A 57,257-nucleotide genomic window follows, 5' to 3' on the forward strand; every position below is an offset into this window, starting at 1 on the left:
GCGCGACGCGCCCGATGTGGAACGGATGCTGGTCGAAAGCGGTATCCGCATCATCAAGATCTGGCTCGACATCGATCGCGACGAGCAGAAGGAGCGCCTGGCCGAACGGCACGACGATCCGCTGAAGGCGCTCAAGATATCCGATATGGATGCAGTCGCGCAGACACGGTGGAGCGATTATTCCGCCGCCCGCGATACGATGCTGGTCCGCACGCACCTGCCGATCGCGCCGTGGTACGTCGTGCGTGCCAATCACAAGAAGCCCGCACGCCTCGCGGTGATGCGGCATATCATCCGCATCCTCGCCCCGTCCGCGATCGCGAAGGACGTGGACGGTCCCGACCCCGCGATCCTGTTTCCGTTCGAGGAGCAGGCGCTGACCGATGGCCGGCTGTCGCCCTAGGCGACCATCGACCGCGTCGCCGCCTCGACATCGGGTTGCCGCATCAGCGCCTCGCCGATCAGGAAGCAATGGACGCCGTGCGCGGCCATCGCGTCCAGATCGGCACGGGTCGACAGGCCGCTTTCGGCCACAAAGGTGCAGTCCGTCGGCACCAGCGCCTTGAGCCGGTACGATCGGGTCACATCGACCGAGAAATCCCGCAGATCGCGGTTGTTGCAACCGATCAGGCGTGAGCGCAGCGTCAGCGCCCGCTCCAGTTCCGCCTCGTCATGCACCTCGACCAGCACGTCCATGCCCTGTTCGATCGCCGCCGCCTCGATCTCGGCAAGCGCGCCGTCGTCCAGCGCGGCGACGATCAGCAGGATCGCATCGGCCCCCAGCGCGCGTGATTCGGCCGCCTGCCATGGATCGACCATGAAATCCTTGCGGATCACCGGGATGGAAACCGCGCCCCGCGCTGCGATCAGGTAATCGTCCGCCCCCTGAAAAAACCGCTCGTCCGTCAACACCGACAGGCAGGCGGCACCGCCGGCCTGATAGGCGCGGGCATGGGCGGGCGGATCGAAGTCGGGGCGGATCAGGCCCTTGGATGGACTCGCCTTCTTCACCTCGGCGATCAGCGCATGGCCCGGTGCGGCATCCAACGCCGACCGGAAGCCGCGCGGCCGCTCCGCCGTGGTGATCCGGGCCGTCAGATCGGCGTCGCTCAGGGTCGCTTTGCGGACGGCGACCTCGTCACGCTTGTGCGCGATGATCGTGTCGAGAACAGTCATGAATAGGCGATCCACCGGTCGAGCAGCCGTCCCGCGGCGCCATTGTCGAGCATCTCCGCCGCCAGCGCGGCGGCATCGGGCAGGGCAGGGGCCGCATCCGCCAGCACCAGAGCGGCGGCGGCATTGAGCAGTACTGCTTCCCGGTACGCGCCATGCCCGCCTGCCAGCAGGTCTCGCAGCGCCTGTGCGTTATGCACCGCATCGCCGCCGCGGATCGCCTCGATCGGATGACGGGTCAGGCCCGCGTCTTCGGGCACGATCCGCGCCGGCAGCGTCACGGCGCCGACCGTGGCGACCAGACTGCCCCCGGCACCGGACAGTTCGTCCAGCCCCTCCTCGCCCGAAACGACCAGCGCCGCTTCGGTGCCCAATTGCTCCAGCGCTTGGGCATAGACGGTCGCATAGTCGGGACGGGCGATGCCGATCAGCTGCCGCGCGACGCGCGCGGGATTGGCGAGCGGGCCCATCAGGTTGAAGATCGTCCGCCGGCCGATGCGGCGGCGGATCGGCGTGATCCGCGTCATCGCCGGATGATGGTTGGCCGCGAACAGGAAACAGATGCCGAGATCGTTCAGGCTCGCTTCCGCACAGGCGCCCGCGCGGGCCATGTCGAGACCCAGCGCTTCCAGCGTATCCGCCGCGCCTGCCTTGGACGAGGCGGCGCGGTTGCCGTGCTTGGCCACCGGCACGCCGCATGCCGCCACCACCAGCGATACCGCGGTCGAGACGTTGAGCGTATGATGGCCGTCGCCGCCGGTGCCGCACACGTCGATCGCCCCGATGGGTGCGGTGATCGGGATCAGGCGCGCCCTAAGCGCCCGTGCAGCCTCCGCGATCTCGATGGATGTTTCGCCACGATCGGTCAGCCCGATCAGGAACGTCGCGATCGCCGCGTCATCGGCATGGCCGTCGAGGATATCGGCGAAGGCCAACGCAGCACTTTGCCGCGACAGCGGCGTCGACGGATCGGGCAGTGCGACCATCGTCGTCACGCCATTTCCCTTACCGCCATGCCCGCTGCGCGCATGAAATTGGCGAGCATCGCATGGCCGTGTTCGGTGGCGATGCTTTCAGGGTGGAACTGAACACCGTGGATAGGCAGCGTCGCGTGACGGAACCCCATCACCGTGCCGTCCTCCGCCCGGGCGTTGACCAGCAGGTCATCCGGAATGTCGTTGACGATCAGCGAGTGATAACGCGTGGCGACGAAGGGGGAGGGCAAGTCCGCGAACAGCCCGCTGCCGTCATGCAGCACGGGCGATGTCTTGCCGTGCATCAATCCGCCACGCTCCACCATACCGCCAAAATGCTGCCCGATCGCCTGATGGCCCAGACAGACGCCCAGCAGCGGTCGCTCCGCCTCGGCGCAGGCGGCGACGAGGTCGAGGCTGATGCCGGCTTCGTTGGGGGTGCAGGGGCCGGGCGAAATCAGGAACGCCTCCGCCCCCGATGACAACGCCTGGCCTGCCGACATCGCATCGTTGCGCACCACTTCCACCTCTGCCCCCAGTTCCTGAAGATAGTGGACGAGGTTCCAGGTGAAGCTGTCGTAATTATCGATTACGAGGATCATCGCCTGCCCATAGCCGCCTGAACCATTCCCGCAACCCGCCCTTGCGACCCGATGTCGCGAAAGACGATCGAAGCGGAGCCGGCGGGGCTGCCGGACGTTATACGCCTGAAGGAGTTCGATCCATGATTCGCCTCACCCTAGCCGTCGCGCTGTTGGCCCTCCCGGCCATCGCCGGGGCGCAGACATCCGCCGGCGCGGCAGGTTCGCCGCCGCAGCGTATCCGCAGCGTCCAGCTGACCGCCGGACAGCAATGCCCGAAGGGGGAGGGGGACGAGATCGTCGTCTGTTCGCCCGCAGAGGAACCCTATCGCATTCCCAAGAGCCTGCGCGACAGCGGGCCGATCCCGGCGCAAAACCAGAGCTGGGTCAACCGGGTCGCCGATATCGACCAGACCGGGCGCGTCGCGGGCGGTATTCCCAACACCTGTTCGCCAGTCGGCAATGGCGGACAGACCGGTTGCTCGGTGCTCGCCGCGAAGCGTTGGGCAGCGGAAAAGCGAGCGCAACGACAGGCCGAATCGTCGATCCCCTGATCCGGCCTCTTGGATAGGGATAGGGGCGGTCAGCAAGTGGGCCTACTGCCCAAAGCCGCTCTCTCCCGCCCGTGCTACCGCCTCGCGGGCGGCGGCCAGGATCGCGCCGGCCTTTGCCTCGCATTCCCGCTGTTCATACTCGGGCACCGAGTCGGCTACGATCCCCGCGCCTGCCTGCACATGGATCGTTCCGTCCTTCACCACGGCGGTGCGCAGAACGATGCACGAGTCCAGCGACCCGTCCGGTGAAAAATAGCCGACGCCGCCGGCATAGGCACCGCGTCGTTCCGGCTCCAGTTCGGCAATGATCTGGCAGGCACGCACCTTGGGCGCACCGCTGACCGTGCCGGCCGGGAACCCCGCAAACATCGCATCCAGCGCATCGCGGCCCGGCGCCAGCCTCGCCGTGACGTTCGAGACGATGTGCATGACGTGGCTGTAGAACTCGACCGTATAGCTGTCCGTCACCCGCACACTGCCCGGTGCCGCCGCGCGACCGGCATCGTTGCGACCCAGATCGAGCAGCATCAGGTGTTCGGCGCGTTCCTTCGGATCGGCGAGCAGGCTGGCCCGATTGGCCTCGTCCTCGCGTGTCGTCTTGCCGCGCGGGCGGGTGCCGGCGATCGGGCGGACGGTGATCTCGCCGTCCCGCACCCGCACCAGGATTTCGGGGCTAGACCCGATCAGCGCGAAACCCGGCAGGTCGAGGTGATAGAGGAAGGGTGACGGATTGATCCGCCGCAGGCTGCGATAAAGCTCGAACGGCGGTAGCGCGAACGGCGCGGTGAAGCGCTGGGCCAATACCACCTGAAAGATATCGCCCGCCGCGATATATTCCTTCGCCGCCGCCACCATCGCCGGATAGCGATCGGGCGGCAGGATCGAAGTATAGACCGGTTCGGGCAGGTCGGCGCGCACCGGCGCCGGCAACGCCGCATCCGCCAGTCGCGCCGCGACCGCGTCCAGCCGATCTTCCGCCGCCGTCACGATCGCGTCCGGATCGCGCGAGGGATCGGGCCACGCAGGTGCGACCAGATACAGCACGTCCGCCAGCCGGTCGAACGCGAGCAGCACCGTCGGCCGCACGAACATCATGTCGGGCAAACCAAGCGGATCGGCGGCAGGCTGCGCCAGCTTCTCGACCAGCCCGACCGTCTCATAGCCGAAATAGCCGACGAGGAACGCGAGCGCGCGGGGCAATTCGTCGGGCACGTCGCACCGGCAATCCGCGACCAGCGCGCGAAGCGCATCCAGCGTCGGCGCCGCACAACGTTCCCACGCCTCCGCATCGGTCGCCCAACAGCGGTTGATCGCAGCATCATTGCCCTGCGCGCGGAACACGAGATCGGGGGCGAGCCCGATCCAGCTGTAGCGGCCCCGGATCGCGCCGCCCTCGACCGATTCCAGCAGGAAATCGCCGCGGCCCGGCTCTATCAGCCGCAGCGCGGCGGCGACGGGCGTCTCGGTGTCGGCGACCTGCCGGCGCCACACCAGCGCCGGCCGCCCTGCCGCCAGGGTGGTGCGGGGATCAGTTATCGGAGCCACCCTGACCAGACAGTTCGTCGCGCACCCGCTTCAACGCCGCCGCATCGGTCTTGACGCCGATACCGGCGCGCACCGCGCGGGCGAACTGCTCGGCATATTCCGCACCCATGCCACGGCCCAGCTCCGACTTCGCGGAAGCAAGGATCGCACGGTTGCGAAGGGCATCGCCCGGCGTGTTGCTGTCGAGTCGCACGACGATCCAGCCGCTGCCCTGCGGCGCCTCGGTCAGCTTGGCGGTGCCCGGTGCCATGCTGAACATCATCACCATCGCCGGATCGGGCGGCCCTTCCTGTCGGCCCAGATCGGCACGGGTGCCGCCGATCGCACGCACCGGAGGCAGCGCGACGCCGGCCTGCGTCAGTGCCTGTGCCATCGGCATGCCGCCATTCACCTTCGCCAGCACGGCGTTGGCGATCCGGCGCGCGGCCTGACGGCTGCGGTCCGCCCGGAAGGCGGCGGCGACCTCGTCGCGCACCGCGGCTAGCGGGCGCGGCGCGGCCGGCGTCACCTGGCCGACTGCGACGATCGCGAAGCCGCCATCCTGCCCGGTCTGCACCAGTTGCGGACCGTCCCCGTCCTCTGCGGTGAAGGCAGCCGCGGCGAGGGGTACCAGCGCGGGATCGGCGGCACCGGGGGCGTCGGGGTTCATGCCCTGCGCGGTCAGCGCCGGGGTGGTCTGTGCCTGAAGCTTGGCATCCTTCACCGCCTCGTCGAAGGTCGCGCCGTTACCCAGCGCATCGTCGATCGAATCGTGCAGCTGCGACAGGGTCTCGGTGGTCTTGCGCGCCCTGATCGTGGTCACGAGCTCGCCGCGCACCTGCGCCAGCGTCCGCCCGGCGACCTGTTCGATCCCCTCGACCCGCGCCACGGTGAAGCCCAGCGGCCCGCGCACCGGCCCGACCACGGCGCCCTTGCCGGCCGCGAAGACGGCGTCGGCGATCGCCGGCGCGGTCTGCGCGGCATAGGTGGCCTTGTCCTGCGCCGACAGCGTCGATGCCTCAAGCCCACCGGCACGCGCCGCCTCGGCCAGCGAGGTACCGCCCCGCACCCTGGTCGCCAGTGCCTCGGCCGCGGCACGGTCGGCGACGATCACTTGCGCGATCGTGCGCTTCTCGGCCGCCTGATACTTTGCGCGATCGGCCTGATAGGCTTGGGCGATTTCCGCGTCGGTCGGAGTAGCCCGCGCGCGGACCTGTTCCGGCGTGATCAGCGCGTAACGGATCGTGCGGCGTTCCGGAATGCGATAGCGTTGCAAATTGCGCGCATACCAGGTCGCGATTTCCGCCTCGGTCGGTGCCGGGCCGGCCGGGATCGCCGCGACGGGGATGAAGCCGACCTTGCCCTCACGCTTTTCCAGCAACAGCGATGCATAGGGCAGCGCCAGTTGCTCGCCGATCTGCGCCGCGCCGATGGTCGGGGCGGTCAGTTGCTGCACCAGCGTGTCGCGCGCGATGTCGCGACGGATGCCGGCATCGGTCAGTTTCCGCTCGGACAGGATACGGCGATACAGGTTTTCGTCGAACTTGCCGGTCGGCCCCTGCAGGCCCGGAATGCTGGCGATCTGACCGTCGACCAGCCGCTTTGATACGATCATGCCCTGCTGCCGGCCGAATTCGGCCAGCGCATAGCTGGTGATCATCCGGTCGAGCGAGGCATCTAGCTGCCCGGACGCGAGATATCCCGCCATGTCCGCCTGGGGATTGCGCTGGCGTGCGGCGGCGACCTCGTCACCGGCGCGCTGGCGCAATTCGGCAACGGTCACTTCCTGCTTGCCGACGGTCGCCACGTCGTTGCCGCCAAGGCCACCGCCGCCACCGAACGTCCCCGCCAGGTTCGATACGTCGCCCGCCGCGAAGGCGAACGCGATCATGCCCAGCACGATGAAGGTCACGACAAGGCCGGCCCGTGAATTGATGATGCGTCGGAAGAAGCTGAGCATGAAGGACCGTTCGCCAGAAATCAGCGGTTGCTTTAGGCTGCGGGCGGGCGGGCTTCAAGCACCGCGCGTAACTCGCTAGGGCGGGGGCTCATCACGGGAGGACGGGAATGCGGCGCAAGCTGGTAGCGGGTAACTGGAAGATGAACGGATCGCTGTCGGCGCTTTCCGAACTGGATGCGATCGGTGCGGCGGCGATGGCGGCACCGGGCGTGGACGTGGCGGTGGCGGTGCCCTTCACCCTGATCCACCCCGCCGCCGCTCGCGCACCGGGTCTGGCGATCGGGGCGGAGGACGTTCACGAGGCGGATGCGGGCGCGCATACCGGCTGCGTATCCGCAGCGATGGTGCGTGAGGCGGGGGCAGTCTTCACCATCGCCGGGCACAGCGAACGCCGCGCCGATCAAGGCGAGAACAGCCATGACGCATGGGCCAAGGCCGCTGCCGCGCACCGCCACGGCCTGTCCGTGATCCTGTGCTGCGGCGAGACGGAGGCGGAGCGCAACGCCGGCCGCGCCGAACGCGTCGTACAGGCGCAGATCGAGAAATCGGTGCCCGAGAATGCGACCGCCGACTGGTTTACGCTCGCCTATGAACCGCGCTGGGCGATCGGCACCGGCCGCACCCCGACGCTCGACGAGATCGCGGCGATCCACGCGATCGCCCGCGCCAAGCTGGGCATGATGATCGGCGACGCGGCGGCGGCGGTCCGCATCCTCTATGGCGGGTCGGTCGTCGGCGACAATGCCGGGGCGATTCTCGCCACCGAGAATGTCGATGGCGCGCTCGTCGGCGGTGCCAGCCTGACCGCGGCGAAGTTCGTGCCGATCATCCAGGCGGCGGCACGGCTCTGATCCGGCGGTGCGCGGCGGACCGGATCGTTACGGACGCCGCCGCGTTCGCCAGACAATTCTTTCCGGGAGTGAAGAATGAACGTGAACGGTAAAATGGTGGCTGCGTTGACAGCCGCCCTGATGATGTCTGCCTGTTCCGGCGGGACCGAGCCGGGCAACGTCGCGGGCGAAGGCAACGGCGTATCGCTGCGCAATCTGGCCGACACCGAAGTCGCGGCCCCCGCCGGCGATCGCAATTTCCGGCTGCAGGGCACGCTGATCCCGACCCCCTCCGATCTGCAGTCGCGCCACTTCCTGCTGCGCGAGCGGCGTGCGGTCGGCGGCAACATCATCGCCATCCTGCGCGAGGAACGCGGCGACCGCATCGCCTATGCCCGGACCGAAGTCGATTGCGCGCGCCGACTGTTCCATGTGCTGGGCGTCGGCCCATCCCGCGCGACGGCGGAGGTGGCCACCGTCTATGACGGCCCGCTGCGCCCGATGGCCGGCCTGCCGCTTCGCGAGGAACTGGGCGCCTTCATCTGCGAGCGCGCCGGTACCCCGTTGGCCAAGGGATAGGGTTCAGCCGGGAAAACGCTGCTTCAGCAGGCCGAAGGCGGCGCGCAGGCCATAGGCGTCGCCGCCCTTCGGCCGTCCCGGCTTCGACGTCGGGCGCCATGCGAACACGTCCAGATGCGCCCAGGGAATGCCGGCGGGTACGAAGCGGCGCAGGAACAAGGCGGCGGTGATAGCCCCGGCAAAGCCGCCATCCGGTGCGTTGACCATGTCCGCGATGTCCGATTTCAGCAGTTCGTCATAGCCATTCCATAACGGCAGCCGCCATAGCGGATCGTGCGTCGCCACGCCGGCGGCCAGCAGATCGCGTGCCAACGCCTCGTCGTCGCTGAACAGCGGCGGCAGATCGGGGCCGAGCGCGACCCGCGCCGCACCGGTCAGCGTGGCGAAATCGAGGATCAGTTCGGGCCTCTCCTCGCCGGCACGGGTCAGGGCGTCGGCCAGGATCAGCCGTCCCTCGGCATCGGTGTTGGTGTTCTCCACCGTCAGCCCCTTGCGGCTGCGCAACACGTCGCCGGGGCGGAAGGCGTCGCCCGAAATCGCATTCTCGACTGCCGGGATCAACAGATGGAGCCTGACCGGCAACCTGGCCGCCATCACCAGTTCCGCCAGCGCCAGCGCGTGTGCCGCGCCGCCCATATCCTTTTTCATCAGCCGCATTCCCGACGACGGCTTGATGTCCAGTCCGCCGGTGTCGAAGCTTACGCCCTTGCCGACCAGCGCGATGCGCGGTGCGGCCTGATCGCCCCAGATCAGCTCGATCAGCCGCGGCGCCCGGTCGCGCGCCGCGGCATGGCCGACCGCGTGGATCATCGGATATCCCTGTTCCAGTTCGTCGCCACGCCGTACCGTTACCGTGCCGCCATGCCGCTTCGCCAGCGCTGCCGCCGCCGCTTCCAGATCGGCGGGACCACAGTCGGAGGCGGGGGTGTTGACCAGATCGCGGACCTGCGCCGTCGCGCCTGCCAGCGCGATCGTCTCCGCCATCCCGGCGGCGTCGCGGGTCAGCAGGATTCGCGCGCCATCCTCGTCCGCGCGGCGATACCGGTCGAACCGGTACTGGCCGAGCAGCCAGCCGAGTTCGCCACCCCCATGCCCGTCGATCCGGTAGGTGCCGGCTGGCAGCGCCGCGCTCAATCCCGCCAGCGACCACGGCGTTTCGCCATCGGCCACCGCGACCACATGCCAGTCGTCGCCTTCACCGGGCAGGACGGCATGATCGCCGGGCTTGCCGCGGAAGCCCTGCGCCGCCAACATGCCCCGGGTTCTGGGTGACTGGCGCGCCAGCCAACCGACATGGTCGTCGCGGGCGATCATCTCGATAGCATGGGCAGGCTGGCCACGATCGGGCTGAAGCAGGTCGTCGAAGCGGATCATTGGGCGGGGCTCACCAGAAATTGTTCGAAACGACCATCGCGGCCGGGTTCGGAAAAAGTCGAGATCGACAGGGCTCGTCCGCCGGCGACGATCCGGTAGCGGCGCAGCACGAAGCCGCCACGCAGCCGCGTCGTCCCGACCTGTGCGAACCGCTCAGGCACGCCCAGCGGCCCGAGGCTGCGCTGATAGTCGCCCTGCGCGACGGCGGTGAAATAGTAATTCGCATCGTCGGTCAGCAACGCCCGATCGAGCCGGCCGCTCCGCAACTGATCGTAAACCTTGCGCGCCTGCGCCAATGCCGCCGAATCTCCTGCTCCGTTTGCGGGGGCGGCGGGAGCCGGCAGGACGATCGCGGCTACCCCGTTCGCGATCCGGTCGGTCGCATCGCCGAACCAGCTGTTGGTCAGTACGACGATCGCCGCCCTGTCATCGGGATAGACGATGTTTTCCGACAGGAACCCCACCGCCTCGCCGCCATGCTCGACGATCCGGCGGCCGTCACGCTGCGTGACGACGACGCCCAGCCCGTAACCCGTCGTACCGCCACCGGTCAGCGTCGTAGGGGTTTCCTGCATCGCCCAGTCGTCGGCGGGCAGCAGCGTCCGGTTCAGTCGGGCGATGTCCCACCGCGCCAGATCGGCCGCCGACATCGACAGCTCTCCCGCCGCATAGAGCCAGCCCGGTGCCGCAGGCGTCTCCACGCGTACCGGGCCAAGCGCAAAGCGCTTGTACCCTTGCGGGAACCCTGGCCCGACCGCCTTGTCCTGATCGATCGCCCGGATGCCCAGCGGTGCGAAGACCCGCTTTTGCAGGAAGTCGAGCAGCGGCACCCCCGCAACCTTTTCGACGATCAGCCCCGCCACGACATAGCCGGTATTGGAATATTGCCACTGCGTACCGGGCGCGAAGTCGAGCGGCTTCTTCGCCCAGTGGTCGACGATCGCCTGCGGCGTCACCGGTGTCGCCATCGCGTGGAAACTGTAATCCTGCGGCCAGTAATCCTGCAACCCGGACGTATGGTCGAGCAACTGGCGGATAGTGATCCGGTCGCCGCCCGTGATCCCGGGAACATATCGCTCCACCACATCATCCAGCTTCAGCTTGCCCTCGTCTTCCAGCAGCAGGATCGCCGCCGCCGTGAACTGCTTGGAGATCGAGGCGATCTGATAGGGCAGGCGCGGATCGGCGGTGCCGCCTGCCTCCGATTGCTTGCCATACGCCTTGGCCAGCACGATCCGCCCGTCGCGCACGACCGCGATCGATGCCGATGGCGTACCCGTCTCGGCCAGTGCCTGACCGACCAGCCGGTCGATCGCCGTGGCCTCGTTCGGCGACAGTGCCTGCGCGATGACGGGGGAGGGGAGCGCCAGGGCCAGCGCCGACAGCAACAGGGAAAAACGCATGGTGCCGATCCAAGCAGATGCCCTGCATCGGCGCAACGTCCGGGCGCATATCGTTGCTTATTCATCGGCAATCCGGTGATTCGGTCACGTATTGTTAACCAAGTGGCGGCATAACCAGCCTGTGCCGGCGGAAGCTCGAAGTCTGGAAGCTCCCGATCCTCCGCCGGTATCGCCCGCTTGGCGGATGGCAAAGAGATATCGAGGCGGCGGCTATGGCGTGGCCGGTGCCGAATATGATCCGATCTGACCGTAACGGCAAACGCCCGGACCGTTGCCGGTCCGGGCGCCTGCGTGACGATCGCTCGTCAGCCCCCGATCTTTCCCGCTCTCGCTCCGAACCTCTGTTGGGTGGGCGTTAGAGCATCCCCGAACCCAGGCCGTTGCCTTACGTTCCAGTGGGATGATTGCTAGGCGGGCGCCGCGGCTTTGTCACGGGGTTCGCAACCCGAAGGACACGATTGCCGGGGGGCTGTGGATTTCCGGCAACATGCCGGTTCCCGGACGATCGCGCAGGAGCGATGGTTGCGTCGCCCGCCGCCCCCGCCTAAGCCCGCCGACGACATGCTCCTATCTCGCTACGAACGGATGATCGCCCGCCGCTATCTGCTGCCGGGCAAGGGCGAGGCGTTCATCTTCCTTGTCGCCTCGATCAGCCTCGTCGCGGTGATGCTCGGCGTCGCCGCGCTCGTTATCGTCATGAGCGTAATGAACGGCTTCCGCGCCGAACTGTTCGACAAGATTGTCGGGTTGAACGGTCATGCCGTCGTGCAGGGCTATGGCGGCCGCCTGCCGGACTGGCGCCAGATCGTGGCGCAGGCACGGGCCACCCCCGGCGTCACCTCGGCGGTGCCGCTAATCGAACAGCCGCTCGCCGCCACCTATAACGGCCGGTCGGAGGCGGTGCTGGTCCGCGGGATGCGCGTCGCCGACATCCGTTCCAACGCCACGCTGGGGGGCAAGGTGGTCGTCGGCTCGCTGAGCGGCATCGTACCGGGCAGCGGCACGATCGCGATCGGCAGCCGCCTTGCCGAGGCGCTGGGCGCGCAGGTCGGCAGCGAGGTCGCGCTGTTCAGCCCGCAGGGCCAGTCGACGCCGTTCGGCACCGTGCCGCGTATCGTCAGCTACCGCGTCGGCGCGATCTTCGAGATCGGCATCTATGATTACGACAAGGCCTATGTCGTCATGCCGATCGAGGATGCGCAGACGCTGCTCCTGATGGGCGATGCCGCCGGAATGGTCGAGGTGAAGACCGTGGATGCCGACCGGGTCGGTGAGATTCTGAAACCGCTGGCGGACAAGGTCGGGGGCGGCGCGGTCATCAGCGACTGGCGGTCAATGAACGCGCAATTGTTCGAGGCGCTGGCGGTGGAACGCGTCGCGATGTTCACTGTGCTGTCGATCATCATCCTGGTTGCGGTGTTCAACATCCTGTCCTCGCTCATCATGCTGGTCCGCGCCAAGACGCGCGACATCGCGATCCTGCGCACGATGGGGGCGACGCGAAGCGGGCTGATGAAAATCTTCATGGTCGTCGGCACCACGATCGGTGCGCTTGGTACGATCGCCGGGCTGGGGTTGGGCTTCGTGTTCCTGTTCTATCGGCAGGCGGTGGTGAACTTCGTCCAGTTCGTCACCGGGCAGAACCTTTGGGACCCGTCGATCCGCTATCTCACCACGCTGCCGTCGAAGACCGATCCCGTCGAGATTTTCGTGATCGCCGCGATGGCGCTGGTGTTCAGCTTCCTCGCCACGCTCTATCCGGCATGGAAGGCGGCGAGCACGGACCCGGTACAGGTGTTGCGCTATGAGTGAACCCGCAGGCATTGCCGAAGACGACCGGCGCGGCCCTGCCGCGTCCGACGCTTCGCCGGTCCTCCAGACGACGGGGCTGGCCCGCAGCTTCACGCAGGGGGGAGAAACGATCCACGTCCTGCGCGGCGTCGACCTGTCGATCCGCCCCGGTGAGATTGTCGCACTGCTCGGTCCCTCCGGCTCCGGCAAATCGACCTTGCTACAGGCGGTCGGCCTGCTGGAAGGCGGGTTCGAGGGCTCGATCCGCATCGCCGGGGAGGAAGCGGCGAAGCTCGACGCGCATGGCCGCACCATCGTGCGTCGCGACCAGCTCGGCTTCGTCTATCAATTCCACCACCTGCTGCCCGATTTCAACGCGACCGAGAACGTGGTCCTGCCGCAGCTCGTCCACGGCGCCACCCGCGCCGTCGCGGACGAGCGCGCCGCGTCGCTCCTGACCGTCCTCGGTCTCGGCCATCGGCTGACGCATCGGCCCAGCCAGTTGTCGGGTGGCGAGCAGCAGCGCGTCGCCGTCGCCCGCGCACTCGCCAACCGGCCCGCGCTGGTGCTGGCGGACGAGCCCACCGGCAATCTCGACGAACATACCGCCGACCGGGTGCTGGGCGAATTCCTGCGGCTGGTGCGCGAAGAGGGATCGGCGGCGCTGATCGCCACGCATAACGAACGCCTCGCCACCCGCATGGACCGGGTCGTCCGCCTGCATGAGGGGGTGCTGTCATGATCGCCACCGATTTTACGGTTCGCACCGCCGAGGGCGAACGGTCGCTGTCGGATCATGCCGGGCAGGTACTGTTGATCGTCAACGTTGCGTCGAAATGTGGCTTTACCCCGCAATATATCGGGCTGGAGGCGCTGTACCGTCAATATGGACCGCGTGGCTTCACGGTGCTGGGCTTTCCCTGCAACCAGTTCGGTGCGCAGGAACCTGGCGATGCGGCCGAGATCGCGAATTTCTGCACGACCAGCTACGACGTGACCTTCCCGATATTCGCCAAGGTCGAGGTCAACGGGGCGAATGCCGACCCTCTTTATGAATATCTGAAGGCCGGGGCACCGGGCGTCCTCGGCTCGAAGGCGATCAAGTGGAACTTCACCAAGTTCCTCGTCGACCGTACCGGCCGCCCCGTCCGGCGCTACGCCCCGACCACCAAACCCGAGGAGCTGGCGGCCGATATCGAGGCGCTGCTGTAGGTCATCCGGCCGAAAAGGCCGGCGCGCCTTTGCGATGGGCCAGTGCGGAGGCGATCGCCGTCACGCCGCCGAACAGGAAGCTGATGCCCAGGATGTAGCCCGGCAGCGTCAGTGCTGAAAAGGGCAGCGTCGCCAGTACGATGCCCGCCAGCACGATGTTCACCACGCCCAGCACGATCATCATTGCCTTGCCCCGCCGCATCCGCGTGCCGAATGCGATCTCCATCACGCCGCGTACCGCCAACCATGCCGTCACCATCAGCGTCAGCGAGAAGGCGCCCGACATCGGCTTCAGCACCATGACGAGGCCGATCAGCAGCGACACGATCCCGAATCCGATCGCGTAGCCGCGCCCGTCATGCCCGCGCCCCCGGATTCCCGCCACGATCGACACGATCCCCGCCGTGGTGAAGAACGTGCCCACTACCAGCGTCGCAGCCAGTGTCGCGGCGAAGGGCCAGGCAAAGGCGGCTATCGCCAGCACGACCGACAGGATGCCATAGCCCAGCATCCATCCCCAGCCGGCGCCGGCCAGGGGCACAGGTGCGGACATGGCAGGGCGTGCTCCTTCATTCCGGAAAATATCGGTCATCGCGGCTGCTCCTGTTGCTGCGCGCCGAACGGCCCGTCGCAAGCGCGGTTCCGGTGCTGGCGAAATCATGCGGTCGCGCCTAGGTTGGCGGGATGCATTCAGGGTTCGTGCCGCTTCGTATCTTTTCCTCGTTCACCATGCTCGATGGCGCGATCGAGCCGAAGGCGATTGCCGCCCAGGCCCGTAAACAGGGTTTCCCCGCCGCCGCGCTGACCGATCGCAACGGGCTGTACGCGGCGATGGCCTATTCCGACGCGGCGAAGAAAAGCGGCGTGCAGCCGATCATCGGCACCATGCTGGGGGTTTGCCGCCCCGACATGCCCGATGGCGTCACCGTCCCGCTCGACTGGATCGCGCTCTATGCGCAGGACAAGCCCGGGTACGACAACCTGTGCGCCCTGGTGTCGCACGCGCATCTCGGCCGCCCGATCGAACTGGCCGCCCACGTCTCGATGGAGACGCTGGCCCGCCACACCGATGGCCTGATCGCGCTGACCGCGGGTGGGGAGGGTGCGCTCGCCCGCCTGTTCGCGGAAGGTCAGCCGGATCGTGCCCGCGCCTATTGCGACCGGTTGCAGGCGATGTTCGGCGACCGGCTCTATATCGAACTCAGCCGCCGCAACGATGCGACCGAACAGGCGGCGGAGGCGGAACTGATCGACCTCGCCTATGACCGCGATCTGCCGCTGGTCGCCACCAACCCCTGCTGCTTTGCCGAGTCGGCGTTCGGTGATGCGCATGATGCCATGCTGTGCATCGCCCATTCGACCTATGTCGAGACCGAGGATCGCCCGCGCAGTTGCCCTGACGCCTGGCTGAAACCCGCCGAGACGATGAAGACGCTGTTCGAGGATTTGCCGGAGGCGATCGCGAACACGCTGGTCGTCGCGCAACGCTGTGCGGTGATGGCGCCGTATCGCAAGCCGATCCTGCCGACGCTGGCGGGCGATCTGGCGGGCGAGGCGCAGATGCTGCGCGACGATGCCGCCGCCGGGCTGGAGGCGCGGCTGGACCGGATCGCCGAACTGCGCGTGCAGAAGGGCGAGCCGGAGGGCGAACCCGGCTGGCGCGACGTCTATCGCGAACGACTGAAGTTCGAGGTTGACGTGATCGTCCAGATGGGTTTCCCCGGCTATTTCCTGATCGTGGCCGACTTCATCAAATGGGCAAAGGATCACGATATCCCGGTCGGTCCCGGCCGTGGTTCCGGCGCTGGCTCGGTCGTCGCCTGGGCGCTGACTATCACCGATCTCGATCCATTGAAACTGGGCCTGCTTTTCGAGCGGTTCCTGAACCCCGAACGCGTGTCGATGCCCGATTTCGACATCGACTTCTGTGAAACCCGCCGCGGCGAGGTGATCCGCTACGTGCAGGAAAAGTACGGTCGCGATCAGGTCGCGCAGATCATCACCTTCGGAAAGCTGAAGGCGCGCGCCGTGCTGAAGGACACCGGCCGCGTGCTCCAGATGAGCTATGGTCAGGTCGATCGCCTCGCCAAGCTTGTACCCAACCACCCGACCGATCCGTGGGACCTGAAGCGCGCCCTGAACGGCGTGCCTGAGTTGGCGAAGGAATATTCCAACGACAACCAGGTACGCCGCCTGTGGGATCTGGCCACCAAGCTGGAGGGGTTGCCGCGCCATTCCTCCACCCATGCCGCCGGTGTGGTGATCGGCGACCGGCCATTGGCGCAACTGGTGCCGCTTTACCGCGATCCCCGCTCGGACATGCCCGTCACCCAGTTCGACATGAAATATGTCGAGGGCGCAGGCCTGGTGAAGTTCGACTTTCTCGGCCTCAAGACGCTGTCGGTGTTGCAGAAGGCGGTGCAACTGCTTGCCAAGCGCGGCATCGCCATCGCGCTCGACGCGCTCGAATGGGATGATCCCAAGGTCTACGAACTGCTCCAGCGCGGCGACACCGTCGGCGTATTCCAGCTGGAATCGGAGGGGATGCGCCGCACGCTGTCCGCCGTCCGCCCCAGCAATTTCGGCGACATCATCGCACTCGTCTCGCTCTATCGTCCCGGCCCGATGGACAATATTCCCTCGTTTGGTCGCCGCAAGCAGGGAACGGAGGAGATCGTCTATCCGCATGCGTTGCTGGAGCCGATCCTGTCAGAGACCTACGGCATCTTCGTCTATCAGGAACAGGTGATGCAGGCCGCGCAGGTGCTGGCCGGCTTCTCGCTCGGCGGCGCCGATCTGCTGCGCCGCGCCATGGGCAAGAAGGTGAAGGCGGAGATGGACGCGCAGCGTGCCGGCTTCGTCGAAGGCTGCCTGTCCGTCAACGGCATCAAGAAAGCCGAGGCGAACGCGCTGTTCGATTTGATCGACAAGTTCGCCGGCTACGGCTTCAACAAGTCGCACGCCGCCGCCTATGCCCTGCTCGCCTACCAGACCGCATGGCTGAAGGCGCATCACCCGCACGAATTCTACGCCGCGTCGATGTGCTATGACATGGCGCTGACCGACAAGCTGGCGATCTTCGTCGACGATGCCCGTCGTGCCGGCGTCACGTTGCTGCCGCCCTGTGTGAACGCCAGCCTCGCCGATTTCGATGTTCAGACGAATGGTGAGGAACTTGGCATAAGATACGCATTAGGCGCGCTTAAATCGGTCGGCGAAGGCGCGATGGAAAAGCTGGTGGCCGAACGCGCCGCGGGTCGCTTCGCCTCGCTCGATGATATCGCCACCCGTGTCGATCCGCGTTTGCTCAACAAGCGCCAGCTCGAAACGCTGGCGGCGGCGGGCGGGTTCGACGGCATCGATCCCAACCGCGCCGGCGTCCATGCCGTGGCGGAAACCATCCTGGCGGTCGCGGCGCGTACCCACAGCCAGAAGATCAGTGGGCAAGGTGGCCTGTTCGGTGATTCGAGCCATGCCGGCGACACGATCAAGCTGCCCGCATCGGCGCGGTGGACGCTGTCGCAGCGGATGGATCAGGAAAAGGAGGCGTTCGGTTTCTACTTCTCCGCCCATCCGGTCGATCGCCACGCCCATCTCGCGCGCAACCACGGCGCGCGCAACTTCGGCAGCCTCACCGAACTGACCATTCCCGACGACGGCACCCGCGCCGGCGCGACGATGGCGGTGCTGGTCGAGGATGCGCGCTGGCGCACCTCCGCACGCGGCAAGCGCTACATGATGGCGCAACTGTCCGATCCGTCCGGCCAGTTCACCGCCACGTGTTTCGACGATGCCGTCGCCGCCGACCTGGAGGAGGCGGCGCGCGTCGGCGGCTGCGGTCTCATCACCGTCGAACTGGATCGGCGACCGGGCGAGGAAGCGCCGCGCATCTCGGTCAAGCGCATCCAGCCGTTCGAGACGCTCGCCTCCACCGCGCGGTTCGTGCTGGACGTGACGGTGGCCGATCCCGCCGCCTTCGCCCCACTCGCCGCCCTGCTTGCCGATCATCGCGGTGCGCGTGGCGAGGTGCGCGTGACGCTGACGACGCCGGAGGGGGAGGCGACGATCCTGCTCGGTCGCGACTTTCTGCTCGATGCGGAACTTGCGGGCCATGTCGAGACGTTGCACGGTATCACCGCGGCCACATTGAAGACCTCGGATATAACGAGGCTCGCGCTGGTCGGCTGATACGGCCAACGGGAGAGGATCGTTGCTCAATACCATGCAGGACGTGGAACTGCGCGTTCCCCGTATCCTCGATCACGCGGCGCGCGAACACGGCACCCGTGCGATCGTCACCCGCTGGGCCGATGGTCGCGAGACGCGGACCGACTGGGCCGGCATCGCGCACGACGCCCGCCGGCTGGCGCAGGCGCTGGAGCGGTTGGGGATGCGGCCGGGCGATCGGATCGCCACGCTGGCGATGAACCACGCGCATCATCTGGTGGCATGGTACGGCGCGATGGGGATGGGCGGCATCATCCATACGCTCAATCCCCGCCTGTTCGAGGATCAGCTCGCCTTCATCATAGGCCATGCCGAGGATCGCGTCCTGCTCTACGACCGCGCCTTCCAGCCGCTGGTCGATCGCCTCCGCCCGCGTTGCCCGACGATCAAGCATTATGTCGTGATGGACGGGGAGGGCGCCGATAGCCTTGGCGATCTGATCGCGCACGAGGATGGCGATTACGCCTGGGTCGACGGGCCGGAGCACGATCCCTGCATGCTCGCCTATACCAGCGGCACGACGGGCGATCCAAAGGGCGTGCTGTACACGCACCGGTCGTCGGTGATCCACGCGCTGACGGTCATCACCCCGGCGATCTTCAACCTGTCGTCGCGCGGCATCGTGCTGCCGGTGGTGCCGATGTTCCATGCCGCCGGCTGGGGCCTGCCGCTGGCGGTACCGATCGCCGGCGCCAGCTTCGTCTTCTCCGCCGTCAACGAACCCGCGGTGCTGTGCGACCTGATGAACCGGGAGCGGGTGACGCATTCCGCCGGGGTGCCGACCGTATGGCTCGGCATGTTCGCGCACATCGATGCCGGCAATCCGCCACCCGCCCATCTGCAACTCGCCAGCATCGGCGGTTCGGCTGCGCCGCGCGCGATGATCGAGCGGTTGATGGGGATGGGCATGGACGTGTCGCATCTGTGGGGGATGACCGAAACCTCCCCGGTCGGCACTGCAGGCCAGCGCCCGCCCGAATGGGACGATATGCCACGTGCCGCGCAACTCGACCGCACCGAGAAACAGGGGCAGATCCCGTTTGGCATCGAACTGCGCATCGTCGACGATGCCGGCGTCAAACTGCCTCGTGACGGTACCAGCGCCGGCCGGCTTCAGTGCCGTGGCCCCTGGGTCGTCCGCCGTTATTACCGGGCGGAGACGGATGCGATCGATGCGGAAGGCTGGTTCGATACCGGCGATGTCGCGGTGCTCCACCCAGACGGCACCATGCAGATCACCGACCGGATCAAGGACGTCATCAAGTCCGGTGGCGAATGGATCAGTTCGGTCGATCTCGAAAATGCCGCGATCGGCTGTCCGGGCGTGGCAGAGGCCGCCGCGATCGGCGTCCCGCATCCGCATTGGGACGAACGCCCATTATTGCTGGTCGTTCGCAAACCCGGTGCCACCGTCGATGGCGACGCGATCCGCGACCATCTCGCCACGCAGGTCGCAAAATGGTGGCTGCCCGACGCCATCGTCTTCGTCGACGATCTGCCGCACACCGCTACCGGCAAACTGCTCAAGACCGAACTGCGCCGCCGGTTCGGGGATCATGTGGCGGCGATCGCTTGAAAGAGGGGCGGGGCGTCGCGAACGACACCCGCCCCCCGGACATTATTCCTAGTCCTTGCTGACCTCGCCCTGGGTGCCGGCGTTGTTGCCATAGCCGGCGCCCGATTCCTCCACTGCCGCGTCATCGGCGTCGGTTGATGGGGGGGGTGGCACGGGCTGCGGCGTCTGGGCGTCCTTGTCCTGATCCGGCATGATCGTCTCCATCGTCATGACCCCGGCATCGTCCGGGTCCACCATGTCAACGCCCGCGCCCTCCGGGAATATCCTCACCCGAACAACTCTCCCTGCGGCCCGGCTGGCGGACGGAACAGGTCGCAGCGCAGCGTGATCCGCTCCCGGTTCAGTCCGTGCCGCCGGACCGCGATGGCAAAGCGGGTCCGCATCAGGTCCGCCCATGGCCCGCTTCCCTGCATCCGCGTGACAAAACCGGGATCGTTGTCCCGCCCGCCCCGCAGGCTCTGAATCGTCGCCATCACCTTGCCCGCACGATCGGGAAAATGTTCGTCCAGCCAGGCGCGGAACAGCGGCGCCACTTCCCATGGCAATCGCACCGGGATGAAGAACACACGGGTCGCACCCGCTGCCGCTGCCTGCTCGACCAGATGTTCCAGTTCGTGATCGGTGATCGCCGGGATCACCGGCGCGATCGAGACATAGACCGGCACTCCCGCTTCGCTTAGCCGCCGCACCGCCGCCAGTCGCCGCTCGGGCGTCGGCGCACGCGGCTCCAGCGTTGCGGCGATCCGCGCATCGAGCGAGGTGATCGACACGCACACCGCCGCAAGCCCCCGCGCCGCCATCGGTGCCAGCAGATCGAGATCGCGCACCACCCGATCCGACTTGGTCGTGATCGTCACCGGATGTCCGGTTCCCGCCATCACCTCCAGCACGCCCCGCGTGATTCGCCACTCTCGCTCGATCGGTTGATAAGGATCGGTGTTCGTCCCCAGCGCCATCGGCCGCACCTCGTACCCCGGCCTGCGCAATTCTTCTCGCAAGAGCGCAGCCGCATCCGGCTTGGCGAACAGCCGGCTCTCGAAATCCAGCCCCGGCGACAGGTCGTGGAACGCATGGCTCGGTCGCGCGAAGCAGTAGATGCAGCCATGCTCGCACCCCCGATACGGATTGATCGATCGGTCGAACGGGATGTCGGGAGAGGCATTGCGGCTGATGATCGTCTTCGGCCGCTCGACCGTGACGGTGGTGCGCAACGGCACGGGTGCCTCGTCCAGATCGCCGCGCTGATCCAGCCAGTCGCCATCCGCCTCGGTCTGCAACAGGTTGAACCGCGTACTCGTCGCATTCAGCGTCGCGCCGCGCACCGGACGGGTTCTGGCCATGGCGAAGACGTACCACCCCATTCGAACATATCAAGAACAATCCGAACCGGATCGAACTCCGTTTGCCAGCCACGCGCACTCTCGGGCACCTGCCCCCCGTCAAACAGGAGAAGGGGCGATCATGATCTCGACCATCGCGGAACTGGATAAGGCACGGGCATCATGTCGCAAGCTCGTGACCAGGCGATCGTGGTTTTCGGCCGCCACCGCAGCGGTCCCGTTCGGCGCGGTCGGGGCAATCAGTGACGTGGCGAACCTGATGAACCTGTTACCGCGCATCAACCGCGCTTTCGGGCTCGATCCCGAACAGATCGACCAGCTCGACGAGCAGATGAAGGAACAGATCGCGATCCTCGCGGGCAAGCTCGGCAATGCGTTTATCGGCCGCTACATCACCGAAACGGTGGTACTTACCGTTGTCAAACGCCTCGGCATACAGATGGCATCGAAGACGGCAGCCAGCTACGTGCCGGTGATCGGCAGCGGTGTCGCCGCGACCATCAGCTTCGCGATGATGAAGGCGGTCGGCAATGCGCACATCAACGAATGCTACGATCTGGTCAGGGAACTGATCGAGCGAAGCGACACCCGTCCCCCTACCGCTCCATCAACCGCGGCATGAGTTCCACAAAGTTGCAGGGCCGGTGGCGGCTGTCGAGCTGGTCCTGCAATATGCCGTCCCACCCGTCCTTCACCGCGCCCGTCGATCCCGGCAGCGCGAAGATGTAGGTGCCGCCCGCGACGCAGGCGCACGCGCGCGATTGCACGGTGCTGGTGCCGATCTTGGCATAGGACAGCCAGCGGAACAGTTCGCCGAAGCCGGGGATCATCTTGTCGGCAACCTGCTCCACCGCTTCGGGCGTTACGTCGCGGCCGGTCACGCCGGTGCCGCCGGTGGTGACGATCGCATCGACCGCCGCCGACGCGATCCAGCCGCGCAGGCGGGTGACGATCGTGTCGACATCGTCGCGCTCGATCGCCCGGTCGGCCAGCACGTGCCCCGCCGCCGTCAGCCGCGCGACCAGCGTGTCGCCCGACCGGTCCTCGGCCAGCCCGCGCGTGTCGGATACGGTCAGCACCGCGATATTGACCGGGCGGAACGTCCGACTTTCGTCGATCGGCATCAGTCGATCGTCGCCTGGCCGATCGCGCTGACCGCCGCGCCGACGATCGCCTGCGGCTGCATCGCCATCGCCGCGCCCGCCTGCCGGAGCAGATCGGTATCGACCATCGCCCCCGCCGCCGCCGCGACCGCGCCGGGGATCGCCTTCATCATCGATGCCACGCGCTGCACCGATGACTGGCGCACCGCCTTCGCGACGACCGGCGCCGCCTGCGCCGTCATCGGCGGCACCGTCGTCACGGGTGCGCCCTTCATCGGCACGGGCAGGCCGATCGCGGGCATCCTGGCCGCCGCCAACTGCGTTGCCGCCGCGACCTGCATCGCCGGTGCGGCCGTGCGCGCCACCAGTGCCGCCGGCGCACGTACCCGCACCGTCGAGGTACGCGAGATCGCCGCCAGCATCGTCGGCCCGTTGCCGCCGGTGCCCGCCGGGGTCATCCGCACCGCCGTCGCCCCCGACAGGCCGGGGAAGCGCGGCCACAGCCCTTGCGCCAGTGCGTTGCGGCTGGCCGGCGCGGCCTTGCCCGCGCGCGTTTCGTACATCCAGTAATTGCGCAGCACCGTCGTCACATAACCGCGCGTCTCCCAATAGGGGATGCTTTCGATATACAGCAGCGGATCGCCACCATCATGGACGATCGCGTTCCATTCGCCGACCGGCTTCGGCCCGGCATTATAGGCGGCGATCACCTTGGGCAGCAGCCCGCCGGTCAGCCCCATGTCGCGCAGTCGCTCCAGATGGCGCTGGCCGATATCCATATTGGTGGAGGGTCTCGACAGTGCCGCCTTGTCGATGCTGGTCCCGCGCTCGCGCGCGAAATCGGTCGCGGCGGCGGGCATGATCTGCATCAGGCCATACGCCCCCGCCTGGCTGGTCACCTTCGACCGGAACCGCGATTCCTCCAGCGCATGGGCATAGACCAGCGCCTTGTCGACCCGCCAGCCGCTGTCCGGCGTCCAGTTCGGCGCCGGATAGCGCGCCTCCGCCATCATCGTTACGCCGGCCGGCGTGTTGTGGGCAAGAAAGATGGTGGTCGCCGGCAGGTCGAGCGTCTCGGCCAGACGGACGAGGCTGCCGAACTCGGCCGGGTTGCCGATCTTCGCCTGTTGCCGGATCACGTCGTCGGCCAGATCGCTCTCGCCGATTTCGGCCAGCGCCGCCGCGACGCGGATATTGGGGCGCTTGTCGAGCGTGGCCCAGTCCGCCGCGCGCAGTCGCTGCGCATGGTCGGCCCCGTCGCGCAAGCCGAGTGCCTGCCGCGCGAGTTGCCCGTAGAAACTCTCGCCGAACTGCGCCGCCGCCTTCAGCCGGCCCTCGATCCGGTCGGGCCGCGCGCACACCATGTCGGCGCGCGATGCCCAGTAGAGACCGGCCGCGCGCAGATCGACGTCGCTCGCCCGCGCCGCCACGCCTTCGAACCCGGCTTCCGCCGCCGCGCAATCCCGCTGCCGCCACGCCGCCAGCGAGGCCATCCAGCGGCCCTGCACCGCCCAGTCACCGACGCCGCCTGCCGCCAGATCGCCCAGTTCGCGGGTCTTGGCGTCCTCGCCGCGCAGGAAATACATCCACGCCACCCGCGCCCGCCACTCGGTCGTCGCCTCGGCCGACAGGCCGCCGGTCGATACCAGCAGCGCCTCCGCCGACACGCCGTCGTCCGTCTTTACGAAAGGCTGCATCCGCTGCGCCAGATCGGCGGCGACCATGTCGCTGGCGGTCGCCTTGGTCCGTACCCGGCGGGGGGCGCCGTCCTGCCAGATCAGCCGCTGCGCGCTCGGCAGCGGCGGCAGGCCGGTGGCGCCGCGCGCAGTCGCGATCCGGCGCAGCGCCTCCGCCTGCGGCAGCTCGGGGGCCTGGTTGATAAGATCCGTCAGCGGCTGCAACTCGATGCGCGGCGATCCCTTGGCGGTGTAGAGTTCGGCGCGTGCCACCGCGTGGAGCGGGCCGGGGGGCATCGCGTCGAGCCCGATCTGCGCATCCTGCCAGCGCTTTTCCCGGATCGCGGCGAACACCGCACGATATCCGTCGCGCTGCGCGGTGTTCAACTGCGCCGGCACGCTTGCCGCCGGTGCGGCCCCCGCGCTGCGGATATCCCCGGACGGTGCGGCCTCGCCGCTCACGCCCGCCGCCGCCGCCGCCGCCAGTGCGGGGCAGGGGAGGGCGGCCAGTACCGCCACGATCGCCAGATTGCGCATCATTGCTTCCAGTCCTTCACCAGCAATTGCAGGTCGCGCCAGCTTTCCGCCTTCATTGCCGGTCGCTCGATCAGCAGGCGCGGGTGCAGGCTGGCGACTACTCCCGTCGTGCCGGCCCCCGTTGTGCCGGAATCATGGTTGAAGGCGCGTAAATCACCTTTGGCGGCCTGCCGGTCCATCCCCAATACCGCCCGCGCGGTCGCATCGCCCAGCAGCAGCAGCCGTTCCGGCGCGACGAGGCCGATATGGTGCCGGGCCACCTCGCCCAGCCGTGCTTCGATCTCGCGCGGCATCCGCCCGGCGGCGGGGCGGCGCGCGCAAACCGCGGCGACGTGCACCGTCTCGCGCGACAGCCCGATCGCGGCCAGCATCCGGTCGAACAGCCTGCCCGTCGTGCCCGACAGCAGCGCGCCGGCATCGCCGTCCTCGCGGTCCGGGCAATCGACCAGCACCATTATTTTCGCATACGCCGGTCCGCTCGCCGCCAGCGACACGCCGCTCCAGGCCGCTTCCGGCGCGTCCGCCCCCAGCCGCCACGCGGCAAAGGCTTCCAGCGTCGCGGGCAGGGCGGCCGGGGCGCTGGCGGCCGTGGCCGCGACCGTGGCGGCCGTTACGGCAATCGGGGCCGGCGGCGCGGCGAACCAGTCGCGCACTCCGTCGTCGACCAGCACGTCGACACCCGCCTCCCGCCACCAGTCGAGCGCGCTCGCCCAGTCGTCGGCGGTCAGGCCGGTGGCATTGTCCCTGTCGAGTTTGCTGATCGCCCCCACCACGCCGTCATGCTGCATGGTTGACGTGGCGGTCAACTTGTCGGATCGCCTTACCGGACAGGATGTTGCCGACCCGCGCCCAACCGGGACGATCGCGAGGCGGCTGGAGAGCGAGCATGAACGAACGCGAGTCGATGCCCTATGACGTGGTGATCGTCGGCGCCGGCCCGGCCGGACTGTCGGCGGCTATCCGCCTGAAACAGCTGGCGAACGAAGCGGGCAGCGAGTTGGCGGTCTGCGTCCTCGAAAAGGGGTCGGAAGTCGGCGCGCACATCCTGTCGGGTGCGGTGATCGATCCCCGCGCGATGGACGAACTGCTACCCGACTGGCGCGACACCGATTGTCCGCTGGCCGAGACGCCCGTCACGCAGAACCATCACTGGGTGCTGACCGCGAAGAAGAAATACAACCTGCCGCACCTGTGGACGCCGCCCTTCCTCCACAACAAGGGCACGTACACCTGTTCGCTGGGTAATCTGTGCCGCTGGCTGGCGGGCCGGGCGGAGGAACTGGGGGTCGAGATCTTCCCCGGTTTCGCCGCCGCCGAAATCCTGTTCGACGATGACGGCCGGGTGAAGGGCGTCGCCACCGGCGACATGGGCGTCGCGCGCGACGGCACGCACAAGGGCGATTATACGCCGGGTCTGGAAATCCATGCGAAATACACCTTCTTCGCAGAGGGCGTGCGCGGGCACCTGACCAAGGAGGTCATCCGCACCTTCGATCTCGCCAAGGATGCGCAGCCGCAGGTCTATGGCCTCGGCGTCAAGGAATTGTGGGATATCGAACCCGGCAAGCACGAACCCGGCAAGGTGGTCCATACGCAGGGCTTCCCCCTCGGTGACGATGCGAATGGCGGCGGCTGGATCTATCATCAGGCCGGCGGTCAGGTGTCGATCGGCTTCGTCACGTGGCTGAGCTACACCAATCCGCACATCTCCCCCTTCCACGAGATGCAGAAGTGGAAGACGCATCCGGCGGTCGCCGATCTGCTGAAGGGCGGCAAGCGTGTGTCCTACGGCGCGCGTGCGATCAACGACGGCGGGCTGCAATCCATCCCGAAGCTGGTCTTCCCCGGCGGCGCGCTGATCGGCTGTTCGGCGGGCTTCCTCAACGTGCCGCGCATCAAGGGCACGCACGGCGCGCAGAAATCGGCGATGATGGCCGCAGAGGCCGCGTTCAAGGCGATCGCCGCCGGCCGCGAGCATGATGAACTGTCCGCCTATCCGGCCGCGTTCGAGGGGTCGTGGCTGCACAAGGAACTGTCGGTCGTCCGCAACGTCGTGCCGCTGGTCAAGAAATTCGGCGATTTCCTCGGCTCCGGCCTGTCGGGCATCACCATGTGGGCGGAACATCTCGGCCTGAAGATGCCCTTCACGATGAAGCATCATCCCGATCACGAAAGCCTGTGGCGCGCCGATCTGGTCAAGCCGCCGGTCTATCCCAAGGCGGACGGCGTGCTGACCTTTGATCGCCTGTCCTCGGTGTTCCTGTCGAACACCAATCACGAGGAGGATCAGCCCGTCCACCTGACGCTGCGTGATCCGGCGATCCCGATCGAACACAACCTGCCCTTGTACGACGAGCCCGCGCAACGCTATTGTCCGGCGGGCGTGTACGAGGTGGTGGGGGCGGAGACGGACGATCCCCGGTTCGTCATCAACGCCCAGAACTGCGTCCACTGCAAGACGTGCGATATCAAGGACCCGACCCAGAACATCAACTGGGTCGTCCCGGAAGGTGGCGGTGGCCCGAATTACCCGAACATGTAGCGTGATCGCCGCCCTGCTCGCCGCCACCGCCTCGATCGGCGTCGCGCGGGCCGATGCCGGGCGGCCGGACGGCGATCTCGGCGCCTATCTGCGGGCGCGGGTCGCAGAGGATGCGGGGCAGGGGGATGATGCCGTCGCCGGCTATGCGGCCGCGCTGGCCCATGCGCCGCGCAACCCGGTGATCGCGATCCGGGCGTGGCGCGCCGCGCTGGCGGTGGGGGATATGGCCCTGGCCCGACAGGCGGCCGCCGCGCTCACCGCCGCCGGCCTCGCGCCCGACGATGCCGCGCTGCTGCCGCTGGCCGATGCCGCCCGCGCCGGTGATCCCGCCGCCGCCACCCGCGCGCTGGCGGCGATCCAGGCGGGGCGGCTGCGCATCCTCGTCCCCGCGCTGCGTGCATGGATCGCCGCGACGACCGGCGGCAACGGCCTCGCGGTCGAGGCAACGCAGGACGACGCCATCGGCCGCCGGCTGCTGGGCGAAACCCGTGCGCTGCTGCTGATTGCCGATGGCCGCCGGGCAGAGGGGATCGCCGCGATCGGGACGATCGGCGGCCCCGTGCCGAACGGCCTCCACCTTGCCGCCGCCGAACTGCTCTACGGGGCGGGGCAGGACGAGGCGGCGGCGACGCTGCTCGGCCGCCGCAACGGCCAGATCGCCGCCGCGCGCGCCGGCGCCACGGACAAGCCGACGCTGGCCTTCGCGGTGTCGCGTCTGTTGATGCGCCTTGCCGACGATCTGGGCGGCGACCAGCCGAGCGGCCTCGCGCTGGCGCTCGCCCGCCTCTCGTTGCAGGCGGACCCCGGCTATGCCCGCGCCCGCCTGTCGCTGGCCGAACAGCTGGCGCTCGCCGACGATCGCGACCGTGCGCTGGCCGAACTGGCGCTGGTCCCCGCCGATGGCCCGCTCGGCGCGACCGCCGCCGGCCGCCGCATCGCCCTGCTCGACGAAGCCGACCGCACCGACGACGCGCTGGCCGCCGCCCGCATCCGGGCGACTTCGCCGGATGCCGTACCGGTCGACCGCGCCCGCTATGCCGACCTGCTGGTCGCCGCCGACCGCCCCGCCGAATCGCTGCCCTTCTATGCCGCGATTCTGAAGGGCGACGAGGGCAACGGCGCGGCATGGTTCCGCTACGGCATCGCGCTCGACGAGGCGGGGCGCTGGCCGGCGGCGCGCAAGGCGTTGCGCCGCGCGCTTGCGCTCGCGCCGGACCAGCCGACCACGCTCAACTATCTCGGCTATGCGCAGGTCGAGCGCGGCGAGGATCTCGCTGCCGCCACCCGGCTGCTCGAACGCGCCCATGCGCTTGGCCCCGACGACGCCTCGATCGCCGACTCGCTGGGCTGGGCCTATCACCGTTGCGGCGAAACCGTCCGCGCGCTGCCCCTGCTCGAACGCGCCGCCGCCGGCGAGCCCGCCAATGCCGAGATCGCCGAACATCTCGGCGACGCCTATTGGACGCTCGGTCGCCGGTACGAGGCGCGTTATGCCTGGGCCGCCGCCACCGTCACCGCCGATCCCGCCGCCACCGCGCGCCTGACCACCAAATCCGAGAACGGCCTGTGATCGTCGAACCCGCCCCCGCCAAGATCAACCTGGCGCTTCACGTCCGCCACCGCCGGCCGGATGGCTATCACGAACTCGAAACCCTGTTCGCCTTCGCCACTGATGGCGATCTGCTGACGGTGGACCATGCCGATGCCGATGATTTCCGGATCGACGGTCCCTTCGCCAGTGCCCTGACGTCCTCCCCTGTTCAGGGGGAAGGGGCGGTTTCCGACGACAACCTCGTGACGCAGGCCCGCGACGCCTTCCGCCGCGCCTTCGGCATCGATCGTCGTTACGCCATCCGCCTGACCAAGAACCTCCCCGTCGCCGCCGGGATCGGCGGCGGCTCGGCGGATGCGGCCGCCACCTTGCGCGCGCTTGCCCGGCTGGGTGGCATCGCCCTCGCCGATCCCCGCCTCCACGCGATCGCCGCCACGCTGGGGGCCGATGTGCCGCCCTGCCTGATCGGGCGGACCGCGCTCGGCACCGGCCGGGGCGACGATCTTGCGACCCTCACCGGCCTGGCCGGCACGCCGCTGCTGCTGGTCAATCCCGGCGTCGGCGTATCCACCGCGGCGGTGTTCGCGGGCTGGGACGGGATCGATCGCGGCGCGCTGTCCGGTGGCGATCTGCTCGCGCGGGCGTGCGCCGGCCGCAACGATCTGGAGGCACCCGCCACCGCACTCGCCCCCGTCATCGCCGAAGCCTGCGCGCTGCTGGATGCCGCGCCGGGCATGATCCTGTCGCGCATGTCCGGCTCGGGCGCGACCTGCTTCGCGCTGTTCGCCGACTCCGCCGCCCGCGATGACGCCGCTTCTGCCGCCGACGCGCGGGGGTGGTGGACATTGGCGACGACGATGGCCTGACCGGGTGTCGATTCCATCGGGTTCCCCTCTTGTTCCAGAAGAACAAAGCATATACATGGGACATCGACGCGTTGCCCCGGCAATGCAGATGCTCTAGCGATGGGACCTTCGATGGCCGCTAATCTGAAAGTGATCGACTCCGTGGCAGCAGCAGCAACCGACCGGCAGAAGGCGCTCGATGCCGCGCTGGCCCAGATCGACCGCGCCTTCGGCAAGGGGTCGGCGATGAAGCTCGGCTCGAAACAATCGATGGAGGTCGAGACGATCTCGACCGGATCGCTCGGCCTCGACATCGCGCTCGGCGTCGGTGGCCTGCCGCGCGGCCGCGTGATCGAGGTGTACGGCCCTGAATCTTCGGGCAAGACCACGCTGGCGCTACACGTGATCGCCGAGGCGCAGAAAACCGGCGGCACCGCCGCGTTCGTCGACGCCGAACATGCGCTCGACCCGGTCTATGCCAAGAAGCTGGGCGTCAACATCGACGAACTGATCGTGTCGCAGCCCGACACCGGCGAACAGGCGCTGGAAATCGTCGACACGCTGGTCCGGTCCAATGCGATCGACGTGCTGGTGGTCGACTCGGTGGCCGCACTGGTGCCGCGTGCCGAGATCGAGGGCGAGATGGGCGACAGCCATGTCGGCCTGCAGGCCCGTCTGATGTCGCAGAGCTTGCGCAAGCTGACCGGTTCTATCAGCCGTTCGCGCTGCATGGTGATCTTCATCAACCAGCTGCGCATGAAGATCGGCGTGATGTACGGCAACCCGGAGACGACGACCGGTGGCAACGCGCTGAAGTTCTACGCCTCGGTCCGCCTCGACATCCGCCGTACCGGCGCGATCAAGGCTGGTGAGGAAGTCACCGGCAACGCCACCCGCGTCAAGGTGGTAAAGAACAAGGTCGCGCCGCCGTTCAAGCAGGTCGAATTCGACATCATGTATGGCGAGGGCATTTCCAAGATCGGCGAAATCCTCGACCTCGGCGTCAAGGCCGGGCTGGTCGAGAAGTCGGGATCGTGGTTCTCCTACGACTCAGTCCGGATCGGGCAGGGGCGCGAGAATGCGAAGACCTATCTTCGCGACAATCGCGAGATGGCCGATCGTCTCGAACGCGCTATTCGCCAGCGCACCGAAAAGGTCGCCGAGGAACTGATGGTCGGCCCCAGCGAGGAAGACGACGTCTGATCCCGTTGCCTGATGACGGTCACCCGACCATGACGACGACGAAGGGCCTGCCGGCAACGGTGGGCCCTTTTCGTTTTGGCCCCCTGCCGAAAAGTACCTGTAGGATGCGACTTTCGTGACTTTCCACCGGGCACGCCGCGTCATTTTGCGTCATGGCGGGGAGCAAAACGATGCGACAATCCAGGGGAAACACACGCCCCGCGCCGGATACCGCCGCCACACCGGCGGCGGTATCCGGCGCGTGAACCGACAACTTCGATAAGGCCCGCATACGATGACCCCCACCGATTGGCAGACCCGCATCGGCGATATGTGGGCGGCGGAATGGCCCCGCACCGACCGCAGCTTCACCCACCTGTCGCCGATCCTGAACGCCGCCATCCTCGCCGCCGCCCCGGCGCATGCGGCCACCGCGCTCGATATCGGCTGCGGGGCAGGGGGCACCAGTCTTGGCGTCGTCACCGCGCGATCCGATCTCACCGTCACCGGGATCGACCTGTCGCCTGCCCTTGTCGCGATCGCGCGCGACCGGGTGCCGCAGGCGCGCTTCCACGTCGCCGATGCCGCGCGCGATCCGATCCGGGGGCAACCGGACCTGATCTTTTCGCGACACGGCGTGATGTTCTTCACCGATCCCGTCGCCGCTTTCGCCCATGTGCGCATGCAGGTGCGGCCGGGCGCGTCTCTGGTCTTTTCATGCTTCCGCGATCGTCGCCATAATCACTGGGCCGGCGATCTGGTGGCCGCCGTCACCGGCGTCGCCCCGGCCGCATCCAGTGGCTATGTCCCCGGTCCGTTCGGATTCGCCGATCCCCAGCTGGTCGAGGATATCCTGACGCGGGCAGGCTGGTCCGCCGTGCGCGCGCAAGCCGTTGATTTCGCCTATGTCGCGGGCGCGGGCGACGACCCCGTCGCCGATGCCATCGCCTATTTCACCCGCATCGGCCCGCTCGCCTCGACGCTCGCGGCGGCCGATCCCGCCGACCGTCTTCGCCTGCTCGACCGGCTCGCCACCGCGCTGGCGCGCCATTCCGATGGCTCGTGCGTTCAGTTTCCCGCCTCGGCTTGGCTGTGGCGCGCTCAAGCAGGGAAATGCGCATGATCGTCGTCCATCACCTCGAAAACTCCCGGTCGCAACGGATATTGTGGATGCTGGAGGAACTGGGCCTTCCCTATGAAATCCGCCGCTACGAACGCGACAAGGAGACGATGCTCGCCCCGCCGGAATTGCGCGCCGTCCACCCGCTGGGCAAGTCGCCGGTGATCGAGGACATGGCCGCCGCCGGCACCACCCGCACCGTCGCCGAAACCGGCGCGATCGTCGAATATCTGGTCGAGAAGGCGGATGGCCGGCTCGGCGCCCCCGCGCATCGCGACGCCGCGCTGCGCTATCGTTTCTGGCTTCATTATGCCGAAGGGTCGATGATGCCGCCCTTGCTGCTCAAGCTGGTGATCGGCCGCATCCCCGTCCTCGGCGGGCAGGTGGCGAAACGTATCCAGCCGATGATCGATCGGCATCTCGACTATGTCGAATCGGAACTGGCCCAGCGCCCCTGGTTCGCCGGCGATGCGATGACCGCCGCCGATATCATGATGAGCTTCCCGCTGGAGGCCGCCCGCAGCCGTGCCGGGCTGGACGGCAGCCGTCCCGCCACGATCGCCTGGCTGGACAAGGTCCATGCCCGTCCCGCCTATCAGGCCGCCCTCGCCAAGGGCGGCCCCTACGCCTATGCCTGACGGGTCATGACGACGACTGGTGCTGGCTCTGGGCAGCGGTCTGTCCTGGGCGCACGTCGTCGAAACTGTCGACCGCCACCGCCGGCCCGTGACCACTCGGTGCGGGGGTGGTGCTGACGTCGGGGTCCTCGCGCGGGTCCAGCCCGCCTTCCCATTTCGCCACTACCGATGCCGCGATCACGTTGCCGACGACGTTGGTGGCGGAGCGGCCCATGTCGAGGAAATGGTCCACCGCCAGAATCAGCAGCAACCCCGCCTCCGGAATCTTGAACATCGACAGTGTGCCCGCGATCACCACCAGCGATGCACGCGGCACCCCGGCGATCCCCTTCGACGTCACCATCAGCACCAGCAACATCGTGATCTGCTCGCCCAGCGACAGGTCGACGCCGTAAGCCTGCGCGATGAACAGCGACGCGAACGTCATGTACATCATCGATCCGTCGAGGTTGAACGAATAGCCCAGCGGCAGCACGAAGCTGGCGATGCGTGGCGGTACCCCGAACTTGTCCAGCGCCTCCAGCGTCCGTGGATAGGCGGCTTCCGAAGAGGCGGTGGAGAAGGCGAGGATCAGCGGATCGCGGACGTAGCGGATCAGCAACCGGGTACGCGGCCCGATGATCGCGAAGGCGATCGCGATCAGCGTAAGCCACAACACGCCCAGCCCCAGATAGAAGCTGCCCATGAAATAGGCCAGGTCGCCCAGTACCCCCGGTCCTCGCTCCGCCAGCGTGGACGCGACGGCGGCGAATACCGCCACGGGGGCGAAGCGCATCACGTAATTCGTGATCTGCAGCATCACCGCGACCAGCCCCTCGATCCCGCGCACCAGCGGCGCGGCCTTCTCGCCGACGGCGGTGATCGCGACGCCGACGAACAGCGAGAAGACGACGATCTGCAATATCTCGTTGGTCGCCATCGCCTCGATGCCCGATGCGGGCACGATGTGGCTGATGAAGTTCTTCAGGTCGAATGCGGTGCGCGCTACGCCGCTGTCTGCCGTCGCCGCCGGGATCGCCAGCGCCAGTCCGACGCCGGGTTGCAACAGGTTGACCAGGATCAGCCCCAGCGTCAGCGACAACAGGCTGGCCGACACGAACCAGGCGAGGCTCTTCATCCCCACCCGTCCCAGCGCGGCGGTGTCGCCCATATGCGCGATGCCGACGACCAGCGTGGAAAAGACCAGCGGCGCGATGATCATCTTGATGAGCCGCAGGAACAGCGTGGTCAGGATCGAGAAATATCCCGCGATCGTCTCCAGCCGCGCCGCGGCGGCGGGCGTGCCGTCATCGATCGATGAATTGATCGCCCAGCCGACGACGAGGCCCGCGACCAGCGCGGCGATGATCCAGTAGGTCAGGCGCTTGGCCAACAGGCATTTCCTCGATCGCGAAACTATGGTCGCCCATGAACGCAACAATTGCCCGCCGGTCAAGCGATGGCGTGTTGTCGGCCCGCGTCGGCGGGATTAGCCTGCGCGTTCTATCGAAGGGGACGGGGCAATGAACGGGTCGATGTGGTTGATCGCGCTGGCACTTGCGGCGGGGCAGGCCGATGCGGTCGAACAATCGCCCACGACGCGTGAAATGCGCCCGGCTGATGTGCGGGCGTTGCCGGCGACCACGCCGACCCTGGTCGAGCATTATGGCCCTGCCGCGCAACGGATCGGCGAATTGCGGATGCCGGCGGGCAGGGGGCCGTTCCCGATCGCGGTCGTCATCCATGGCGGCTGCTGGACCACCGGGTTCGAAACGCTGCGCGGCACCGCGCCGATCGCTGCGGCGCTGGCGGCGCGGGGGATCGCGACGTGGAACGTCGAATATCGTCAGGTCGGCGACCCCGGCGGCGGCTGGCCCGGCAGTTTCCGGGACTGGGCGGCCGCCACCGATCACCTTCGTGCGCTGGCGGCCCGCTATCCGCTCGATCTGAAGCGCACGATCGTGGTCGGGCACAGTGCCGGCGCCCATGCCGCGCTGTGGGTGGCGTCGCGCGGGCGATTGCCGCGCGCCAGTGTGATCCGTGGCGCCGATCCGCTGCCGGTCCGCGGCGCCGTCGCTATCGACGGGCCGGGCGATCTGGCGCCGTTCGTCGGGCTGGATGCGGCGGTGTGCGGCAAGCCGGTGATCGTGCCGCTGATGGGCGGCACCCCGGCCGCGGTGCCCGATCGCTACCGGGAGGGCACGCCTGCCCGGCAATTGCCGCTTGGCCTGCCGCAGACGCTGGTCGCCTCCGTCGTCCTCACCCCGCCCATGGCCGAGGCCTATCGTCGCGCAGCCGTCGCCGGGGGTGACCGCGTCACCGTGGTGACGACGCCGGGGAGCGATCATTTCAACGTCATCGCCCCCGGTATGCCGCAATGGCGCGATATCGAGGCCGCGATCATTGCCGCGGTGCCGGCGCGATGATGTCGCCTACCCGTCGCACCCTCCTCGGCGCTGCGCTTGCCCTGCCGTTTTCGGGGCTGCTCCGCGCCGCGGAGCCGGACCTGTCGGCGCTGGCGGACATCACGACCGGCGCGGTGCCGATCGATGCGGCCGAGCGTGCGCGTCGCCTGTCGCGGGCGCAGGCGCTGATGCAGGCGAACGGAATCGGCGCGGTGCTGATCGAGCCGGGATCGTCGCTCATCTATTTCACCGGCATCCGCTGGGGCCGCAGCGAAAGGCTGACCGCGGCGGTCCTGCCGGTGGAGGGGGAACCGTGCATCGTCACCCCCTTTTTCGAGGAACCCTCGATCCGCGAGACGCTGGCGATCCCGGCCGAGGTACGGGTATGGCAGGAGGATCAGGACCCGCTGGCCATCGTCGCCGGCTTCCTCGCCGATCGCAAGCTGGCCGCCCGCCCGATCGGGATCGAGGAGACGTTGCGCTATTTCGCGGTCGATGCACTCGGCCGGGCAATGCCGGGCGCGCGCCTCGTGTCCGCCAATCCCGTGGTGCGCGGTTGCCGGATGGTGAAGACCCCGGCCGAAATCGCCCTGATGCAGATGGCGACCGACGTCACCATCGCCGCCTATCGCTGGACGCAGCCGCGCGTGGAGCGGGGGATGACCGGGGCCGAGGTCGGTGCGCTGATGAATGCGGCCACCCGCAAGCTGGGTGGCGCCCCTGAATTCGCCCTCGCCCTGATCGGCCCCGCCGCCGCCCTGCCGCATGGCAGCCGCGAGGTGCACCGCATTGCGGACGGACAGGTGGTGCTGATGGATTGCGGCTGCACCGTGCAGGGCTATCAATCGGATGTGTCGCGCACCTGGGTCCATGGCACCGCCAGCGCCGAACAGCGCCGCGTCTGGGATCAGGTTGCGCGGGGCCAGCGGATCGCGCTGGCGGCGGCACGGATCGGGGCGAGCGCGGGCCGCGTCGACGATGCGGTGCGCGGTTATTACCGGACGCTGGGCTACGGCCCCGACTACAAGCTGCCCGGCCTGTCGCACCGGACCGGCCATGGCATCGGGATGGACGGACACGAGCCCGTCAATCTCGTCCGGGGCGAAACGACGCGACTGGCCGCGGGCATGTGCTTCTCGAACGAGCCCGGCCTCTATCTGCCGGGCAAGTTTGGCGTTCGGCTGGAAGACTGTTTCCACATGACCTCCGCCGGCCCCCGCTGGTTCAGCGAACCGCCACGATCGATCGACGTGCCGGTGTGACGGGAAGGGGCCGGTGGGGTATCAGCCCGCCGCCCTCAGCCATCGCGGGTCGCCATGCCATCCCGCCACCGCCGCCGCCCGCGATGCGCGCGCGGCGGCCGGTTGTCCCAGTGCCGCCTCCGCCCGTGCCTTCACCACCAGCGCGACGGGATCGTTGGGGCGGAGCAACAGCGAGGCGTTCACCTCGCGCAAAGCCCCGGCGGCATCGCCCGTCGCCAGCACCGCCTCCGCCACGCTGCGGCGAACCGGATACCACCAGACCGGCGGATCGGCGATGTCGGCGAAGTCGCGTTCCTCCTGCCATGCCGCCGCCCGGCGAAAGGCCCTGGCCGCATCGCGTGGCCGGTTTTCCAGCATCGCCGCCCGTCCATCCAGTACCGCCCGCGCGATGCGCAGCATCCGCACCGCAAGTCCCGCATCCTCGCCGGCATCCGCCACGCGTGACGGGATCGCTGCCGCCTCGCGCCGCACCGCCGCCACGTCACCCGTGCGCGCCGAAGCCTCGCCGCGCGCATAGTGCCAATAGCCCGCCAGAAACGCCGCCTTGGGTTCGGGTAGCGACATCGTCTCGGCCGGCTCGGCAAAGCGGGCGATCGCGAAATAGCCGCTCGCTGCCAGCATCTGCATGAACGGCGGCGCCTTCGCCTCCACTGCCGCCCGCGCTACCAGCGGCCGTCCCAGCGCCAGCGCTGTCGTGGCATCGCCGGACATTAGTGCTCCACCAAGCCCATAGACGACGTTGTGGGCATGATAGGGCAGCCGCCACACCCCGTCCGGCTCGGGCATTCCCAGCCGTTTCGCGTTGGCGATCCCCAGCCGGACCGCGCGCATATTGGCATCGGCAGCGTCCTGATACCGGCCCAGCCAATACCAGGTGTGGCTGGGCATATGGACCAGATGGCTGGCGCTCGGCACGAGGGCGGTCAACCGGTCGGCATAGGATTCGGCGCGCTTGGGCACCTTCACGATCTCGGTCGCGTGAATATAGAAATGGATTGCCGGGCTGTAATCCGGATCGCGCGCCAGCACATTTTCCAACAGCGCGACCGCGTGCCAGCCGAGGCTGGGGTCGTTCGGCTTCCACGGCGCGATCAACGCCGCGTCGGCGGCGATCGTCGCCACCTCGTCGTCGATCGGATAGCGGGCGACAAGTGCGTCCATCGCCGTCATGAAGGCGGTATCGCCGGGCCTGTTGCCGCCGCCATCCTTCTGGCGCAGCGCGAGTGCGGCGATCAGTGCCCGCTCGCGCGGGGTGCCGTTGCGTTCCGCCAGCATTGCCGCCCGCGCGGTCATCGCGACCAGCGGCGCGATCTCCTTGGGCTCGATGGTGTAATTGATCGTCGGGCCGGATGCCCATGCCTCGCCCCACACGCACATCGCGCAGGTCGGATCGATCGCCACCGCCCGCCTGAACGCCGCGATCGCCGCCTTGTGCGCGAACGCATGGGCCAGTTGCATCCCGTTGTCGAAGAACGCCTGCGCCTGTGGCTGGGCGGTGGTGATCGGAAAGCCGCCCTTGCCGTATCCGGTCAGGATCACCGGCGTTGCGGTGGCAATCGTATCGCCGGCGCAGATCGCATGGCTGCCATCGGCGCCGGTCTCCACCGCTCCCGTCGCGATCGGCGCGGGGGTTTCAGCCTGGTCCGCCATGCCGGGAACCATCGCCATCAACAGCGTCAACAGCCAGCCGCGCATTTTCCGCCCCTCCACGTCTCGCCGGGTTCTATCACGTTTCACGTCACCGTGCAGTGGCGCTTGAGTGGCGCGTAAGGCTCGCCTAAGCCCGCAGCCATGATTTCGACCAACGACATCCGCCGCGGCTTTCTCGACTATTTCGGCCGGCAGGGCCATCAGGTGGTGCCGTCGGCACCGCTGGTGCCGCAGAACGACCCGACGCTGATGTTCGTGAATGCCGGAATGGTGCCGTTCAAGAACGTGTTCACCGGCCTGGAATCGCGGCCCTTCACCACCGCCGCCTCATCGCAGAAATGCGTGCGGGCAGGGGGCAAGCACAATGATCTCGACAATGTCGGCTATACCGCGCGGCATCACACCTTCTTCGAGATGCTCGGCAATTTCTCGTTCGGCGCCTATTTCAAGGAACAGGCGATCACCCATGCGTGGACGCTGCTGACCAAGGAATGGGGCATTCCCGCCGAGCGGCTCACCGCCACCGTCTATCATACCGACGACGAGGCGTTCGACCTGTGGCGCAAGATCGCCGGTCTGCCCGAACACCGCATCATCCGCATCGCCACCAAGGATAATTTCTGGGTGATGGGTGAGAACGGTCCGTGCGGGCCGTGTTCGGAGATATTCTACGATCATGGCGATCACATCCCCGGCGGCCCTCCCGGCAGCCCGGACGAGGATGGCGACCGCTTCGTCGAGATCTGGAACCTGGTGTTCATGCAGTATGAGCAGGAGGCCAACGAGATCGTCGGCAACCTGCCCAAGCCGTCCATCGACACCGGCATGGGGCTGGAGCGGGTGGCGGCGGTGTTGCAGGGCGTCACCGACAATTACGATACCGACACGTTCAAGGCGCTGATTGCCGCCTCCACCGCGCTGACCCAGAACGGGGATCAGGGCGAGTTCAAGGCATCGCATCGCGTGATCGCCGATCATCTGCGGTCGGCCGGGTTCCTGGTCGCGGACGGGGTGCTGCCCGCCAATGAGGGCCGCGGTTACGTGCTGCGCCGGATCATGCGCCGCGCGATGCGCCATGCGCATCTGCTCGGCGCGAAGGACCCGCTGATGCATCGGCTGGTCCCTGCGCTGGTCGCGGAGATGGGCGCCGCCTATCCCGAGCTGATCCGCGCGCAGCCGCTGATCGAGGCGACGTTGCAGCAGGAGGAGACCCGCTTCCGGCAGACGCTCGATCGTGGTCTGAAACTGCTCGACGAGGCAACCGCTGGCCTTGCCCCCGGCGGCACGCTGGCGGGCGAAACCGCGTTCCGGCTCTACGATACTTTCGGTTTCCCCTACGACCTGACCGAGGATGCGCTGCGCGCGCAGGGCCTGCACGTCGACCGTGCCGGCTTCGACACCGCGATGGCCGAACAGAAGCGCGCCGCCCGTGCCGCGTGGAAGGGTTCCGGCGCCAAGGCATCGGACGATCTGTGGTTCGATATCGCCGAACAGTCCGGCTCGACCGAATTCACCGGCTACGCGCAGGATACCGGCGAAGCGGAGGTGGTCGCGCTGATCCGCGACGGTGCCCGCGTCGATCACGCCACCGCCGGCGATACCGTCGCGATCGTCGTCAACCAGACGCCCTTCTATGCCGAAAGCGGTGGACAGGTCGGCGATGCCGGCACGATCTTGGCGGATAACGGCCTGCGCGCGACCGTCACTGATACGTCGAAGCAGCTCGGCCGCCTGTTCGTCCACCACGCGCAGGTCGAGGCGGGGGAGATCAGGGTCGGCGATCCGGTGAAGCTGGCGATCGACGTCCGCCGCCGTGCCGCGATCCGCGCCAACCACTCCGCGACCCATCTGCTGCACGAGGCATTGCGCCAGCGACTGGGCACCCATGTCGCGCAAAAGGGATCGATGGTCGCGCCGGAGCGGTTGCGCTTCGATTTCTCGCAGCCCGTCGCGATGACCCCCGCCGATATCGCCGAGGTCGAGGCACAGGTGAACACGCAGGTTCGGGGCAACGGCCCCGTCACCACCCGGTTGATGACGCCCGACGCGGCGATCGAGATGGGTGCGATGGCGCTGTTCGGCGAAAAATATGGCGACGAGGTCCGCGTCGTCTCGATGGGTAAGGACGGCCCCGATAACGGCAAGGGCGGCACCTATTCGATCGAACTGTGCGGTGGCACCCATGTGTCGGCACTCGGCGATATCGGCCTGCTCAAGGTGGTGGGCGAGGGTGCCGTGTCCTCCGGCATCCGCCGCGTCGAGGCGCTGACCGGGGAGGGGGCGCTCGCCTATCTCAACGCACGCGACGATCGCCTGCGTGAGGCGGCGGCCACGCTGCGGGCGACGCCTGACGAGGTGCCCGCCCGCGTCGCCGCGCTGGTCGAGGATCGCCGTCGGCTGGAGCGAGAACTGGCGGAGGCGAAGAAGGCGCTGGCACTTGGTGGCGGCACCGGTGGCCCCGCCGGACCCGAGGATATCGGTGGCGTCGCCTTTGTCGGGCAGCTGCTCGACGGGTTCGAGGCCAAGGGGCTGCGTGGCGCGGTGGACGAGGCGCGGCAACGGATCGGCTCCGGCGTCGTCACGGTGGTCGCGGTCAATGACGGTCGGGCCTCGATCGCGGTCGGCGTGACCCCCGATCTCGCCGGACGCTTCGACGCGGTCGCACTGCTGCGGATCGCGGTGGCGGTGCTGGGCGGGCAGGGTGGCGGTGGCCGGCCGGATATGGCGCAAGGCGGCGGTCCCGACGGGAGCAAGGGTGCTGAAGCGATCAACGCTATCCGCGCCGCGCTGGCGGGTTGATCCCCGGCATGGCGCCAAAATCTGCCGTCATGCGTACACCTGTCGTACATCGACGGGGTGACGGCAGATGAATCGAACGGCAGGACTGATGGCTATCGTTGCGGCCATGTCAGCGCCATTGCCCGCCGTCGCCCAGACCGCACGGGAATTGCTGACGCAGGCCGCATTTCAGGATCGCAGCCAATCGGCCGCGCTGGCCCGGGTCGATCGGGCCCGCGCCTTGGCGCTCGCGGCAGTCCAACGGATGCCGGACGATCAGGATGCGGCCGTCATCGCCGCCGGCGCGCTCGCCTATCGTGCCAAGCTGACCGGCAGCCGGGCCGAGGCGATCGAGGCGCGCAAGCAGTTGCAGGCGGTCGCTACCCGCTTCCCGCGTAATGCGGAGGCGCAGATCGGACTCGGCGGCTGGCATCTTGGCGTCATCGCCAAGGTCGGGCGGATCGTCGGCCGCGCCATGGCGGGGGCGCAGAAGGGGGCGGGGCTCGCCGCGACCGATCGTGCCGTGACGCTGGGTGGCAACCGGGCCTTCTTCGCCGGTCTTGCCGGGCTGCTCCGGATCGAAGCCGATCCTGCCGATCCCCGCGGCCGCGTGCTGTTGGATCAAGCAACCCAGGCGCCCACCCCCACCGTGCTCGACCGTATCATCCAGCGCAATGCCGGCGCGGTCCTTACCTCATTGAAACAGGGCGACGCGAAGACCGCCCGCGCACTGGCGGATCGCCTGCTGCCCTTCGGCTGGTACGACGATCAATAACGTCTAGGCGGGTATTTCACCCTGCCGCCTGACCCGCCTAATCCGTGGTTCGCGGTCCAGTGCCGCCTCCCGCCGGATCAACTGGCGTAGTTCGTCACGTTTTTCGTGGATCGACGCGATCACCGGCCCCATCGCGACCCCCAGATCGACCAGCACCGCTTCCGACAGTTGCAGCGAACTTTCCAGCGTTTCCGGCACCGCATCCGTCACGCCGGCGCGGTAGAGCTCTGCGGCATGAGCGGCATCGCGGGCGCGGGCGATGATCGGCAGGTCGGGGGCCACCGCGCGCATCCGTCGCGCCAGCCGCGCCGTCAGCACCGGATCGTCCATCGTCAGGATCAGCGCCCGCGCGGAAGCCAGCCCGAGCCGATCGACCAGTTCGGCGCGCGCCACGTCGCCGAACAGTACCGGATATCCCGCCGCCCGTGCCTCCGATACCACGTCGATGTCCGCTTCCACCGCCAGATAGGATTGGCCGTGATGGGCCAGCATGTCCGCCACCATCCGCCCGACCCGTCCGAAACCGATCAGCACCGTACCCGGCACGGCCCCGGGTTCGATCACCGGTGCAGCCTCCACCATTCGCGCCTCGATCCGTTTCGACACCTGCCGCCCCGCCTTGGCGAGCAACGGCGTGATCGTCATCCCGATCGCGGTCACCGTCTGCCAGAAGGTGGCGGTGGAGGGCAGGATCAGCTGGGCCTGTGCGGCGGTGGCCAGCACGATCAGCGTGGTTTCGGACGGACTGCCCATCAGCAGCCCCGTCTCTGCCGCGATCGCCGGCCGCGCCTGTGTCACGCGGAGCAGCAGATAGGTGACGACGGTCTTCACCGCCACCACGCCGACCACCGCCAGCAGCAGCGATCCCCAATTGGCGGCGATCAGCCGCAGGTCGAGGCTCATTCCCACAGTGATAAGGAAAACGCCCAGTGCCAGTCCCTTGAAGGGCGCGGTTATCACCTCGACTTCGGAATGATATTCGGTTTCGGCGATCAACAGTCCCGCCAGCAACGCGCCGACGATCGGCGACAGTCCCGCCGCCGTCGTCGCCACTGAGGCGACGATCACCACCAGCAACGACGCCGCCAGAAACAATTCGGGGCTCTTCGTCCGTGCGGCCTGAGCGAACAGACGCGGCAGCACCAGTCGTCCCCCGACGTACAGCGCTACAACCGTCAGCCCACCGCGCAACGCAACCCCAGCCAGCCCGGCCCAGCCCTCGTCGCTCGCCGTCGGCGCCATCGCGCCGAGGGCGAAGATGATCGGCACCAGCGCCAGATCCTCGAACAGCAGCATCGCGAACGCACCACGCCCGACCGCGCTGGTGGTGCCCACCAATGGCAGCACGAGCGCGGTCGATGACAGGGCAAGGGCCAGGCCGAGCCCCGCCGCCCCCGCCCAGCCTTGGCCGATCATGTGCAGCGCGATACCGATCAATGCCGCCGATCCGATCAGTTCGGCCGCGCCGGTACCGAACACCAGACGCCGCATGCCCCATAATCGCTTGAACGACAGTTCGAGCCCGATCGAGAACAGCAGCAGGATGATGCCGAACTCGGCGAACGGTTCGATGGAATGCGGGTCCGATATGGTGATGTAATAGAGCCATGGGAACTGGCTGCTCAAGGCACCAAATCCCGCCGGCCCGACCAGCAAGCCGACCAGGATGAACCCGATCACCGGACTTATCCGGAAGCGTGCGAAGGCCGGGATCACCAGTCCCGCCGCCCCCAATATCACCAGCGCATCGCTGAAACCTTCATTATCGAGCCCGATCGCCATGGTGGCAGCTTAGCCCGATCGAACGCCGCTTGTCAGGCCCGTATGGAATCGAATTACCATCCGGAACGATCCGTCCGCTGTGCGTGACCGTTCCACGCCGATAGAGGTCGCCCATGTCTTTCGACCGTCTCCTCATCCCGCTTTTAACCCTTGGTCTTGCAGCCTGTGGCAATGCCGACCGTGAGGCGCGACGCGCCGCCGCCGGTTCCGATGCCGATCTGCCGGCGCTGTTGCGCATTGCCGATGCAGGGGCCGGGAGCCATGCCGCGCGGCAGTGCCTTGCCTGCCATACCTTCGTGAAGAATGGCGGCGATCGGGCCGGTCCCAATCTTCATGCCGTCATAGGGCGGCCGATCGCCGGCGGCAGCGCGCGCTATGGCTATACCGACGCGCTCAGTCGCATCGGCGGACGGTGGAGCGCCACGACAATGGATCGCTGGCTGGCAAATCCCGCCCGTTTTGCCCCCGGCACCACGATGCGTTTCGCCGGGATCGCCGATCCGCTCGAACGCGCCGACGTCATCGCCTATCTGGAAACGCTGTCCGACTGACGGCAAAAAGGGTCCGGAAGCGATCGCTTCCGGACCCTTTCTCGCGAAGACCGACGCCGCCGGCACGACGCCGGCGATCGATCAGGCCCAGCTGGCCATCTTGGTTTCGAGGTTCTTGCGCACCTGCTCGAAGAACTGCTCGGTCGTCATCCAGGGCTGGTCCGGGCCGATCAGGATCGCGAGATCCTTGGTCATGTGGCCGTTCTCCACCGTCTCGATGCAGACGCGCTCCAGCGTCTCGGCGAACTTCGTCACTTCGGGCGTGTCGTCGAACTTGCCGCGATACTTCAGGCCACCGGTCCAGGCGAAGATCGACGCGATCGGGTTGGTCGAGGTTGCCTTGCCCTGCTGGTGCTGGCGATAGTGGCGCGTGACGGTGCCGTGCGCCGCTTCCGCCTCGATCGTCTTGCCATCCGGGGTCATCAGCACCGACGTCATCAGGCCCAGCGACCCGAAGCCCTGCGCGACCTGATCCGACTGCACGTCGCCATCATAGTTCTTGCAGGCCCACACGAACTCGCCGTTCCACTTGAGCGCGGAGGCGACCATGTCGTCGATCAGGCGATGTTCGTACACGATGCCCGCATCGGCGAACTTCTGCTTGAACTCGGCCTCGAAGATCTCGGCGAACAGATCCTTGAAGCGGCCGTCATAGGCCTTCAGGATGGTGTTCTTCGTGCTGAGGTACAGCGGCCAGCCGCGGTTCAGCGAATAGTTCATGCTGGCGCGCGCGAAGTCGCGGATCGACTGGTCGAGATTGTACATGCCCATGGCGACGCCCGCCTCGGGGAAATCGAACACCTCATATTCCAGGACCTGACCGTCCTTGCCTTCCCACTTCATGGTCAGCTTGCCGGCACCGGGGACGAGGAAATCGGTCGCCTTGTACTGGTCGCCGAACGCGTGGCGGCCGACGACGATCGGGTGCGTCCAGCCCGGGATCAGCCGCGGAACGTTCTGGATGACGATCGGCTCGCGGAAGATCACGCCGCCCAGGATGTTGCGGATCGTGCCGTTGGGCGACTTCCACATCTTCTTCAGGCCGAATTCCTCGACGCGCTGCTCGTCGGGGGTGATCGTCGCGCACTTCACCGCCACGCCGTACTTCTGCGTGGCATGCGCGCTGTCGATCGTCACCTGATCGCCCGTCGCATCGCGGTTTTCGACGCTGAGGTCGAAATAAGCCAGTTCGATGTCGAGATAGGGCTTGATGAGGCGTTCGCGGATCCATTCCCAGATGATCCGCGTCATCTCGTCGCCGTCGATCTCCACGACGGGCGTCTTCACCTTGATCTTCGCCATCTTCACGTTCCTTGGCAGGGGAGGGGATGCATCTGCGTCTAGGATGCACGTCACGGGCTGGCAACCGCAGGGGTGATGCAGATTTCGGTTCCGTCGAACCGCGCAACGCGCCATGATGCGGTTAACGACATATAAATGTCAGGGAGAGAGTGATGAAAGCGACCGATCGCGCGCTGGCCCGTATCGCCATGGCCACAGCTCCATTGCTGTTGATGGCGACACCTGCCGCCGCCCAGCAGCGTTACAGCAACCTGTTCGTGTTCGGCGATAGCCTGGTCGATGCCGGCAACGCGCAGGAAGGTCAGCGTCGGGCGGGCAGGACCGATCCCGCGCCCGCCGCGGCCGGCTATTTTCAGGGGCGCTTCTCCAATGGCGATACGTTTGCCGATTACCTGTCGATGTCGATCGGCGGTACGCGCACCCAGGCGTCGCTGCTCGGCGGCCTGAACTTCTCGGTTGGTGGGGCGCAGGCGCGCGAGATGACGGGTGATGCCAGTCCCAGTTTCGCGGAGCAGATTGGACAATTCGCCCTGTCTGGCAAGACGATCGACGGAAGCTCGCTGGTGCTTCTGACGTTCGGCGGCAACGATGTCCGCAACGAACTGACACGGTTCGGCGGGTTCCTCGCCGCCGGCAGGCCGCAGGATTTCGTGGCCGATTTCAGTGCATCGCTCGCCGCCCTGTCGTCCGGGCTGGACGCGCTCTACACGAGTGGCGCGCGCAATTTCATCGTTACCGGTCTGCCCGATATCGGCAAAATTCCTAACGTAACACGACGTGGGTCGGCCATTCTGAACGACAAGGGCGAAGATCTGTCGCGGATGCTTAATTCGGGTTATGACCCTGCGACGGGTGTAGACGATCTGCAGGGCATCGACGATATCGTGGCCGCCTTTGCGGGACGCAGCGGCGCCGATGCCCGTTTCTTCGACCTGTTCGACTATCAGCGCCGTCTCGGCGCCGATCCGCAGGCGTTCGGCTTGCCGGCTACACTCAACCAGCGTGATATCTGCCTGGCCACGCCGGGGCAGGCACCCGGTTGCGAGGGCTTCGTCTATTTCGACGACATCCATCCGACCACGCAACTCCATCGCGCAATCGCAAACGGACTGACCACGCAACTGGGCATCGCCGCCATCCCCGAGCCGGCTAGCTGGCTGATGATGATCGCGGGTTTCGCGCTGGTCGCCTCGACGATCCGTCGTCGTCGCTACGCGTTGCGGATCGTCTATGCCTGAGCCGGATACGGATGTGGCGGCCGGGGACGTGCGATTGTCACCGGCGGCCCATGCCGGTACACCGGTTGCCATGACCTCACTCGACAAGCCGCCCCTTACGACCACCACGGTGAAATGGCGCTTCCCCGCCGTTCATCCCGAAGGGCGAAAATATGTCGCGATCTCGGCCGGGATCACGCTGCTGCTTACCATCATATCGAACGTGCTGTTCTGGCCGATGGTGGGCGTCACCCTGTGGGTGGCGACGTTCTTTCGCGATCCCATCCGCACCACCCCGCAGGGCGACGGGCTGATCGTCGCGCCGGCCGACGGCCTCGTCACCATGATCCAGCGCGTGCCGGTGCCGCGAGAGCTGGTCGGCGAACTGGGCGAGGCGCCGCTGACCCGTGTGTCAATCTTCATGTCGGTGTTCGACGTCCATATCAACCGCACCCCGATCGCCGGTACGATCCGTCAGGTCGTCTACATCTCCGGCAAGTTCCTCAACGCCGATCTCGACAAGGCGTCGGATGAAAACGAGCGTCAGCATATTGTCGTGGAAAGCCGTCCGCAGCCGGATGGTACCGTCCGTCGCATCGGCTTCACCCAGATCGCCGGGCTGGTAGCGCGCCGTATCGTGCCGTTCGTGAAGGCAGGCGACATGGTCGCGACCGGCCAGCGGATCGGGCTGATCCGCTTCGGCAGTCGCGTTGATGTGTTCCTGCCTGACGACATCGCACCGCAGGTCACGCTGGGCCAGCGCTCGATCGCGGGCGAGACGGTGATCGGCCGCCTCGGTGCCACTGCCGTCACCGGTATCGCACAGTGACAACGCCGCAGAACGACGATCACCGTCCCGTCGATCCGGGCGACGGCACGCTACCGCTGCGCGAGCGCCGCGCGCGCGATCAGTTGCGTGCCCGGCGGTTCGCCCGCCCCCCCCGCGGCCTTCCGCTCAGGGCGGTCGCGCCCAACGCCGTCACGGCGCTGGCGCTGTGTTCGGGATTGTCGGGCGTGCGGTTCGCAATCTCGGGCGAATGGGAGCGCGCGGTCACGATGATCATGATCGCGGGGGCGCTGGACGGCATCGACGGCCGGATCGCCCGGATGCTGCGCGGCGAAAGTCGGTTCGGAGCCGAACTCGATTCGCTGTCGGACGCGATCTCGTTCGGCGTCGCGCCGGCACTGATCCTGTATCTTTGGTCATTGTCCGCGCTACCACGTTTCGGCTGGGCCGCAGCACTTGTACTGGCGGTATTCTGCGCCCTCCGCCTCGCCCGGTTCAACGCCAATATCGATGAGGTCGAGCAACCTCATAAGTCTGCCGGTTTCATGACCGGCGTACCGGCGCCGGCCGGTGCCGGTCTGGCCCTGTTGCCGCTGATCCTGTGGCTGTGGACCGACCTGCCGATTCTCAATTCGCCCTATCTTGTTGCACCTTGGGTGGTGTTCGTGGCAATGCTGATGGTGTCGAGCCTCGCCACCTTCTCATGGAAATCGCTGCGGCTGCGTCGTACCGTCCGGTTCGAGGCACTGGCCGTGGTGGTCCTGATCGGAGCTGCCCTGGTCACCGCGCCATGGCATGCGCTCAGTGCGATCATTATTGCCTATCTGGTCGCACTGCCTTTCAGCATAGCCAGCTACGCCCGGGTCAGGCGACTTCGCGCAACCGTCGCGCCGGCACCGGCAGTGACGCCCGCCGCCTGACTGCGATCCGCCGCTCGGCACGAACCAGTTGTTCGAGCGGTGCGAAACCACGATCGGCATGGCCCGCAGCCACGCGAACCATCCGTGACCAATGTGGGCCTACCGCAAAGGCAATCACGGCGATGGCAGTGACCAGCGCGCCTGCGAACACTACGATACTGACGACTGCCATCATATACGCCTCCCTGTCCGCAAGCGCCAAATCCTGTCGCCTGCGCCAACCCTCGACTCAGCCGGCCAGTTCCCGGCAATACTGCAACCATCATAGCGACTAACGGCAGCGATCCGTGCCGAACCCGTATAATCGGAAGACTGTACGTCTGTTGAACCTGTTATGTTCCTATCACGTTCCGCCCGTCAAGCCGATTCGGCAATGAAACGGAACGGTTGCGCGTGCTGTGCAGGTACGGTAAGTGGCGCGCCTCAACCCCACATGGGAAGCATCATAGCCCGGTGCGCAGGTCTTCAGGCCACGCGTCATCCGCTTCCCAGAGGCTCAACCGGAAGGAATTACCTATGGCGGCACCCGTCGTCACCATGCAGCAGCTGATCGAAACCGGTGCGCATTTTGGCCACCAGACGCATCGCTGGAACCCCAAGATGAAGCCATACATCTTCGGTGACCGCAACGGCGTCCATATCCTCGACCTGTCGCAGACCGTGCCGCTGTTCGCGCGCGCGCTGGAATTCGTATCGTCGTCGGTTGCGGGCGGCGGCAAGGTGCTGTTCGTCGGCACCAAGCGCCAGGCGCAGGAGCCGATCGCCGATTCGGCGCGGCGCGCCGGCCAGCATTTCGTCAACCATCGCTGGCTGGGCGGGATGCTCACCAACTGGAAGACGATCAGCAACTCGATCAAGCGCATGAAGACGCTGGAAGAGCAGCTGTCGGGCGACACGCACGGCCTGACCAAGAAGGAAGTGCTGCAGCTGACCCGTGAAAAGGACAAGCTGGAACTGTCGCTGGGCGGCATCCGCGACATGGGCGGTATTCCCGACGTGATGTTCGTGATCGATGCGAACAAGGAAGAGCTGGCGATCAAGGAAGCCAACACGCTCGGCATCCCCGTCGTGGCGATCCTCGATTCGAACGTGTCGCCGGACGGCATCGCCTTCCCGGTTCCCGCCAATGACGACGCCGCCCGTGCCATCCGCCTGTATTGCGAGGCGATCGCCATCGCCGCGACCCGTGGCGGCCAGGAGCAGCAGCGCCGTTCGGGTGCCGATATGGGTGCGATGGCCGAGCCGGTCGCCGAAGAGACGCTGACGGTCGAAACGCCGGCCGCGCAGCCCGGCGACGAGCCGGAAGATGCCGCGACCGCCACGGTCGAGGGTGCCGGCGCCGAGACCGAGCGCCAGATCGACGCATAACCTTCACGGGTTCGTCATGCGGGCGGGGCAGGGCGCGGAAACGCCCGGCCTCGCCCGCAACCACATTCAGAACAGAAGGACGACAGACATGGCCGATATCACGGCAGCGATGGTCAAGGACCTGCGCGAGAAGAGCGGCGCGGGCATGATGGATTGCAAGAAGGCGCTGAACGAGACCTCGGGCGATATGGACGCCGCGCTCGACTGGCTGCGCACCAAGGGCCTCGCGGCCGCACAGAAGAAGTCGAGCCGCACCGCCGCCGAGGGTCTGGTCGGCGTCGCGACGTCGGGCAACAAGGGTGCTGCAGTCGAGGTGAATTCGGAAACCGATTTCGTCGCCAAGAACGACCAGTTCCAGGCGTTCGTCCGCGAAGTCACGCAGATCGCGCTGGCGGCCGGCGATGATATCGAGACGATCAAGGCTGCGGCGATGCCGTCGGGTACGACCGTCGCCGAGGTGCTGACGAACAACATCGCCACGATCGGCGAGAATCAGTCCTTGCGTCGCGCCAAGCGCCTTGAAGTGAGCAAGGGCGCGGTCGTGTCCTACGTCCACAACGCGCAGTCCCCGGGCATGGGCAAGATCGGCGTCCTCGTCGCGCTTGAATCCGACGCGTCGGACGAGGTGCTGCAGGGTCTGGGCAAGCAGCTGGCGATGCACATCGCCGCCGCCTTCCCCAAGGCGCTGAATGAGGCGGATCTCGACGAGACCGAGATCGAGCGTGAGCGTGCGATCGCTGCCGAAAAGGCCGGCGAATCAGGCAAGCCAGCCGACATCATCGCCAAGATGGTCGAAGGCTCGATCGCCAAGTACCGCAAGGAGCACGCGTTGGTCAGCCAGCTGTTCGTGATGGACGGCAAGACCAAGATCAGCGACGTCGTGGCCAAGGCAGGCAAGGACGCCGGCACTACCATCGTCCTGAAGGACTATGTCCGCTTCCAGCTCGGCGAGGGCATCGAGAAGGAGGCATCCGACTTCGCGGCGGAAGTAGCTGCCGTATCGGGCGTGCCGCAGGGCAACTGATACTGGACGCCCGGTCCTTTACCGGGCCGGGCGATCCACTTGTTGCTTCCCCATACGGTCTGGAGTTTGGAGGCGTCGAGGTAACGGGTGTCCGTTGCCACGCACACCGACGGCCTTCAAACCGTTTTGGGGATGACGCATGTCTGGCGCATCTCATTCGTCCTGATGCATGACATGCCCGGTAGCCCGCGTTGCGGACGTGCGACATTTCTCTTCGGGCCGGCCACCATGGTTGCCCCGCCAGTCCCCCGCGTCTAGGGTTTGCCCCGCTTCCCCCAACATAACCGAGACGCATGACCGAACCCCGCTTCAAACGCATTCTGCTGAAACTCTCCGGCGAAGTCCTGATGGGCGAGGGTGGTCTGGCGATCGATCCCGTCGTCACCGCCCGTGTCGCGCAGGAGATCGCCGATGTTCGTGCTCAGGGGTATGAACTGTGCATCGTCGTCGGCGGCGGCAACATCTTTCGTGGCCTGTCCGCCGCGGCCAAGGGGATCGAGCGCGCGACCGCCGATTACATGGGGATGCTCGCCACGGTGATGAACGCGCTGGCGGTGCAGAACGCGCTGGAGCAGATCGGCGTCGATACCCGGGTCCAGTCGGCGATCCCGATGGCCAGCGTGTGCGAACCCTTCATCCGTCGTCGTGCCGAACGGCATCTGGAAAAGGGCCGCGTCGTGATCTTCGCCGCCGGTGTCGGCTCGCCCTTCTTCACCACCGATTCCGGTGCCGCGCTGCGAGCCGCCGAGATGAAGTGCGATGCGCTGTTCAAGGGTACGTCGGTCGACGGCGTCTATGATGCCGATCCCAAGAAGGTACCGACCGCCACCCGTTACGATACGGTCACTTACTCGAAGGTGCTATCCGATGACCTGAAGGTCATGGACGCCAGCGCCATCGCATTGTGCCGTGACAACGCCATTCCGATCGTGGTCTTCAATATCCGCGAACACGGCAATTTCGCCGCGGTCCTCGCCGGTGAAGGCATCTGCACGATCGTGCAAAATCAGGAGAACATCGATGCCAGCCTATGACAAGGCCGATATCCAGCGCCGCATGTCCGGCGCGATCGACGCGTTGAAGCACGATCTGGGTGGACTGCGCACCGGTCGCGCCTCCACGACGCTGCTCGATCCCGTCAACGTCGAGGTCTATGGCAGCCACATGCCGTTGTCGCAGGTAGCGACCGTCTCTGCGCCCGAGCCGCGGATGCTGTCGGTACAGGTGTGGGACAAATCGAACGTCAGTTCGGTGGAAAAAGCGATCCGCTCTGCCGGTCTCGGTCTCAATCCGATCAACGACGGACAGACGCTGCGCCTGCCGATCCCCGACCTGACCGAGGAGCGCCGCAAGGAACTCGCCAAGCTCGCCAGCCAATATGCCGAAAAGGCGCGTATCGCCGCGCGCAACGTGCGCCGCGACGGCATGGACAACCTGAAAGTCGACGAGAAGAAGAACGTTTTCGGTGAGGACGAGCGCAAGCGTCACGAAACCGAGCTGCAGAAGATCACCGACAAGACCATCGCCGATATCGATGCCGCGTCGGCTGCCAAGGAAAAGGAAATCCTCGGCAAGTGAGCGACGGGGCGTTTCCTATCGTCCATTCCGTCACCGGTGCGATGCGTAGCCGGGGCGGGGCATGAGTACCGCCCCGATCCTCGCGCCGGCCGATGCGACTGGCGCGATTCCGCGCCACGTCGCGATCATCATGGACGGCAATGGCCGCTGGGCACGCCAGCGACATTTGCCCCGCCTCGCCGGGCACAAGGCGGGGGTGGAGGCGGTGCGCCGTGTCACCCGGGCCGCCCGCGCGATGGGGATCGAGGCGCTGACGCTCTACGCCTTTTCGTCGGAAAATTGGCGGCGTCCGGCCGAGGAAGTCGGCGACCTGATGGGTCTGTTGCGGCTTTTCATCCGCTCCGATCTCGCCGAACTGACGCGGGAGAATGTGCGGCTGCGGGTGATCGGCGACTATCGTGCCTTTTCCGCCGATCTGATCACGCTGATCGACGACGCCATCGCCCGCACTGCCGGCAATGACGGGCCGTTGCTGGCGATCGCGCTGAACTACGGCGCGCAGGCGGAACTGGCCGCCGCCGCCCGCCGCCTCGCCGCGCGTCTACCCGCCGACCAGATCGATGAGGCTGCGATCGAGGCCGAACTGGACACCGCCGGTCTGCCACCGCTCGATTTGGTCGTCCGCACCTCAGGCGAGCAGCGGTTGTCGAATTTTCTGCTGTGGCAGGCGGCTTATGCCGAATTGCTGTTCGTCGATACGCTATGGCCCGACTTTGATGGCGATGCGCTGGCGGAGGCGGTCGCCGCGTTCGGTCGGCGTCAGCGTCGTTACGGCGGCCTGTGACGGAAGATTTTCCTCCGACGCCCGATGCCAAGCTGCGTACGCCGTCCAACCTCCGGTTGCGCATGATCGCCAGCGTGGCGATGATCGCGGTCGCGCTGGTCGCGCTCTATGCGGGCGGGTTCGTGTTCTGGCTGCTGGCGGTGATCGCGGCTTTGTTCATGATGGCGGAATGGTCGGGCTTGCACGGTGCGGATGCGAAGACCAAGCGGACCGCGCAATTCGCCCTGTCGGTGCCGCTGGCGATCATGGCGCCGATCGCGGCCGGGCCACATTTTTTCGTGCTTGGGCTGCTTGGCGCGGCATTCTTTTTCATCGCGATCGTCAAGCGCGATGCCGGCCTCGCCTTCGGGGCGGTTTATGTCGGTTTGCCGGTGTTCGCGCTGCTACTGATCCGTGGGCAAGCGGATGGGCTGGTGCTGACGCTATGGACGCTGTCGCTGGTTTGGGCGACCGATATCGGCGCATTCTTCACCGGCCGGACACTGGGCGGGCCGAAGCTGGCCCCCCGGATCAGTCCGGCCAAGACCTGGTCGGGCCTGATCGGCGGTGTGATCCTCGCCACGCTCGTCGCCTTCGCGCTGCATGTCGGTTACGGCCTGCCGTTCCGCCTCGTTATCGCTACTCCGTTCCTCGGTCTGCTCGCGCAGGGCGGTGATCTGTATGAAAGCGCGCTGAAGCGCCGGGCCGGCGTAAAGGACTCCGGCAACGTCTTGCCCGGCCATGGTGGCGTACTGGACCGGCTGGACGGGGTCGTGCCGGTTGCGCCGATCGCGGCGCTGCTTGTGATCCTGCCGCAGCTGCTCGCATGAGGACCGTCACCATCCTCGGTGCGACCGGATCGGTCGGCACCTCGACGCTCGACTTGGTCGAGCGGGAACCGAACCTTTACCGGGTACGGGCACTCACCGCCAATTGCGACGTGACCAAGCTTGCCGCCGCTGCCCGCCGGACCCATGCGGAACTGGCGGTCGTCGCCGACGAAGCCTGTCTACCTGCGCTGCGCGACGCGTTGGCCGGCACCGCCACCCGCGCTACCGGTGGCCGGGCGGCAGTGATCGCTGCTGCCGCTTCCGGCGCAGACTGGACGATGGGAGCGATCGTCGGCTGTGCCGGGCTGGAGCCGGTGATGGCGGCGATCGGGCAGGGGGGCACCGTCGTCCTTGCGAACAAGGAGCCGTTGGTGTCGGCGGGCGAGGTCATTCTCGCCGCCGCCGCCGCATCGGGCGCGACGCTGCTGCCGGCGGACAGCGAGCATAACGCCATCTTTCAGTGCCTCGACCCCGCCCAAGTTGCGCAGGTCCGTCGCATTGTCCTGACCGCCAGCGGCGGCCCGTTCCGTGACTGGTCGCTGGCGGACATGGCGAACGTCACCCCCGCACAGGCGGTGGCGCATCCCAACTGGTCGATGGGTGCCAAAATTTCGGTCGATTCGGCAACGATGATGAACAAGGGGCTGGAGCTGATCGAGGCTGCCCGCCTGTTCCCGGTCGATCCCGACCGGATCGAGATTGTCATCCATCCGCAATCGGTGATCCATTCCGCGGTCGATTATGTCGACGGATCGATGCTGGCGCAGCTCGGCCCATCCGACATGCGGGTGCCGATCGCGCATTGCCTGGCATGGCCGCAGCGGATGGTAACACCGATGGCCCCGCTTGATCTGATCGCCTTGGGCCGGCTCGATTTCGCGGCACCCGATCCGGTCCGCTTTCCGGCGTTGCGGCTGGCGCGAGAGGTGCTGCGGGCTGGTGGCGCACGTCCCGCCATTTTGAATGCCGCCAACGAAGTCGCTGTCGCCGCCTTTCTGGCCGGGCGCATTGGCTTCCTCGAAATTGCCGCAATCGTGGAACATACGCTCGATAGTTACGACCCGCCCGCTCCCGAAACGCTCGACGCGGTCATCGCTGTCGACGCCCGGGCGCGGATAGTGGCGGGCGCGCGCGCAGAGGATCGTACCGCTTGATCGAAACCCCCGGCTTCCCGTTGACATTGCTGGCTTTCATCGCGATGATCGGCCCACTCGTCTTCGTGCATGAGATGGGCCATTATCTAGCTGGTCGCTGGTTCGGGATTGGCGCCGATGCCTTTTCGATCGGATTCGGACGTGAGATTGCCGGCTTTACCGATCGGCACGGCACACGCTGGAAATTCGGCTGGCTGCCGCTGGGTGGGTATGTCCGCTTCGCCGGTGACATGAATCCTGCAAGCCAGCCTAGCGCGGAATGGCTGGCATTGCCTGCCGCGGAGCGTGCAAGGACCTTCCAGTCGAAACCCGTCTGGCAGCGCGCCATCGTCGTGGCGGCTGGCCCCGTCGTGAATTTCCTTGTTGCGATCCTGATCCTCGCCGGCTTTGCGCATTTCTACGGCACCCGCCATGCGCCGGCCACGGTCGGCTCGGTCGTAGGGGGAAGTCCGGCGGCAAAGGCCGGCCTGCGTGAAGGCGACCGGTTGCTGACTCTGGGTGGTCGTTCGGTCGACGATTTCGCCGGCATCGCCGAATATGCGATGTTACGCCCGGGTGAGACGATCCGGGTGACCGGCGAACGCGCTAGCCGCCCGATCGCCACGACGTTGACGATCGGCACGGTCGAACAGCGTGACCGGTTCGGTAACGTCTACCGCATCGGCCGCGTCGGCATCGGCAGCCCGCCGGTCGAGTATCGCCCGGTGTCGTTGTTGCGGGCGCCGGTCGAGGGCACGATACAGGTCGTTGCGATCGTGCGCGGCTCGCTCGATGCGTTGGGCCAGATATTTACCGGCCGGCGTTCTGTCGACGAACTGGGCGGACCGCTTCGCATCGCCAAGATCTCGGGCGAACAGATGACCCTCGGGTGGCCCGCCTTCATCGGACTGATCGCATTGGTGTCCATCAATCTGGGGTTCATCAACCTGCTGCCAGTGCCGATGCTCGATGGCGGCCACCTGTTCTTCTATGCGATCGAGGCGATCCGGCGCCGGCCGGTCGAACCCCATGTGCAGGAATGGGCATTCCGCGGTGGATTGGCCGCGATTCTGGCTTTGATGCTGCTCGTGACGTTCAATGATCTGGGCCAACTTGGCCTGTGGCGTAATCTGGCCGGCTTGATCGGTTGACGAAGCTGGGGCAGGGCGACCGCGCAGGGGTCGGCTACTCGTTTTCCTGGGGTGGGTTTTTTAGCGTGAACAATAACCGTCAAAAGGTCGCTGTCATCGGCACGGCATTGCTGGCGAGCACAATGCTCGCAGGCATCCCCGTGTCGGCACAGACCGCGCCCGCCTCTACTACGCCCGCCGCCACGCAGGGTTCCAGGCCGGCACGTGCTCCCGCCGTCGGACAGGTGGCGACGCCTGCTACGCCAGCACCGGTGGCGCCGCTCGCCGGCGGTACAATTCGCACCTTGCGCGTCGAGGGGTCGCAGCGGATCGAGCCGGAAACGGTGCTGTCCTATACGAAGCTTCGTGTCGGCATTCCCTATACCACCGCCACGCTCGATCAGGCGCTGGTCGATCTGCAGGCGTCCGAGCTGTTTGCCGATTATTCGATTTCCGGTGTCGAAAGCGGCGATATCGTCCTGCGCATCCGCGAGAACCCGATCATCAACCGGGTAATCCTAGAGGGTAACAAGGCGATCAAGAGCGACAAGATCCAGAAGGAACTGAAGCTCGCCCCCCGCCAGATTTTCACCCGTACTGCGGTGCGTGCCGATGTCGGCCGGATCGTCGAACTATATCGTCGGCAGGGCCGATTCGCTGCGGTCGTCGAACCCAAAATGGTCAGCCTCGACCAGAACCGGGTCGATATCGTGTTCGAGATCACCGAGGGATCGAAGTCCAAGGTCCGCCAGATCAACATCCTTGGTAACGAGAAATTCTCCGACGATGCGTTGCGTGGCCAGATGGCGACCAAACAGTCGCGCTGGTTCCGCGTCTTGTCGTCGGGCACCAGCTACGATCAGGATCGCCTGAATTACGACCAGCAGAAGCTGCGGCAATTCTACCTGACCGAAGGCTATGCCGATTTCCGCGTCACCAGCGCGGTGGCGGAACTGACGCCGGACAAGCGCGACTTCATCATCACCTACGTTGTCGAGGAGGGGCCGCGCTACAAGTTCGGCGACGTTACCGTCGACAGCGAGATTCGGGATTTCGACAATACCCGTCTCGCCGCATCGCTGCCGATGAAGAAGGGCGACTGGTACAACGCCAAGATGGTCGAGGATTCGGTCGAGAACCTGTCCCAGACCGCCGGCCTGTTCGGCTACGCCTTCACCAACGTCGATCCCGAATTCCAGCGCGACCGTGAAACGCTGACGATGGGGATCAACTTCCACATCGCGCAGGCGCAGCGCACCTATGTCGAACGGATCGACATCAACGGCAACACGCAGACGCAGGACAAGGTCGTCCGCCGCGAGATGCGACTGGCCGAAGGCGATGCGTTCAACGATTTCCAGATCAAGCGATCGCAGGACCGGATCAACTCGCTGGGCTTCTTCCAGGACAAGTTCGAGATCAAGCGGACGCCCGGCACTACGCCCGACCGCATCCTGCTGGAGGCACCCGTGGAGGAGAAGTCGACCGGCGAACTGCAACTGTCGGCCGGCTATTCGTCGCTGGAACGCTTCATCATCCAGGCGAACATCACCCAGCGCAATTTCCGCGGCAAGGGGCAGGAGTTGCGCGCCGGCGTCAACTATTCCAGTTATCAGAAATCCGTCGAGCTGGGCTTCACCGAACCCTATCTGCTCGACAAGAACGTCGCGATCGGTGTCGACCTGTTCCGCCGCGATCTGAACCAGTTCAACTTCACCACCAACGGTGAT

The 57,257-nt window shown here is 67.0% G+C and carries 49 protein-coding genes and 2 pseudogenes (2 of these 51 running past the window's edge); 34 read left to right on the plus strand and 17 right to left on the minus strand.

The annotated features are described in order from the left end of the window. Positions 1-403, plus strand: the 3' portion of a protein-coding gene (ppk2, locus tag ABD719_RS16050; protein WP_344694372.1) for a polyphosphate kinase 2. The gene continues 350 nt to the left of window position 1, outside the view; 403 of the gene's 753 nt are visible here — the last part of the coding sequence; the start codon falls outside the window, past its left edge; it ends in the stop codon at positions 401-403. Here the strand turns inward: ppk2 and trpC are convergent. Genes trpC through ABD719_RS16065 form a run of 3 tightly spaced genes read right to left on the minus strand, consistent with a single transcriptional unit; the run spans position 400 to position 2,749 of the window. Further along, positions 400-1,176, minus strand: coding sequence for an indole-3-glycerol phosphate synthase TrpC (gene trpC / locus ABD719_RS16055; protein WP_344694373.1), 777 nt, complete (start codon positions 1,174-1,176; stop codon positions 400-402). The genes ppk2 and trpC overlap by 4 nt on opposite strands. Then, entirely contained in the window at positions 1,173-2,159 is a 987-nt protein-coding gene (gene trpD / locus ABD719_RS16060; protein WP_425567193.1) for an anthranilate phosphoribosyltransferase, read from the minus strand. The genes trpC and trpD overlap by 4 nt, the downstream gene beginning before the upstream one ends. 5 nt (positions 2,160-2,164) lie before the next feature. Next, complete coding sequence (locus tag ABD719_RS16065; protein ID WP_344694375.1) at positions 2,165-2,749, minus strand: anthranilate synthase component II; 585 nt, start codon at positions 2,747-2,749, stop codon at positions 2,165-2,167. A gap of 122 nt (positions 2,750-2,871) precedes the next feature. Between ABD719_RS16065 and ABD719_RS16070 the strand changes: the two genes are divergently transcribed. Further along, positions 2,872-3,282: a hypothetical protein gene (locus tag ABD719_RS16070; protein ID WP_344694376.1), complete on the plus strand. Its 411-nt coding sequence runs from the start codon at positions 2,872-2,874 to the stop codon at positions 3,280-3,282. 42 nt (positions 3,283-3,324) lie between these two features. On the opposite strand, the gene ABD719_RS16075 is transcribed toward ABD719_RS16070, so the two are convergent. Continuing rightward, the gene (locus ABD719_RS16075) at positions 3,325-4,827 is read right to left on the minus strand and encodes an anthranilate synthase component I family protein (RefSeq protein ID WP_344694377.1); all 1,503 of its coding nucleotides are present in this window, start codon (positions 4,825-4,827) and stop codon (positions 3,325-3,327) included. Then, entirely contained in the window at positions 4,811-6,766 is a 1,956-nt protein-coding gene (locus ABD719_RS16080; protein ID WP_344694378.1) for a peptidylprolyl isomerase, read from the minus strand. Before ABD719_RS16080 ends, ABD719_RS16075 begins: the two co-directional genes overlap by 17 nt. Positions 6,767-6,873: 107 nt before the next feature. Here ABD719_RS16080 and tpiA point away from each other — a divergent pair, with 107 nt between their 5' ends. Further along, positions 6,874-7,617, plus strand: coding sequence for a triose-phosphate isomerase (gene tpiA, locus ABD719_RS16085; RefSeq protein WP_344694379.1), 744 nt, complete (start codon positions 6,874-6,876; stop codon positions 7,615-7,617). 105 nt (positions 7,618-7,722) lie between these two features. After that, positions 7,723-8,175 (plus strand): hypothetical protein, encoded by a 453-nt coding sequence (locus ABD719_RS16090; RefSeq protein ID WP_344694380.1) that lies wholly within the window; start codon positions 7,723-7,725, stop codon positions 8,173-8,175. 3 nt (positions 8,176-8,178) lie between these two features. Here the strand turns inward: ABD719_RS16090 and ABD719_RS16095 are convergent, their stop codons facing one another. Then, positions 8,179-9,549 carry a leucyl aminopeptidase family protein gene (locus tag ABD719_RS16095; protein ID WP_344694381.1) on the minus strand — a complete coding sequence of 457 codons (1,371 nt, stop codon included), beginning with the start codon at positions 9,547-9,549 and terminating at the stop codon, positions 8,179-8,181. Then, the gene (locus ABD719_RS16100; protein WP_344694382.1) at positions 9,546-10,952 is read right to left on the minus strand and encodes a serine hydrolase domain-containing protein; all 1,407 of its coding nucleotides are present in this window, start codon (positions 10,950-10,952) and stop codon (positions 9,546-9,548) included. The genes ABD719_RS16095 and ABD719_RS16100 overlap by 4 nt, the downstream gene beginning before the upstream one ends. Before the next feature lie 561 nt (positions 10,953-11,513). On the opposite strand from ABD719_RS16100, the gene ABD719_RS16105 reads away from it, so the two are divergent. From ABD719_RS16105 to ABD719_RS16115, 3 genes are read left to right on the plus strand one after another with little or no spacing between them, the layout of a single operon-like run. Continuing rightward, on the plus strand, positions 11,514-12,764 hold the full coding sequence (locus ABD719_RS16105; protein ID WP_344694383.1) for a lipoprotein-releasing ABC transporter permease subunit: 1,251 nt from the start codon (positions 11,514-11,516) through the stop codon (positions 12,762-12,764). Next, positions 12,757-13,485 (plus strand): ABC transporter ATP-binding protein, encoded by a 729-nt coding sequence (locus tag ABD719_RS16110; RefSeq protein WP_344694384.1) that lies wholly within the window; start codon positions 12,757-12,759, stop codon positions 13,483-13,485. The genes ABD719_RS16105 and ABD719_RS16110 overlap by 8 nt, the downstream gene beginning before the upstream one ends. Beyond that, entirely contained in the window at positions 13,482-13,955 is a 474-nt protein-coding gene (locus ABD719_RS16115) for a glutathione peroxidase (RefSeq protein WP_344694385.1), read from the plus strand. The genes ABD719_RS16110 and ABD719_RS16115 overlap by 4 nt, the downstream gene beginning before the upstream one ends. 1 nt (position 13,956) lies before the next feature. On the opposite strand, the gene ABD719_RS16120 is transcribed toward ABD719_RS16115, so the two are convergent. Then, the gene (locus tag ABD719_RS16120) at positions 13,957-14,508 is read right to left on the minus strand and encodes an HdeD family acid-resistance protein (RefSeq protein ID WP_344694386.1); all 552 of its coding nucleotides are present in this window, start codon (positions 14,506-14,508) and stop codon (positions 13,957-13,959) included. A gap of 131 nt (positions 14,509-14,639) precedes the next feature. On the opposite strand from ABD719_RS16120, the gene dnaE reads away from it, so the two are divergent. Continuing rightward, on the plus strand, positions 14,640-18,143 hold the full coding sequence (dnaE, locus tag ABD719_RS16125; protein WP_344694387.1) for a DNA polymerase III subunit alpha: 3,504 nt from the start codon (positions 14,640-14,642) through the stop codon (positions 18,141-18,143). Between the two features lie 34 nt (positions 18,144-18,177). Further along, positions 18,178-19,758 (plus strand): long-chain fatty acid--CoA ligase, encoded by a 1,581-nt coding sequence (locus ABD719_RS16130; protein WP_344694431.1) that lies wholly within the window; start codon positions 18,178-18,180, stop codon positions 19,756-19,758. Between the two features lie 48 nt (positions 19,759-19,806). Here the strand turns inward: ABD719_RS16130 and ABD719_RS16135 are convergent, their stop codons facing one another. Next, positions 19,807-20,028, minus strand: coding sequence for a hypothetical protein (locus tag ABD719_RS16135; protein WP_344694388.1), 222 nt, complete (start codon positions 20,026-20,028; stop codon positions 19,807-19,809). After that, the gene (locus ABD719_RS16140) at positions 20,025-21,098 is read right to left on the minus strand and encodes a PA0069 family radical SAM protein (protein WP_344694389.1); all 1,074 of its coding nucleotides are present in this window, start codon (positions 21,096-21,098) and stop codon (positions 20,025-20,027) included. Before ABD719_RS16140 ends, ABD719_RS16135 begins: the two co-directional genes overlap by 4 nt. On the opposite strand from ABD719_RS16140, the gene ABD719_RS16145 reads away from it, so the two are divergent. Beyond that, positions 21,097-21,720: a hypothetical protein gene (locus tag ABD719_RS16145; RefSeq protein ID WP_344694390.1), complete on the plus strand. Its 624-nt coding sequence runs from the start codon at positions 21,097-21,099 to the stop codon at positions 21,718-21,720. The genes ABD719_RS16140 and ABD719_RS16145 overlap by 2 nt on opposite strands. Here the strand turns inward: ABD719_RS16145 and moaB are convergent. The 3 genes from moaB to ABD719_RS16160 are packed head-to-tail and all read right to left on the minus strand — an operon-like array spanning position 21,695 to position 25,220. After that, complete coding sequence (gene moaB / locus ABD719_RS16150) at positions 21,695-22,222, minus strand: molybdenum cofactor biosynthesis protein B (RefSeq protein ID WP_344694391.1); 528 nt, start codon at positions 22,220-22,222, stop codon at positions 21,695-21,697. The two genes, ABD719_RS16145 and moaB, sit on opposite strands and share 26 nt — an antisense overlap. Continuing rightward, positions 22,222-24,417, minus strand: a complete 2,196-nt coding sequence (locus ABD719_RS16155; RefSeq protein ID WP_344694392.1) for a lytic transglycosylase domain-containing protein — start codon at positions 24,415-24,417, stop codon at positions 22,222-22,224. Before ABD719_RS16155 ends, moaB begins: the two co-directional genes overlap by 1 nt. Further along, positions 24,414-25,220 carry a uracil-DNA glycosylase family protein gene (locus ABD719_RS16160; protein WP_344694393.1) on the minus strand — a complete coding sequence of 269 codons (807 nt, stop codon included), beginning with the start codon at positions 25,218-25,220 and terminating at the stop codon, positions 24,414-24,416. Before ABD719_RS16160 ends, ABD719_RS16155 begins: the two co-directional genes overlap by 4 nt. 80 nt (positions 25,221-25,300) lie before the next feature. Here ABD719_RS16160 and ABD719_RS16165 point away from each other — a divergent pair, with 80 nt between their 5' ends. The 6 genes from ABD719_RS16165 (at position 25,301) to ABD719_RS16190 (ending at position 32,293) form a co-directional block, all read left to right on the plus strand. After that, positions 25,301-26,956, plus strand: coding sequence for an electron transfer flavoprotein-ubiquinone oxidoreductase (locus ABD719_RS16165; protein WP_344694394.1), 1,656 nt, complete (start codon positions 25,301-25,303; stop codon positions 26,954-26,956). Between the two features lies 1 nt (position 26,957). After that, complete coding sequence (locus ABD719_RS16170; protein ID WP_344694395.1) at positions 26,958-28,526, plus strand: tetratricopeptide repeat protein; 1,569 nt, start codon at positions 26,958-26,960, stop codon at positions 28,524-28,526. Beyond that, positions 28,523-29,374, plus strand: coding sequence for a 4-(cytidine 5'-diphospho)-2-C-methyl-D-erythritol kinase (locus tag ABD719_RS16175; protein ID WP_344694396.1), 852 nt, complete (start codon positions 28,523-28,525; stop codon positions 29,372-29,374). Before ABD719_RS16170 ends, ABD719_RS16175 begins: the two co-directional genes overlap by 4 nt. Positions 29,375-29,485: 111 nt before the next feature. Continuing rightward, the gene (gene recA / locus ABD719_RS16180; protein ID WP_192127830.1) at positions 29,486-30,556 is read left to right on the plus strand and encodes a recombinase RecA; all 1,071 of its coding nucleotides are present in this window, start codon (positions 29,486-29,488) and stop codon (positions 30,554-30,556) included. A 274-nt stretch (positions 30,557-30,830) separates the two neighbouring features. Then, entirely contained in the window at positions 30,831-31,658 is an 828-nt protein-coding gene (locus ABD719_RS16185; RefSeq protein WP_344694397.1) for a class I SAM-dependent methyltransferase, read from the plus strand. Continuing rightward, positions 31,655-32,293 (plus strand): glutathione S-transferase family protein, encoded by a 639-nt coding sequence (locus ABD719_RS16190; protein ID WP_344694398.1) that lies wholly within the window; start codon positions 31,655-31,657, stop codon positions 32,291-32,293. Before ABD719_RS16185 ends, ABD719_RS16190 begins: the two co-directional genes overlap by 4 nt. A 4-nt stretch (positions 32,294-32,297) precedes the next feature. On the opposite strand, the gene ABD719_RS16195 is transcribed toward ABD719_RS16190, so the two are convergent. Beyond that, a complete protein-coding gene (locus tag ABD719_RS16195) occupies positions 32,298-33,665 on the minus strand; it encodes a dicarboxylate/amino acid:cation symporter (protein WP_344694399.1) in 1,368 nt (455 codons plus the stop codon). 130 nt (positions 33,666-33,795) lie between these two features. On the opposite strand from ABD719_RS16195, the gene ABD719_RS16200 reads away from it, so the two are divergent. Further along, on the plus strand, positions 33,796-34,698 hold the full coding sequence (locus tag ABD719_RS16200) for an alpha/beta hydrolase (protein ID WP_344694400.1): 903 nt from the start codon (positions 33,796-33,798) through the stop codon (positions 34,696-34,698). Then, the gene (locus ABD719_RS16205) at positions 34,698-35,939 is read left to right on the plus strand and encodes a M24 family metallopeptidase (protein WP_344694401.1); all 1,242 of its coding nucleotides are present in this window, start codon (positions 34,698-34,700) and stop codon (positions 35,937-35,939) included. The genes ABD719_RS16200 and ABD719_RS16205 overlap by 1 nt, the downstream gene beginning before the upstream one ends. A gap of 21 nt (positions 35,940-35,960) precedes the next feature. On the opposite strand, the gene ABD719_RS16210 is transcribed toward ABD719_RS16205, so the two are convergent. Then, positions 35,961-37,634, minus strand: a complete 1,674-nt coding sequence (locus tag ABD719_RS16210) for a hypothetical protein (protein ID WP_344694402.1) — start codon at positions 37,632-37,634, stop codon at positions 35,961-35,963. 96 nt (positions 37,635-37,730) lie between these two features. On the opposite strand from ABD719_RS16210, the gene alaS reads away from it, so the two are divergent. Together alaS and ABD719_RS16220 are read left to right on the plus strand one after the other, a co-directional pair. Further along, positions 37,731-40,388, plus strand: a complete 2,658-nt coding sequence (alaS, locus tag ABD719_RS16215; protein WP_344694403.1) for an alanine--tRNA ligase — start codon at positions 37,731-37,733, stop codon at positions 40,386-40,388. 88 nt (positions 40,389-40,476) lie between these two features. Continuing rightward, entirely contained in the window at positions 40,477-41,142 is a 666-nt protein-coding gene (locus ABD719_RS16220; RefSeq protein WP_344694404.1) for a hypothetical protein, read from the plus strand. A gap of 3 nt (positions 41,143-41,145) precedes the next feature. Here ABD719_RS16220 and ABD719_RS16225 read toward each other — a convergent pair whose 3' ends face one another. Further along, a complete protein-coding gene (locus ABD719_RS16225) occupies positions 41,146-42,924 on the minus strand; it encodes a cation:proton antiporter domain-containing protein (protein WP_344694405.1) in 1,779 nt (592 codons plus the stop codon). 113 nt (positions 42,925-43,037) lie between these two features. Between ABD719_RS16225 and ABD719_RS16230 the strand changes: the two genes are divergently transcribed. Further along, entirely contained in the window at positions 43,038-43,475 is a 438-nt protein-coding gene (locus tag ABD719_RS16230; RefSeq protein WP_344694406.1) for a c-type cytochrome, read from the plus strand. Between the two features lie 81 nt (positions 43,476-43,556). On the opposite strand, the gene ABD719_RS16235 is transcribed toward ABD719_RS16230, so the two are convergent. Next, positions 43,557-44,777 carry an NADP-dependent isocitrate dehydrogenase gene (locus ABD719_RS16235; protein ID WP_192127849.1) on the minus strand — a complete coding sequence of 407 codons (1,221 nt, stop codon included), beginning with the start codon at positions 44,775-44,777 and terminating at the stop codon, positions 43,557-43,559. Between the two features lie 212 nt (positions 44,778-44,989). On the opposite strand from ABD719_RS16235, the pseudogene ABD719_RS16240 reads away from it, so the two are divergent. From ABD719_RS16240 to bamA, 13 genes and pseudogenes are all read left to right on the plus strand, one after another. Beyond that, positions 44,990-45,874 (plus strand): annotated as a pseudogene (locus ABD719_RS16240) (SGNH/GDSL hydrolase family protein); the annotation flags it as partial. A gap of 30 nt (positions 45,875-45,904) precedes the next feature. Continuing rightward, positions 45,905-46,015, plus strand: a pseudogene (locus ABD719_RS18735) (PEPxxWA-CTERM sorting domain-containing protein); the annotation flags it as partial. A 70-nt stretch (positions 46,016-46,085) separates the two neighbouring features. After that, on the plus strand, positions 46,086-46,823 hold the full coding sequence (locus tag ABD719_RS16245; protein ID WP_344694432.1) for a phosphatidylserine decarboxylase: 738 nt from the start codon (positions 46,086-46,088) through the stop codon (positions 46,821-46,823). An 83-nt stretch (positions 46,824-46,906) separates the two neighbouring features. Beyond that, positions 46,907-47,701: a CDP-alcohol phosphatidyltransferase family protein gene (locus ABD719_RS16250; protein ID WP_344694433.1), complete on the plus strand. Its 795-nt coding sequence runs from the start codon at positions 46,907-46,909 to the stop codon at positions 47,699-47,701. A 516-nt stretch (positions 47,702-48,217) separates the two neighbouring features. Continuing rightward, positions 48,218-49,069, plus strand: coding sequence for a 30S ribosomal protein S2 (gene rpsB, locus ABD719_RS16255; protein ID WP_344694408.1), 852 nt, complete (start codon positions 48,218-48,220; stop codon positions 49,067-49,069). Between the two features lie 88 nt (positions 49,070-49,157). Beyond that, positions 49,158-50,093 (plus strand): translation elongation factor Ts, encoded by a 936-nt coding sequence (gene tsf / locus ABD719_RS16260; protein WP_344694409.1) that lies wholly within the window; start codon positions 49,158-49,160, stop codon positions 50,091-50,093. Positions 50,094-50,386: 293 nt separating this feature from the next. Further along, positions 50,387-51,127, plus strand: a complete 741-nt coding sequence (gene pyrH / locus ABD719_RS16265) for a UMP kinase (protein WP_344694410.1) — start codon at positions 50,387-50,389, stop codon at positions 51,125-51,127. Further along, positions 51,114-51,671: a ribosome recycling factor gene (frr, locus tag ABD719_RS16270; protein ID WP_344694411.1), complete on the plus strand. Its 558-nt coding sequence runs from the start codon at positions 51,114-51,116 to the stop codon at positions 51,669-51,671. The genes pyrH and frr overlap by 14 nt, the downstream gene beginning before the upstream one ends. A 61-nt stretch (positions 51,672-51,732) precedes the next feature. Next, positions 51,733-52,455, plus strand: coding sequence for a polyprenyl diphosphate synthase (gene uppS / locus ABD719_RS16275; protein ID WP_344694412.1), 723 nt, complete (start codon positions 51,733-51,735; stop codon positions 52,453-52,455). Between the two features lie 62 nt (positions 52,456-52,517). Then, on the plus strand, positions 52,518-53,264 hold the full coding sequence (locus tag ABD719_RS16280) for a phosphatidate cytidylyltransferase (protein WP_344694434.1): 747 nt from the start codon (positions 52,518-52,520) through the stop codon (positions 53,262-53,264). After that, positions 53,261-54,418 (plus strand): 1-deoxy-D-xylulose-5-phosphate reductoisomerase, encoded by a 1,158-nt coding sequence (gene dxr, locus ABD719_RS16285; RefSeq protein ID WP_344694413.1) that lies wholly within the window; start codon positions 53,261-53,263, stop codon positions 54,416-54,418. Before ABD719_RS16280 ends, dxr begins: the two co-directional genes overlap by 4 nt. Then, positions 54,415-55,548, plus strand: a complete 1,134-nt coding sequence (locus tag ABD719_RS16290) for a M50 family metallopeptidase (protein WP_344694414.1) — start codon at positions 54,415-54,417, stop codon at positions 55,546-55,548. Before dxr ends, ABD719_RS16290 begins: the two co-directional genes overlap by 4 nt. A 122-nt stretch (positions 55,549-55,670) precedes the next feature. Continuing rightward, positions 55,671-57,257, plus strand: the 5' portion of a protein-coding gene (bamA, locus tag ABD719_RS16295; RefSeq protein WP_344694415.1) for an outer membrane protein assembly factor BamA. Its footprint extends 1,155 nt past the window's final position; 1,587 of the gene's 2,742 nt are visible here — the first part of the coding sequence; the start codon lies at positions 55,671-55,673; its stop codon lies off the right edge, out of view.

The organism is Sphingomonas cynarae (assembly GCF_039537815.1).
Classification (GTDB): Bacteria; Pseudomonadota; Alphaproteobacteria; order Sphingomonadales; family Sphingomonadaceae; genus Sphingomonas; species Sphingomonas cynarae.

What these genes read in the sequence shown, in the direction of transcription:
- trpC (WP_344694373.1), bottom strand. Translation starts at nt 1,176, where the DNA reads ATGACTGTTCTCGACACGATCATCGCGCACAAGCGTGACGAGGTCGCC.
- trpD (WP_425567193.1), bottom strand. Translation starts at nt 2,159, where the DNA reads ATGGTCGCACTGCCCGATCCGTCGACGCCGCTGTCGCGGCAAAGTGCT.
- ABD719_RS16065 (WP_344694375.1), bottom strand. Translation starts at nt 2,749, where the DNA reads ATGATCCTCGTAATCGATAATTACGACAGCTTCACCTGGAACCTCGTC.
- ABD719_RS16070 (WP_344694376.1), top strand. Translation starts at nt 2,872, where the DNA reads ATGATTCGCCTCACCCTAGCCGTCGCGCTGTTGGCCCTCCCGGCCATC.
- ABD719_RS16080 (WP_344694378.1), bottom strand. Translation starts at nt 6,766, where the DNA reads ATGCTCAGCTTCTTCCGACGCATCATCAATTCACGGGCCGGCCTTGTC.
- tpiA (WP_344694379.1), top strand. Translation starts at nt 6,874, where the DNA reads ATGCGGCGCAAGCTGGTAGCGGGTAACTGGAAGATGAACGGATCGCTG.
- ABD719_RS16095 (WP_344694381.1), bottom strand. Translation starts at nt 9,549, where the DNA reads ATGATCCGCTTCGACGACCTGCTTCAGCCCGATCGTGGCCAGCCTGCC.
- ABD719_RS16100 (WP_344694382.1), bottom strand. Translation starts at nt 10,952, where the DNA reads ATGCGTTTTTCCCTGTTGCTGTCGGCGCTGGCCCTGGCGCTCCCCTCC.
- ABD719_RS16105 (WP_344694383.1), top strand. Translation starts at nt 11,514, where the DNA reads ATGCTCCTATCTCGCTACGAACGGATGATCGCCCGCCGCTATCTGCTG.
- ABD719_RS16110 (WP_344694384.1), top strand. Translation starts at nt 12,757, where the DNA reads ATGAGTGAACCCGCAGGCATTGCCGAAGACGACCGGCGCGGCCCTGCC.
- ABD719_RS16115 (WP_344694385.1), top strand. Translation starts at nt 13,482, where the DNA reads ATGATCGCCACCGATTTTACGGTTCGCACCGCCGAGGGCGAACGGTCG.
- ABD719_RS16120 (WP_344694386.1), bottom strand. Translation starts at nt 14,508, where the DNA reads ATGTCCGCACCTGTGCCCCTGGCCGGCGCCGGCTGGGGATGGATGCTG.
- dnaE (WP_344694387.1), top strand. Translation starts at nt 14,640, where the DNA reads ATGCATTCAGGGTTCGTGCCGCTTCGTATCTTTTCCTCGTTCACCATG.
- ABD719_RS16130 (WP_344694431.1), top strand. Translation starts at nt 18,178, where the DNA reads ATGCAGGACGTGGAACTGCGCGTTCCCCGTATCCTCGATCACGCGGCG.
- ABD719_RS16145 (WP_344694390.1), top strand. Translation starts at nt 21,097, where the DNA reads ATGGCGAAGACGTACCACCCCATTCGAACATATCAAGAACAATCCGAA.
- ABD719_RS16140 (WP_344694389.1), bottom strand. Translation starts at nt 21,098, where the DNA reads ATGGCCAGAACCCGTCCGGTGCGCGGCGCGACGCTGAATGCGACGAGT.
- moaB (WP_344694391.1), bottom strand. Translation starts at nt 22,222, where the DNA reads ATGCCGATCGACGAAAGTCGGACGTTCCGCCCGGTCAATATCGCGGTG.
- ABD719_RS16155 (WP_344694392.1), bottom strand. Translation starts at nt 24,417, where the DNA reads ATGATGCGCAATCTGGCGATCGTGGCGGTACTGGCCGCCCTCCCCTGC.
- ABD719_RS16165 (WP_344694394.1), top strand. Translation starts at nt 25,301, where the DNA reads ATGAACGAACGCGAGTCGATGCCCTATGACGTGGTGATCGTCGGCGCC.
- recA (WP_192127830.1), top strand. Translation starts at nt 29,486, where the DNA reads ATGGCCGCTAATCTGAAAGTGATCGACTCCGTGGCAGCAGCAGCAACC.
- ABD719_RS16185 (WP_344694397.1), top strand. Translation starts at nt 30,831, where the DNA reads ATGACCCCCACCGATTGGCAGACCCGCATCGGCGATATGTGGGCGGCG.
- ABD719_RS16190 (WP_344694398.1), top strand. Translation starts at nt 31,655, where the DNA reads ATGATCGTCGTCCATCACCTCGAAAACTCCCGGTCGCAACGGATATTG.
- ABD719_RS16200 (WP_344694400.1), top strand. Translation starts at nt 33,796, where the DNA reads ATGAACGGGTCGATGTGGTTGATCGCGCTGGCACTTGCGGCGGGGCAG.
- ABD719_RS16205 (WP_344694401.1), top strand. Translation starts at nt 34,698, where the DNA reads ATGTCGCCTACCCGTCGCACCCTCCTCGGCGCTGCGCTTGCCCTGCCG.
- ABD719_RS16210 (WP_344694402.1), bottom strand. Translation starts at nt 37,634, where the DNA reads ATGCGCGGCTGGCTGTTGACGCTGTTGATGGCGATGGTTCCCGGCATG.
- alaS (WP_344694403.1), top strand. Translation starts at nt 37,731, where the DNA reads ATGATTTCGACCAACGACATCCGCCGCGGCTTTCTCGACTATTTCGGC.
- ABD719_RS16220 (WP_344694404.1), top strand. Translation starts at nt 40,477, where the DNA reads ATGGCTATCGTTGCGGCCATGTCAGCGCCATTGCCCGCCGTCGCCCAG.
- ABD719_RS16225 (WP_344694405.1), bottom strand. Translation starts at nt 42,924, where the DNA reads ATGGCGATCGGGCTCGATAATGAAGGTTTCAGCGATGCGCTGGTGATA.
- ABD719_RS16230 (WP_344694406.1), top strand. Translation starts at nt 43,038, where the DNA reads ATGTCTTTCGACCGTCTCCTCATCCCGCTTTTAACCCTTGGTCTTGCA.
- ABD719_RS16235 (WP_192127849.1), bottom strand. Translation starts at nt 44,777, where the DNA reads ATGGCGAAGATCAAGGTGAAGACGCCCGTCGTGGAGATCGACGGCGAC.
- ABD719_RS16245 (WP_344694432.1), top strand. Translation starts at nt 46,086, where the DNA reads ATGACCTCACTCGACAAGCCGCCCCTTACGACCACCACGGTGAAATGG.
- rpsB (WP_344694408.1), top strand. Translation starts at nt 48,218, where the DNA reads ATGGCGGCACCCGTCGTCACCATGCAGCAGCTGATCGAAACCGGTGCG.
- tsf (WP_344694409.1), top strand. Translation starts at nt 49,158, where the DNA reads ATGGCCGATATCACGGCAGCGATGGTCAAGGACCTGCGCGAGAAGAGC.
- pyrH (WP_344694410.1), top strand. Translation starts at nt 50,387, where the DNA reads ATGACCGAACCCCGCTTCAAACGCATTCTGCTGAAACTCTCCGGCGAA.
- frr (WP_344694411.1), top strand. Translation starts at nt 51,114, where the DNA reads ATGCCAGCCTATGACAAGGCCGATATCCAGCGCCGCATGTCCGGCGCG.
- uppS (WP_344694412.1), top strand. Translation starts at nt 51,733, where the DNA reads ATGAGTACCGCCCCGATCCTCGCGCCGGCCGATGCGACTGGCGCGATT.
- ABD719_RS16280 (WP_344694434.1), top strand. Translation starts at nt 52,518, where the DNA reads ATGATCGCCAGCGTGGCGATGATCGCGGTCGCGCTGGTCGCGCTCTAT.
- dxr (WP_344694413.1), top strand. Translation starts at nt 53,261, where the DNA reads ATGAGGACCGTCACCATCCTCGGTGCGACCGGATCGGTCGGCACCTCG.